This is a genomic window from Kitasatospora sp. NEAU-CNBT7 (assembly GCF_057220535.1).
In genome coordinates this window covers 1-46,702 of record NZ_JBXQQB010000032.1, presented here as the reverse complement: position 1 = coordinate 46,702, position 46,702 = coordinate 1, and the positions used below count along the sequence as shown (strand labels likewise).

General features: G+C 73.7%; 46 protein-coding genes and 1 tRNA gene. 23 read left to right on the top strand and 24 right to left on the bottom strand.

Features of this window, described 5'->3' with window-relative positions; genetic code table 11:
• Positions 1-42: 42 nt before the first annotated feature.
• The 4 genes from AC2TEW_RS31015 to AC2TEW_RS31000 all read right to left on the bottom strand — a co-directional run bounded on the left by AC2TEW_RS31015 (position 43) and on the right by AC2TEW_RS31000 (position 2,504).
• Positions 43-675: a hypothetical protein gene (locus tag AC2TEW_RS31015; protein ID WP_484626657.1), complete on the bottom strand. Its 633-nt coding sequence runs from the start codon at positions 673-675 to the stop codon at positions 43-45.
• Positions 672-1,406 (bottom strand): TetR/AcrR family transcriptional regulator, encoded by a 735-nt coding sequence (locus AC2TEW_RS31010; RefSeq protein ID WP_484626703.1) that lies wholly within the window; start codon positions 1,404-1,406, stop codon positions 672-674. The genes AC2TEW_RS31015 and AC2TEW_RS31010 overlap by 4 nt, the downstream gene beginning before the upstream one ends.
• A gap of 173 nt (positions 1,407-1,579) precedes the next feature.
• The gene (locus AC2TEW_RS31005; RefSeq protein ID WP_484626656.1) at positions 1,580-2,062 is read right to left on the bottom strand and encodes a thiol-disulfide oxidoreductase DCC family protein; all 483 of its coding nucleotides are present in this window, start codon (positions 2,060-2,062) and stop codon (positions 1,580-1,582) included.
• A 13-nt stretch (positions 2,063-2,075) separates the two neighbouring features.
• On the bottom strand, positions 2,076-2,504 hold the full coding sequence (locus AC2TEW_RS31000) for a hypothetical protein (RefSeq protein WP_484626655.1): 429 nt from the start codon (positions 2,502-2,504) through the stop codon (positions 2,076-2,078).
• A 97-nt stretch (positions 2,505-2,601) separates the two neighbouring features.
• On the opposite strand from AC2TEW_RS31000, the gene AC2TEW_RS30995 reads away from it, so the two are divergent.
• Positions 2,602-3,381 (top strand): GNAT family N-acetyltransferase, encoded by a 780-nt coding sequence (locus tag AC2TEW_RS30995; protein ID WP_484626654.1) that lies wholly within the window; start codon positions 2,602-2,604, stop codon positions 3,379-3,381.
• Here AC2TEW_RS30995 and AC2TEW_RS30990 read toward each other — a convergent pair.
• Both AC2TEW_RS30990 and AC2TEW_RS30985 read right to left on the bottom strand, forming a co-directional pair.
• Positions 3,362-3,841, bottom strand: a complete 480-nt coding sequence (locus AC2TEW_RS30990; protein WP_484626653.1) for a macro domain-containing protein — start codon at positions 3,839-3,841, stop codon at positions 3,362-3,364. The genes AC2TEW_RS30995 and AC2TEW_RS30990 overlap by 20 nt on opposite strands.
• A 73-nt stretch (positions 3,842-3,914) precedes the next feature.
• Positions 3,915-5,225, bottom strand: coding sequence for an MFS transporter (locus tag AC2TEW_RS30985; RefSeq protein WP_484626652.1), 1,311 nt, complete (start codon positions 5,223-5,225; stop codon positions 3,915-3,917).
• Positions 5,226-5,333: 108 nt separating this feature from the next.
• Between AC2TEW_RS30985 and AC2TEW_RS30980 the strand changes: the two genes are divergently transcribed.
• The gene (locus AC2TEW_RS30980) at positions 5,334-6,320 is read left to right on the top strand and encodes a LysR family transcriptional regulator (protein WP_484626651.1); all 987 of its coding nucleotides are present in this window, start codon (positions 5,334-5,336) and stop codon (positions 6,318-6,320) included.
• A 43-nt stretch (positions 6,321-6,363) separates the two neighbouring features.
• Here the strand turns inward: AC2TEW_RS30980 and dmpI are convergent, their stop codons facing one another.
• From dmpI to AC2TEW_RS30960, 4 genes are all read right to left on the bottom strand, one after another.
• On the bottom strand, positions 6,364-6,546 hold the full coding sequence (gene dmpI, locus AC2TEW_RS30975) for a 4-oxalocrotonate tautomerase DmpI (protein ID WP_033818262.1): 183 nt from the start codon (positions 6,544-6,546) through the stop codon (positions 6,364-6,366).
• A gap of 112 nt (positions 6,547-6,658) precedes the next feature.
• Positions 6,659-7,579 carry a LysR family transcriptional regulator gene (locus AC2TEW_RS30970; protein WP_484626650.1) on the bottom strand — a complete coding sequence of 307 codons (921 nt, stop codon included), beginning with the start codon at positions 7,577-7,579 and terminating at the stop codon, positions 6,659-6,661.
• A 240-nt stretch (positions 7,580-7,819) separates the two neighbouring features.
• Positions 7,820-8,425 (bottom strand): YceI family protein, encoded by a 606-nt coding sequence (locus tag AC2TEW_RS30965; RefSeq protein WP_484626649.1) that lies wholly within the window; start codon positions 8,423-8,425, stop codon positions 7,820-7,822.
• A gap of 170 nt (positions 8,426-8,595) precedes the next feature.
• Positions 8,596-9,132 carry a DinB family protein gene (locus tag AC2TEW_RS30960; protein WP_484626648.1) on the bottom strand — a complete coding sequence of 179 codons (537 nt, stop codon included), beginning with the start codon at positions 9,130-9,132 and terminating at the stop codon, positions 8,596-8,598.
• Positions 9,133-9,468: 336 nt separating this feature from the next.
• On the opposite strand from AC2TEW_RS30960, the gene AC2TEW_RS30955 reads away from it, so the two are divergent.
• The 3 genes from AC2TEW_RS30955 (at position 9,469) to AC2TEW_RS30945 (ending at position 14,134) form a co-directional block, all read left to right on the top strand.
• Positions 9,469-12,684: a DEAD/DEAH box helicase gene (locus AC2TEW_RS30955; RefSeq protein ID WP_484626647.1), complete on the top strand. Its 3,216-nt coding sequence runs from the start codon at positions 9,469-9,471 to the stop codon at positions 12,682-12,684.
• A complete protein-coding gene (locus AC2TEW_RS30950) occupies positions 12,681-12,992 on the top strand; it encodes a hypothetical protein (RefSeq protein WP_484626646.1) in 312 nt (103 codons plus the stop codon). Before AC2TEW_RS30955 ends, AC2TEW_RS30950 begins: the two co-directional genes overlap by 4 nt.
• Positions 12,993-13,162: 170 nt before the next feature.
• Entirely contained in the window at positions 13,163-14,134 is a 972-nt protein-coding gene (locus tag AC2TEW_RS30945) for an ADP-ribosylation family protein (protein ID WP_484626645.1), read from the top strand.
• A 123-nt stretch (positions 14,135-14,257) separates the two neighbouring features.
• On the opposite strand, the gene AC2TEW_RS30940 is transcribed toward AC2TEW_RS30945, so the two are convergent.
• On the bottom strand, positions 14,258-14,719 hold the full coding sequence (locus AC2TEW_RS30940; protein WP_484626644.1) for a hypothetical protein: 462 nt from the start codon (positions 14,717-14,719) through the stop codon (positions 14,258-14,260).
• Positions 14,720-15,283: 564 nt separating this feature from the next.
• Between AC2TEW_RS30940 and AC2TEW_RS30935 the strand changes: the two genes are divergently transcribed.
• The 4 genes from AC2TEW_RS30935 (at position 15,284) to AC2TEW_RS30920 (ending at position 18,256) form a co-directional block, all read left to right on the top strand.
• Positions 15,284-16,444 (top strand): ATP-binding protein, encoded by a 1,161-nt coding sequence (locus AC2TEW_RS30935; RefSeq protein WP_484626643.1) that lies wholly within the window; start codon positions 15,284-15,286, stop codon positions 16,442-16,444.
• 203 nt (positions 16,445-16,647) lie between these two features.
• A complete protein-coding gene (locus tag AC2TEW_RS30930; protein WP_484626642.1) occupies positions 16,648-17,115 on the top strand; it encodes a helix-turn-helix domain-containing protein in 468 nt (155 codons plus the stop codon).
• A 67-nt stretch (positions 17,116-17,182) separates the two neighbouring features.
• Positions 17,183-17,734 (top strand): hypothetical protein, encoded by a 552-nt coding sequence (locus AC2TEW_RS30925; RefSeq protein ID WP_484626641.1) that lies wholly within the window; start codon positions 17,183-17,185, stop codon positions 17,732-17,734.
• Between the two features lie 183 nt (positions 17,735-17,917).
• Positions 17,918-18,256: a DUF2516 family protein gene (locus AC2TEW_RS30920; RefSeq protein WP_484626640.1), complete on the top strand. Its 339-nt coding sequence runs from the start codon at positions 17,918-17,920 to the stop codon at positions 18,254-18,256.
• A 188-nt stretch (positions 18,257-18,444) separates the two neighbouring features.
• Here the strand turns inward: AC2TEW_RS30920 and AC2TEW_RS30915 are convergent, their stop codons facing one another.
• Entirely contained in the window at positions 18,445-20,214 is a 1,770-nt protein-coding gene (locus tag AC2TEW_RS30915) for a PP2C family protein-serine/threonine phosphatase (protein ID WP_484626639.1), read from the bottom strand.
• Positions 20,215-20,430: 216 nt separating this feature from the next.
• Here AC2TEW_RS30915 and AC2TEW_RS30910 point away from each other — a divergent pair, with 216 nt between their 5' ends.
• A complete protein-coding gene (locus AC2TEW_RS30910) occupies positions 20,431-20,994 on the top strand; it encodes an O-acetyl-ADP-ribose deacetylase (RefSeq protein WP_484626638.1) in 564 nt (187 codons plus the stop codon).
• A gap of 494 nt (positions 20,995-21,488) precedes the next feature.
• Here the strand turns inward: AC2TEW_RS30910 and AC2TEW_RS30905 are convergent, their stop codons facing one another.
• Positions 21,489-22,313: a class I SAM-dependent methyltransferase gene (locus AC2TEW_RS30905; protein ID WP_484626637.1), complete on the bottom strand. Its 825-nt coding sequence runs from the start codon at positions 22,311-22,313 to the stop codon at positions 21,489-21,491.
• A gap of 383 nt (positions 22,314-22,696) precedes the next feature.
• Between AC2TEW_RS30905 and mshA the strand changes: the two genes are divergently transcribed.
• Both mshA and AC2TEW_RS30895 read left to right on the top strand, forming a co-directional pair.
• Positions 22,697-24,070: a D-inositol-3-phosphate glycosyltransferase gene (mshA, locus tag AC2TEW_RS30900; RefSeq protein ID WP_484626636.1), complete on the top strand. Its 1,374-nt coding sequence runs from the start codon at positions 22,697-22,699 to the stop codon at positions 24,068-24,070.
• Between the two features lie 295 nt (positions 24,071-24,365).
• Positions 24,366-24,914, top strand: a complete 549-nt coding sequence (locus AC2TEW_RS30895) for a type III secretion system chaperone family protein (RefSeq protein ID WP_484626635.1) — start codon at positions 24,366-24,368, stop codon at positions 24,912-24,914.
• Positions 24,915-24,960: 46 nt separating this feature from the next.
• On the opposite strand, the gene AC2TEW_RS30890 is transcribed toward AC2TEW_RS30895, so the two are convergent.
• Positions 24,961-26,322 carry an MDR family MFS transporter gene (locus tag AC2TEW_RS30890; RefSeq protein WP_484626634.1) on the bottom strand — a complete coding sequence of 454 codons (1,362 nt, stop codon included), beginning with the start codon at positions 26,320-26,322 and terminating at the stop codon, positions 24,961-24,963.
• Between the two features lie 146 nt (positions 26,323-26,468).
• Between AC2TEW_RS30890 and AC2TEW_RS30885 the strand changes: the two genes are divergently transcribed.
• Positions 26,469-27,227 (top strand): phosphoglyceromutase, encoded by a 759-nt coding sequence (locus tag AC2TEW_RS30885; RefSeq protein ID WP_484626633.1) that lies wholly within the window; start codon positions 26,469-26,471, stop codon positions 27,225-27,227.
• Between the two features lie 194 nt (positions 27,228-27,421).
• Here AC2TEW_RS30885 and AC2TEW_RS30880 read toward each other — a convergent pair whose 3' ends face one another.
• Positions 27,422-27,601, bottom strand: a complete 180-nt coding sequence (locus tag AC2TEW_RS30880) for a hypothetical protein (protein WP_484626632.1) — start codon at positions 27,599-27,601, stop codon at positions 27,422-27,424.
• 179 nt (positions 27,602-27,780) lie between these two features.
• Entirely contained in the window at positions 27,781-28,464 is a 684-nt protein-coding gene (gene phoU / locus AC2TEW_RS30875) for a phosphate signaling complex protein PhoU (protein WP_484626631.1), read from the bottom strand.
• 314 nt (positions 28,465-28,778) lie between these two features.
• On the opposite strand from phoU, the gene AC2TEW_RS30870 reads away from it, so the two are divergent.
• Entirely contained in the window at positions 28,779-30,062 is a 1,284-nt protein-coding gene (locus AC2TEW_RS30870) for a sensor histidine kinase (RefSeq protein WP_033825387.1), read from the top strand.
• Entirely contained in the window at positions 30,059-30,754 is a 696-nt protein-coding gene (gene phoP / locus AC2TEW_RS30865) for a two-component system response regulator PhoP (RefSeq protein WP_033825386.1), read from the top strand. Before AC2TEW_RS30870 ends, phoP begins: the two co-directional genes overlap by 4 nt.
• A gap of 99 nt (positions 30,755-30,853) precedes the next feature.
• On the opposite strand, the gene AC2TEW_RS30860 is transcribed toward phoP, so the two are convergent.
• Complete coding sequence (locus tag AC2TEW_RS30860) at positions 30,854-31,564, bottom strand: DUF461 domain-containing protein (protein WP_484626630.1); 711 nt, start codon at positions 31,562-31,564, stop codon at positions 30,854-30,856.
• 450 nt (positions 31,565-32,014) lie between these two features.
• Between AC2TEW_RS30860 and AC2TEW_RS30855 the strand changes: the two genes are divergently transcribed.
• From AC2TEW_RS30855 to AC2TEW_RS30825, 7 genes are all read left to right on the top strand, one after another.
• Complete coding sequence (locus AC2TEW_RS30855) at positions 32,015-32,497, top strand: CarD family transcriptional regulator (protein WP_014136563.1); 483 nt, start codon at positions 32,015-32,017, stop codon at positions 32,495-32,497.
• A 202-nt stretch (positions 32,498-32,699) separates the two neighbouring features.
• On the top strand, positions 32,700-33,479 hold the full coding sequence (gene ispD / locus AC2TEW_RS30850; protein ID WP_484626702.1) for a 2-C-methyl-D-erythritol 4-phosphate cytidylyltransferase: 780 nt from the start codon (positions 32,700-32,702) through the stop codon (positions 33,477-33,479).
• Positions 33,469-34,023 carry a 2-C-methyl-D-erythritol 2,4-cyclodiphosphate synthase gene (gene ispF, locus AC2TEW_RS30845; protein WP_484626629.1) on the top strand — a complete coding sequence of 185 codons (555 nt, stop codon included), beginning with the start codon at positions 33,469-33,471 and terminating at the stop codon, positions 34,021-34,023. Before ispD ends, ispF begins: the two co-directional genes overlap by 11 nt.
• A 111-nt stretch (positions 34,024-34,134) precedes the next feature.
• A complete protein-coding gene (locus tag AC2TEW_RS30840) occupies positions 34,135-34,527 on the top strand; it encodes a PPOX class F420-dependent oxidoreductase (RefSeq protein WP_484626628.1) in 393 nt (130 codons plus the stop codon).
• Between the two features lie 210 nt (positions 34,528-34,737).
• Positions 34,738-36,132: a cysteine--tRNA ligase gene (gene cysS, locus AC2TEW_RS30835; RefSeq protein WP_484626627.1), complete on the top strand. Its 1,395-nt coding sequence runs from the start codon at positions 34,738-34,740 to the stop codon at positions 36,130-36,132.
• Positions 36,133-36,216: 84 nt separating this feature from the next.
• Positions 36,217-37,212, top strand: coding sequence for a 23S rRNA (guanosine(2251)-2'-O)-methyltransferase RlmB (gene rlmB, locus AC2TEW_RS30830; protein WP_484626626.1), 996 nt, complete (start codon positions 36,217-36,219; stop codon positions 37,210-37,212).
• A 228-nt stretch (positions 37,213-37,440) separates the two neighbouring features.
• The gene (locus AC2TEW_RS30825; protein WP_484626625.1) at positions 37,441-39,072 is read left to right on the top strand and encodes a DoxX family membrane protein; all 1,632 of its coding nucleotides are present in this window, start codon (positions 37,441-37,443) and stop codon (positions 39,070-39,072) included.
• A gap of 191 nt (positions 39,073-39,263) precedes the next feature.
• Here the strand turns inward: AC2TEW_RS30825 and AC2TEW_RS30820 are convergent, their stop codons facing one another.
• From AC2TEW_RS30820 to AC2TEW_RS30810, 3 genes are all read right to left on the bottom strand, one after another.
• Positions 39,264-40,016, bottom strand: a complete 753-nt coding sequence (locus AC2TEW_RS30820; protein ID WP_033820418.1) for a nucleotidyltransferase family protein — start codon at positions 40,014-40,016, stop codon at positions 39,264-39,266.
• A gap of 354 nt (positions 40,017-40,370) precedes the next feature.
• Positions 40,371-40,808, bottom strand: a complete 438-nt coding sequence (locus AC2TEW_RS30815) for a hypothetical protein (protein ID WP_033820417.1) — start codon at positions 40,806-40,808, stop codon at positions 40,371-40,373.
• Positions 40,809-41,034: 226 nt separating this feature from the next.
• Entirely contained in the window at positions 41,035-42,126 is a 1,092-nt protein-coding gene (locus tag AC2TEW_RS30810; protein WP_484626624.1) for an ABC transporter ATP-binding protein, read from the bottom strand.
• 304 nt (positions 42,127-42,430) lie between these two features.
• Between AC2TEW_RS30810 and AC2TEW_RS30805 the strand changes: the two genes are divergently transcribed.
• Positions 42,431-42,504 (top strand) — tRNA-Thr (locus AC2TEW_RS30805).
• A gap of 87 nt (positions 42,505-42,591) precedes the next feature.
• Here the strand turns inward: AC2TEW_RS30805 and AC2TEW_RS30800 are convergent.
• From AC2TEW_RS30800 to AC2TEW_RS30785, 4 genes are all read right to left on the bottom strand, one after another.
• Positions 42,592-43,737: a tyrosine-type recombinase/integrase gene (locus AC2TEW_RS30800; RefSeq protein WP_484626623.1), complete on the bottom strand. Its 1,146-nt coding sequence runs from the start codon at positions 43,735-43,737 to the stop codon at positions 42,592-42,594.
• The gene (locus AC2TEW_RS30795; protein ID WP_363506634.1) at positions 43,737-43,925 is read right to left on the bottom strand and encodes a helix-turn-helix domain-containing protein; all 189 of its coding nucleotides are present in this window, start codon (positions 43,923-43,925) and stop codon (positions 43,737-43,739) included. Before AC2TEW_RS30795 ends, AC2TEW_RS30800 begins: the two co-directional genes overlap by 1 nt.
• Positions 43,926-44,193: 268 nt before the next feature.
• The gene (locus AC2TEW_RS30790; RefSeq protein ID WP_484626622.1) at positions 44,194-45,531 is read right to left on the bottom strand and encodes a DUF3987 domain-containing protein; all 1,338 of its coding nucleotides are present in this window, start codon (positions 45,529-45,531) and stop codon (positions 44,194-44,196) included.
• Positions 45,532-45,718: 187 nt separating this feature from the next.
• The gene (locus tag AC2TEW_RS30785; RefSeq protein WP_484626621.1) at positions 45,719-46,618 is read right to left on the bottom strand and encodes a bifunctional DNA primase/polymerase; all 900 of its coding nucleotides are present in this window, start codon (positions 46,616-46,618) and stop codon (positions 45,719-45,721) included.
• Positions 46,619-46,702 lie beyond the last annotated feature (84 nt).

Genomic DNA, 46,702 nt, shown 5'->3' with positions numbered 1-46,702 from the left:
CCCGCCGGACAGCTGCCCGGCGGACGGCCGCCCGGCGCGCCGTCAGATCAGGGCGAACGCACCGGCGGTCGCCGCCCCGAGCGCCGCGCCGGCCACGGTCTGCGCGGCCGAGTGGTACCCGAGCGCGACCCGGGACCAGCACACCGCGCCGACCGCCGGGTACGCGGCGAGCCACCACGAGGAGCCGACGGCGGCGAGCATCGCGACCACGGCGGAGGCGACCGCCGAGTCCACGCTGATCTTCCAGACGGTGTTGACCGCGAGCAGGCCGACCGTCATGCCCCAGAGCGCGAGCATTCCGACCAGGATGCCTTCCGGGGCGTGCCCCAGCAGCATCACCGCCGCGCCGGTCCCGATCGATCCGAGGATCACCAGGAAGATCGGTGTGCGCTTGGTGCGGTCGACGACGTGGCGGTCGCCCCAGGTGCCCCGCCGCCGCTCCCACTCGATGTAGGAGGCGGGGACGATCCCGGCGCACAGCGCGCCGAGCAGTCCCCACGGGGCGCCCCGCCAGCTTCCGGCCGCGGCGATCCCGAGGCCGGTCATCCCGGTGAGCAGGACGTTGCGGGGCTGGAGCAGGTCGGTGACGGTCCGTGCGACGGGGGGCCGGGCGGTCCCGGTGCGGGCGGTGGCGGTGCGGGCGGTGGCGGTCCCGGTACGGCTGGTGGCGGTCACGGCCGGACGGTGCGGCCGACGGTCGGCAGCACGAAGTCCTGGATCAGCCCCTTGGCGTCGCGGACCAGCGGGCGGAAGATCCGGTACCGGGACAGGTTGACCACCTTGGCCACCAGCGGGGTGCAGCGCTTGACGAAGGCCCGGGTCCGCTCGGTGTCCGGGGTGCGGTCGAAGACCCAGTAGAGCACCACGATCATCAGGTGCAGCCAGAGCAGGTCGGGCATCAGCTCGACCAGTTCGGCGTCCAGCTTGGGTGCCAGTTCGGAGCCGCTGAGGGTCTCCCGGAACAGCTCGACCGCGGTCGCCCGGGCCGGGTGCGACTCGTTCGAGAACGGGCTGAGCGGGCTGTCCGGGTCGGCCGCGGTCCTGAAGAACTGGGCGGCGAACTCGTGGTACGGCGCCGCACAGTCCACCCAGGAGGTCAGCGCGATCTCCAGTCGCTCCGCGAAGTCCTTGGTGTGGGCCATCCGCCGCCGGGCGTCGGCGGCGTGTTCGTACGTCATCCGGTCGTAGAAGCCCTGGATCAGGTACTCCTTGGACGCGAAGTAGTAGTACGCGTTGCCGACCGAGACCCCGGCCTCCTTGGCGATGGCGCGCATCGTGGTCTTGTCGTAGCCGCGCTCCTGGAACAGCCGCATGGCCGTCTCCAGGATCAGGGCCCTGGTCTGCTCGCTCTTGTCGGTCTTGGGCAGCGCCCGGCCGCCGCGGACCTCGCCGGCCGGGGCGGGCACGGGTCCCGTTCCGGCCGGCGCGTGCGCTGCGGCCCGGTCGCCGCCCCCGCTCTCCCCGGTCACCTCGGTCGCGCCGGTCTCCCCGGTCGCTCCGGTCACCTCGGTCTCCCCGGTGGAGCCGGGTCGCCTGCTGTCGCCCTGCGTCGATGCCACGTCGTCCACGGTCCCTGAGCCTAGCCGGGTACGGCGCAGGTCCCCGAGTCGCAAGCCGATCCCGCCCCGCCGGGCCGGGCCGTACCGGATGACCCCTGTACATCCGGTACGGCCCGGCCGACCCCCGTGGCCGAGCGGTACCTGGCGGCGGCGAAGGCCGCCGCCCTGGCGAGCGGCAGGCCAGCCGGCGTGGCGAGCCGCCCGGCGAGCGCCCGGTGGCCGGAGAGCGCCCAGAGGCAGGCGACGAAGGCGGGTGCCCCGCGCCAGACCTCGCCGGTGTCGGCGACGACGGTGATCTCGCCGAGCGAGGCGTCGTGGTCGAGCCCGGGGTACCGGGCCCGGGCCGCGGGCCCGGCCACCGCGAGGAACTCCAGCGGTACCAGCTGGTGCTGGCTGCGCAGCCAGGCGGTGAGCTGCCGGCAGAGCCCGCAGTCCGGGTCGTGCAGCACGGTCAGCCGGCGCACCGGCGGCGGGCCGCCGGGCTGCGCGGTCGACGGTCCCACGGCCGGACCCCGCTCAGGCCTGGCCGGGCCAGGGCCCGGCCATCGGGGCGCCGGGCAGCACGGTCTGCGGGGCGAGCGGCGGCCGCTGCTGCCGGTCCAGGCTGCCCCGGCGGCGGATCCGGTTGAGCACGTAGACGTTGCCGAGGTGCATCACCCCGAGCAGCAGGAGGACGGTGCCGAGCTTGTAGGAGAGCGCGTCGAAGACGCCCTGGATATCGCCGACCGTGTCGCCGTTGCGCATCCAGAGGGCGACGAAGCCGAGGTTGATCAGGTAGAAGCCGACCACCAGCAGCTGGTTGACGGCGTCGGCCAGCCGGTCGTCGCCGGCGAACACGTCGGCCAGGAAGACCCGGCCGTTGCGGCTCAGCGTCCGGGCCACCCAGACCGTGACGCCGGTGGCGACCGGGAGGTAGGCGGCGTAGCTGACAACTGTGCAGTCCATCGGACCACTCCGTTTCGAACGTGTTCAAAACCTTGTGGGCATGACTCTAGGGGTTCTTTTGAACATGTTCAAGTGGGGGGTGTGCAAGGCTGGCGGCATGGAACCGGAGATCGTCATCCCGGAGCACGTCATCCCGGGGATCGTCATCAGGACGGGCGGTGAGGCCGACGCGGCGGCGGTCGCGGACCTGTACACCGCCAGCCGGCGGTCCGCCTACCGCGGCATCGTGCCGCCCGGCGCGCTCGACGACGCCGGGCGGGCCTGGCAGCGCGAGCTGTGGCAGCTACGGCTCGGCGCTTACTACGGCGAGCCGGCCGAGACCCCGGTCCTGCTGGTGGCCGAGCCGGCGCCGCACCCCCGTGTGGTGGCCGAGCCGGCGCCGCACCCCCGTGGCGAACGCCTGCGGGTTCAGCCGGCGGGCGTCCGGCCGGAGCCTCTGCCGGGCGGCGGACTGCTCGGCTTCGCGTACCTGGTGCCGGAGCCGGACGGCCGCGCGCTGCTGGACAACCTGCACGTCCGCCCCGGACACACCGGCGCCGGCATCGGGCGCCGCCTGCTGCGGGCGGCGCTGGCCGCCGCGGACGGCCCGGTCCGGCTGCACGTCCTGCGGGCCAACCACCGGGCGGTCGCGTTCTACCGGCGCGAGGGCGGGGTGCGCACGGCGGAGGGGGTGGCGGAGTTCCCGGGCGGGTTCCTGCTGCCCCAGGACGAGTACGGCTGGCCGGCGGCCGCCACCGGCGGTGGGGAGTTCGCCGAGCTTGGGGACGTCGCCGATCGTGCGGACGTCACCGAGCGTGGGGACGTCGCCGGTCGGGGTGGCGCCATCGCCAGTGGGGACATCACCGGTCGTCGGGACGTCACTGGTCGTAGACGGTGACCCGGACCCCGCGGGTGGTCAGCCGGGCGCGGACCATCGGCTCGACCAGGTCCCAGCGGCCGCCCGCCAGTCCGCAGCCGATCCGCGGCATGTGCACGGACGCACCCAGCAGCAGTGCCTCGGTGCCCAGCCGGGCCAGTGCGGTGTCGAGGGCCGGGTAGCGGACCGGTGTGCCCGTGGAGCGGCCGGTCCTGATGCCGCACTGGCCCACCATGTTGGCCACCCACAGGGTCGGGCCGACCCGCACGAGCTGCAGCGAGCCGAGGCCGAAGTCGTTGCGCGCCCGCTCCCGGTGCCAGCGCCGGTACGCCGCCTCCGGCTCGGGCCAGCGCCGGGACAGCGCGAGCACGAAGCCCTTGCCCCAGCGGCCCAGGTCGTTGCAGACGTGCGCGATCACCTTGACGCCCTTGGCCTGCGGGGCGGTGGCGTCACCGCGCAGGTACTCGATCGCCGCCTCCATGGACCGGACCCTAGCGGGAGGCACTGACACGGCGCCGACGCGCGCCTGACCGCCCGCTCGATCCGCCGCAGCGTCAGGCCGGTGCCGGTGCCGGTGCCGGTGCTGTCGCTGTCGCCGTCGCGGGCTCGGGTGCAGGCGCGGCCGGCTCGGACGGGTGGGTGGGCTCGGACAGGTGGGTGGGCTCGGAGGGGCGGGCGGGCCGGCGCAGGTGGCGGCGGCCGGCGGTGGCGGTCAGCAGGGCCAGTAGCGCGGCCGCGGCGGGTACCGCGTACCCGGCGCCGGGCGCGGCCCGTTCGGCGACCGCCCCGCCGAGCGCGGAACCGGCGGAGATCCCGGCGAGGATGCCCGCGACCGCGACCGCCATGCCCTCGTTGAGCTGCCGCGGCGGCAGCAGTTCCTGGATCAGCGTCATGCCGCTCACCATCGTGGGCGCCGTCCCGCACCCGGCCGCCAGCAGGGCCGCCGCGAGCGCCACCGGTCCGGCGCCCGCCAGCCCCGCGGCCAGCGGCAGGAGCAGCAGGACCGCCATCGCGCCGACCCCCGCCGTCAGCCGGGCGGCCGGCGGGCGGCGCGGCGGGCGCAGCCCGTACAGCAGACCGCTGACGCACGAGCCTGCTGCCACCAGCGCGAGCAGGACGCCCGCGAGTGGCCGGCGGCCGAGCGCGTCGGTGTAGGCGACGGTGGTGACCTCCAGCGAGCCGAACACCACCCCGGTGGCGAGGAACGTCAGCACCAGCACCCGCAGTCCGGCCGAGCGCAGGGGCGCCCGGGTGCCCGGCGGGACCGGCCGGACCGGCGGTTCGGTGGCGCGCCGGGCCGCGAACAGCAGCGCGCCGGCGGTGCCCAGCACGCCCGAGGCGAGCAGCGCGGCCTCGGGGGCGACCGCGGTGCTCAGCAGCATCGCCAGGACCGGGCCGGCCATGAAGCACAGTTCGTCCAGCGCCTGTTCGAGCGAGTTGGCGTGGTGGCGGGCCGCCGCGTCGTCCCGGTGGAGGTGCGCCCACCGGGCGCGGGCCATCCCGCCGAAGTTGGGCGCGCCGGCTCCGGCCGCCGAGCACACCAGGAGGGTCCAGTCGGGCGCGCCGCTGCGGACGCACACCACCAGCGCGGTGAGCGGCACCAGCCGGACCAGCGTCGCGGGCACGGTGACCCTGGCCTGGCCGTACCGGTCGACCAGCCGGCCGAGCAGTGGCATCCCCACCGCCCCGGCGACCACCCCGGCCGCGACCACCGCGCCCGCCAGCGCGTACGAGCCCCGCCGGTCGGCGACCAGGACCAGGGTGGCGACACCGTTCATGGTGAAGAAGAGCCGGGCCACCAGCCCGGACAGCGTGAAGGCGAGGGCGCCGGGAGCGGCGAGGACACGGCGGTACGGGGAAAACACGGGTCTCCAAGGGGGATCGGGTGGGTCCCCAGCCTCTCGGCGGGCCGCGCCCGCGGTCCAACACCTGTTCGGTGCGATTGACGCACCGGTGTTGTTAATCTCTGCCGCATGCCCGCCGACCTGCATCCCCGCCTGCTGCGCGGCTTCGTGGCGACCGCCGAGACCCTGCACTTCGGCCGGGCCGCCGAGCGGCTGCACCTCGCCCAGCAGGCGCTCAGCCGGGACATCCGGACCCTGGAACGCGCCCTGGGCGGCCCGCTGTTCCTGCGCTCCACCCGCAGCGTGGAGCTGACCGCGGCCGGGCTCGCGCTCCTGCCCAAGGCCCGGAGGCTGCTGGCCCTGCACGACGAGATCCTGACCGGCTCGCACGCCCGGCCGCTGCTGGTCGACCTCAACAGCGAGCCGGGCGGCCCCGATCCGGCCGAGGCGCGGGTGCTCGAAGCGGCCCGCCGGGCGCTGCCCGAGCAGGAGCTGCTGGCCCGCTTCCACGGCGGACTGGTGGCCGCCGCGGGCGAGTTGCTCGCCCACCGGCTGGACGTCTCGTTCGGCCGCTTCGCCGGGCTCCCGGCCGCACTGCGCGGCCAACTCGCGCACGTGCCGGTCCGGTTGGAGCGGATGGCGGTGATCCTGCCGGCGGACCACCCGCTCGCCGCACTGGCGGAGGTGCCGCTGCGCGCGCTGGCGGGCCACCCGGTGGACATCTGCGCGGGCAACCCGGCGACCAGCGAGTGGACCGATCTCGGCCGCCGGCTCCTCGACGAACACGGTCTGGTGGCCGCACCCGGACGGGCGCCCGCGGTCGGCCTGGGCGAGTTCGGCCGCTATCTGGCCAGGCACCGCGAACCGGTGCTCTCCACCACCGGCGGCCCGGAGATTCCCGGCGGGGTCACCCGCCCGCTGGTCGAGCCGGTCGCGTTCAGCCTGCTGGGGCTGGTCCACCGGCCGGACCTGCGGCACCCCGGGCTGACCGCGCTGTGCGCCGCTGCGGCCGAACTCGGCGCGGCGGAGGGCTGGTTGCGGCTGCCGCCGGGCAGCTGGCTGCCGTCCGAGGACGCGGCCCTGCTGCCCGGCGGCGGCCACCGGGGCCGGCCGTGACGGCCGGGCTGGCTGGCCCGGGTGGGCCGGCCCGGCGCCGGCGTCAGTTGTCCGCGGTCAGCCGGCCGGCGGTGCCCCAGCTGTCGGTCGGTACCTCGTGGATCCAGACCTGGACGGACTCGGCCGGGATCCGGTAGGCGTCCACGAACGCGTCGGTGATCCGCTGCACCAGCTCGCGCTTGAGCTCGACGGTCCGGGGGCCCTGCTGAACGGTGACGACGGGCATCTGCTGCTCCTCGACTCGGTGTCGGGACCGGTACTGGGCGCCGGTCCCGCGGCTAGGACCAGTCCACCCGACCTGGGCCCGCGGACCCAGACCCGATTCGCTCCGGCAGCGATCACGATTCATGATCGTCGCAGGTGGGGGCCGTCTCCCCGGCGCGGCAGGCGGCGAGCAGCAGTGGGGGCGGCGGTACGCAGGGACGCAGCGCCAGCGCGGTCGGCAGGGCGAGGCCGGGGGAGCGCACGGGCCGGAAGACCACCCGGGGGATCTGCATCATGCGGGCGTTGGCGGCGTAGACGACCGTCCACATCGGGGGCCCGGTACCGATCGCGGCCAGGGTGTCCTGGAGGGTGCTGGACGCCGGGCCGGGGACCGGCTCGAAGCCCGCGTCCCGGCAGGCGGCCAGGACCAGGTCGACCAGTGCGGGGTGGTTGCGGCGCTCGGTGAGCCGCAGCGGAAGCGCGGCCAGGTCGGCGAGGCCGATCTCGGACCGGCCGGCCAGCGGGTGCCGGGCGGGCAGCGCGACCAGCAGGGGCTCCGGCCCGACGGGCAGGAAACGCAGGGTGGGACTCCGGTCGGGCACGGCACCGCGCACGAAGGCGGCGTCGAGGTGCCCGTCGGCCAGCCGGTCCAGGCGTTCGCCGACCGGCAGCGAGTGCAACTCGACCCGTACAGCAGGGGCCTGGTGCTGGTACGCGTCGAGGATGCGGTCCAGGCGTTCGCCGAGGCCGGTGATGGTGCCGAGCCGGAGCACCCCAGGTGTGGCCAGGCCGGGTGCGGCCAGGTCGGCCACGGCGGCCTTGGCGGCCTGTTCGGCCGCGAGTACGTCGCGGGCGGCGGGCAGGAACAGCTCGCCGGCCCTGGTCAGCCGCACGTACCGGGGCGAGCGGTCGAACAGCTCGACCTTCAGCTCGCGTTCCAGCCGCCTGATCTGCTGGCTGACGGCCGGCTGGCCGAGCAGCAGCCGCTCGGCGGCCTGCCCGAAGTGGAGTTCCTCCGCGACGGCGACGAAACAGTGCAGTTGGCGCAGCTCCATGCGGATCCCCCCGGTCGGCCCGGCTCCATTGTCGCGGAGGCCGCGGAGGCCGCGGAGGCCGCGGAGTGGTGGTGGCAGGTGGCGGGTGGCAGGTGGCAGGTGGCAGGTGGTGCGTGGCAGGGCTGCGGGCGGCGTGGGTGTCCGGCGCCGGGCCGTGGGTGTCCGGGGCCGGGTACGGCGGCGCCCCCACCGGTGGGGGCGGTGGGGGCGGTGCCGGGACAGTCGGTCGGGTCGGCCGGGTCAGGCCGCCTTCACTGCGGAGATGTCCAGGGTGAGCTTGACCTTCTCGCCGATCAGCACGCCGCCGGTCTCCAGGGCCGCGTTGTAGGTCAGGCCCCAGCTGGTGCGGTCCACGGTGGTGCCGCCCTCGAAGCCGACCCGGTCGGCGCCGTAGACGTCGGTCGCGGAGCCGGTGAAGTCGAGGTCCAGCACGACCTGGCGGGTGGTGTCCTTGATGGTCAGGTCACCGTGCATCCGGTAGGTGTCGGAGTCGATCCGCTCGGCGGTGGTGGACCGGAAGGTGATCTCGGGGTACGTCTCGGCGGCGAAGAAGTCACCGGTGCGCAGGTGCTCGTCGCGCTGGGCCTGGTTGGTGTTGACCGAGGCGACCTTGATGACCAGCTCGGCGGTCGAGTTGGCCGGGTTGGCGCCGTCGAGGTGGAGCTTGCCCTCGTACTCGGTGAACTCGCCGCGGACGTTGGTCACCATCGCGTGGCGGACGGCGAAGCCGATCCGGCTGTGGGTCTGGTCGATGGTGTAGTCGCCGGTCAGGTGCGCGAGGTCGGGGCCGGTGGTGGCCTCGGCGACGGCGACGGCGGTGTCGTTCTTGCGGCTGAAGATGCCCATGGCGGGTGCTCCTCGGGTCGGAAGCCGATTGTTGAGGCTTCAACTTGTCGATGGCTCCACCATAGACCCGTTTCGTTCAATGTTCAACCACCAGTTTCGGCCGATCCGCCGCCGGTGGTCGGGGCGGCTCGCCGACGGCCGCCCCGAACCTGCTCCGACCTGCGGTTTCCTCAGGCCGCGCCGGTCTCGTCGACCAGCTCGAAAGCCGTCTTCCCGTCCAGCGTCTCGCGGATGATGTCGGCGTGGCCGGCGTGCCGGGCGCCCTCCTGGATCAGGTGCATCAGCACCCAGCGGGCCGTCCGGCGGCTGTTCGGCGGGAACCAGGGAGCGGTCGGCAGCGGGAAGTCCACCTCCAGGTCGGGCAGTTCCCGGACGATCTTCTCGGTCCCGGCCGCGACCTGCTCGTAGGTGTCCAGCCAGGCCGCCAGCGTCTCGCCCTCGCCCAGCCGGTACTCCTCCGCCCAGTCGTTCTCGTCCGGGGCGGTGCTCACCCCGCCGCCCAGCAGGTTGTCGACGATCCAGAACCGCTCGCACCGGGCCGCGTGCTTGATCAGCACGGTCAGGGAGAGCGCGCTCACGGTCGGCGTGCTCGCGGCCTGCTCCTCGGTCAGCCCGTGCACCGCGCGGCGCAGGCCCCCGCGCTGGGCGGCCAGGAAGGACAGCAGGGCCTCGCGCTCATCGGTCTCCGCGTTCACCAGGGTGGGCATGTCGGTCGCCTCTCGTCGGCTGCGTCATCGCCGGACCGCCCCTGCGGGCCCCGGCTCTCGGTGCTACCGACGCTATCGGCGGATGCGGACAGCTTCGGTCCTCTTCTCCGGGCGTACCGCCTCACCTACCGCCTCACTCCGCGTTCGTGTTGCAGTCGCTCCCGCAGTCGCTCCCGCAGTCGTCCCCGAGGCCGTCCCCGCAGTCGCCCCCGCGGTCGTCCCCGCCCGCCCCCGCTGGGCGGCCGGACCGGCCCCGTCCCGGTCCGAGCCGCCGGGCTAGGGTGAAAACCGACCGGCGGCCGGCAGCGGCCACCGCGCGTACGGAAGGCAGGCCGCATGTACGCCCTGCACGCACTCTGGCGCAGCGACGGCCGCCTCGCCCTGTGGGCCGAGGACGCACGGGCCTTCCGCTCCGTCCGGGTCGAACCGGGCAGCCGCGCCCACCCGTACGCCTGCCCCGCCGCCGCCGTGGCCGAGCTGCTCGCCGGCATCGGACCCGCCCTCGGCTGGCTGGCCGAACAGGGCGCCGAACGCTGGACCGGACTCCACCTCCCCACGCTCGGCGGGCGGCCCGCGCCCTCTCCCGACCTGCCCGTCGGCGCCACCTCCGGCGGGGTCGCCCTCGCCGTCTGGCGGGTCCCCAGCCTGGTGTTCGAGCCCGCCGAGGCCGCCCAGCTGCTCGGCGGCCTGGACGACCCCCGCTGGGCCGGGGCCACCGCCGACCTCCCGGGCACCGGGCCGGTCGAGGTCGCGTACGGCGCTTCGCTGCGCTGGCTGACCGCCGTCCACGACCTCGCCTGGCGGCTGCTCGGCCGGGGACGGGTGCTGCCCGTAGTGCGTTCCAAGGACGGTGTCCCGTACGCCCGCTGGCAGGCCGCCCCGGACCGGCCGGGCCGCGCGGAGGCCGACGCCCTCGCGGCCGGCTGCCCGCCGATCTGCCGCGCGGAGGACGTCCCCGGCGCGCAACCCACCGGCCGGGCCCTGGTCGCCACCCTGCTCGACACCCTCACCGACCAGGAGGCCAGGGCCGCCCTGGCCGCCACCACACCCGACCCGGCCCCCGCCGACCACCCCACCGAGCAGTGGCTGGCCGCGCTCGCCACCGCCGACGGCCGGCTCCCCGGCCCGCCGCCGGGCCTGTCCGAACGCCTCGCCGCCTGGTACGACGACCGCCCCGAACGGCGGCCCCTGCGCCTGTGCCTGCGGCTGACCGAGCCGCTCGGCCCCTCCGACGACGACCCCGACGGCCTGCCCGCCGTCGACGACTGGCGGCTCGACTTCCTGCTCCGGCCCGCCGAACGCCCCTCGCTGCTGGTCACCGCCGCCGACCTGTGGGCGGGCGGCCCGGCCGCCGCCGCGCTCACCCACGCACTCGCCCACACCCCCGGCCCGACCACCGACGGCGGCCACACCGACGAAGCTGGGCCCGACGGCACCCCGGACCCCGCCCGAGCGCCCGACCCCACCCGCACGCCCGACCCCGCCCGTACACCCGACCCCGCCCGTGCGCCCGACCCCGCCGACGACCCCGTGGAGCTCTACCGCGCCGAGCTGGAACGCGCCGCCCTGCACCACCCCGCCCTGCGCGCCGCCCTGCGCTCGTCCCGTCCCACCGGCCTCGCCCTCGACCGCGCCGCCGCCCTCGACTTCCTGCGCGAAGCCGCGCCCCGGCTCGCCGACGCGGGCTTCGGCGTCCTCCTGCCGTCCTGGTGGCAGCGCCGCCCGCGGCTCGGCCTGCTGCTCACCGCCCGCACCCCGACCCCCGGCGCGGTCCAGCAGCCCGGCCGGATCGACCGCGACGACGTGCTGGACTTCCGCTGGCAGCTCGCGGTCGGCGAACTCGCCCTCACCCAGCAGGAACTGACCGAACTCGCCGCCGCGCAGCAGGGCCTGGTACGGCTGCGCGGCCAGTGGGTCGAGGTCGACGCCGGACAGATCGCCGCCGCCCTCGACTTCCTCACCCGGCAGGGCGCGGGCGTGATCGACGCGGCGGACCTGCTGCGGCTGGCGCTCGACGGCACCGGGCCCGTCCCCGGCCTGCCGGTCACCGCCGTGCACGCCGACGGCCCGATCGGCGACCTGCTGGCCGGCCGGGCGGCCGACACCGGTCCGCCGCCCGTGCTGCCCGCCGACTTCACCGGCGTCCTGCGCCCCTACCAGGAACGCGGACTGGCCTGGCTGGCCGCCCTCGCCCGGCTCGGCCTCGGCGCCGTACTCGCCGACGACATGGGCCTCGGCAAGACCGTCCAGACCCTCGCACTGCTCGCCGCCGAGCAGGCCGCCGGAGCCACCGGGCCCACCCTGCTGGTCTGCCCGATGTCGGTGGTCGGCAACTGGCAGCGCGAGGCGGCCCGCTTCGCCCCCGCCCTCGACGTGCACGTCCACCACGGAGCCGACCGCGAACTCCCGGACACCACGGCCGACCTGGTCATCACCACCTACGGCCTGGTCCAGCGCGACCTGGACGCGCTGCGCCGCACCCGCTGGCGGCGGATCGTCGCCGACGAGGCCCAGCACATCAAGAACAGCGGCTCCGGTCAGTCCCGGGCGATCCGTTCGCTGCGTTCCGGCCCCCGGATCGCGCTCACCGGCACCCCGGTGGAGAACCGGCTGGCCGAACTGCACGCCATCCTGGACTTCGCCAACCCCGGCCTGTTCGGCAGCGCCGAGTCCTTCAAGGAACGGTTCGCCGTCCCGGTCGAGCAGGCGGGCAACCTCGACGCCGCCGCCCGGCTCCAGCGCCTCACCGGCCCGTTCGTGCTCCGCCGGCACAAGAGCGACCCCGCGGTCGCCGCCGACCTGCCCGCCAAACAGGAGTTCACGGTCCGCTGCAGCCTCACCGCCGAGCAGGCCGGGCTGTACCAGGCCGTGGTCGCGGACCTGCTGGCCCGGCTCGACGGCATCCGCGGCGTCGAGCGCAAGGGCGCGGTGCTGGCCGCGATCGGCCGGCTCAAGCAGGTCTGCAACCACCCCGCCCAACTGCTCGGTGACGGCTCCGCGCTGCCCGGCCGCTCCGGCAAACTCGAACGCCTGGAGGAGCTCCTCGCCGAGGCCCTCGCCGAGGGGGACCGGGCCCTGGTCTTCACCCAGTACGCCACGTTCGGCGCCCGGCTGAGCCGCTACCTCGGCGGGCGGCTCGGCCGGGAGGTGCTGTACCTGCACGGCGGTGTCCCCAAGCACGAACGCGACGCGCTGGTGGAACGCTTCCAGTCACCCGACGGGCCACCGGTGTTCCTGCTGTCGCTCAAGGCGGGTGGCGCCGGGCTCAACCTGACGGCGGCCAACCAGGTGATCCACTTCGACCGGTGGTGGAACCCGGCCGTCGAGGACCAGGCCACCGACCGGGCGTTCCGGATCGGCCAGCGCCGCGACGTCCAGGTCCGGCGCCTGGTTTGCACCGGCACCGTCGAGGAACGGATCGCCGAACTGATCGACGCCAAGCGCACGCTGGCCCGGACCGTGGTCGGCGAGGGCGAGCAGTGGCTGACCGAACTCCCTGCCGAGCAACTGCGCGAACTGCTCGCCCTGTCCGCCGAAACGATCGGAGCGTGACCATGACCGAGACCGCGCCCACCTCGGGGGCGGGGACCGTGCCTGGTGCCGCGGCCGTACCCGCACCGGACCTTGACGAACGGCCGCTGGCCGACTGCCTGGAGGGCTTCTGGGAGGGCAGGTTCGCCGTGCGCCGGGACACCGCGGAGCCGGCCGGCGGCGCGGGCGGGGGCGTGGGCCCCGATGTGGGCGAGGGCGGCGGCGTGCGGACGGCGCTCGACGGCCTCGGCCCGTCCGGCATCACGGTCCGCGGCCGCGATCTCGCCGACCTGCTGGCGCCCGCCTACCGGCGGTTCACCGACGGCTGACACCACCGTTGACACCACCGCCGTGCACCTGTGGGGAGGGTGACGGAGGGTACGCGGGAGTGGACGAGGCGCCGCCGGGCCGCCGGGTACCGGGGTCGGGCGGGGCGGGGTAGCCTCGGTCCACCCCGGCGGCCGTCGGGGGCTGATCGAAGTGACCGGGGGCCGGACGGATGGGTGGGCGGCGGGCCGAGATCGAGGCGCGGGTCGAGCGGGACTGGGGTCTGGAACTCCCGGATTCGGTCTTCACGTTCCACGACTTCCTGGAGCAGCTCGACCCGGTGGCCGCAAGCGCGTTGCGGGACCTCGGCCTCGCACCGATGGGGGTCATGGACCTGTTCGCCGACCCGGAGCTCCTGGCCCGGGACGGTCTCGACGTCCGCGCGCACGGCCGCTACTACCGCGACCCGCCGGAGTTCCTGACCTTCCTGCACGGCGGCACCGACGGCCTGCACTACGGCCTGTGGTTCGACGACGGCCGCACCTGCACCTCGGTCGCCTCGTACTGGAACAACGACGGAGCCGCCATCGACAACACCTTCCCGACGCCGCTCGAGGCCGTGCGCGCGGCCGTCGAACGAGCCTGGCGCGACCTCGACGACGACGATCCGGGCCACCCGGCCGTGATCGAGTCCCGCTCCCGGCTGGTCCGGCTCCGCTCCGCCGTGGGCGAGTTCGAGACCGGCGACCGGCCGGAGACGGGAACCGGCTACCTGCGCGCACACACCCACGACCTGACCCGGCCGCCCGTCGCCCCCGACCGGATCACCACCCTGGACGGTGCCGGCGCCCTCGCCGACGGCACCACGGCACTCGACCGACCCGCCCACAACGCGGCGGACGAGTACCTGTTCGCCACGCACATGGACGTCGTGTTCGAGGACCGGGAGCAGCTGGCCGAGTACGTCACCGAAGCCCGCCGCCGCTGCGCCGCGGGCGACCCGGCCGAGGCCCTGGTGCTCGGCCGTGACCTGCACTGGGCGTCCTACGGCGACCCGGTCCGCGAGGCCCACGCACAGGAGTTGCTGTCGTCGGCGTACCACGCGCTCGGCCGCCCGGCCCTCGCCGGCATCGCCGAAGCCCACCACCTGCACCGGGCCCTGCGATCCGTCGACCTCCTGGCCCGCCCGCCGGCCACCGGCTGAGCGGGCTTCTCCCCGGCCGGGGGGACCCGTGCGGGTACGGGACTTGTCGGCCAGTGATTGTGCCGACGATCCGCCTTCCCGGACGGCCTCGTCGGCGGGTCAGGCGCCATCAACGGCGTCAGGTCAGCGGACGTCCCACTCATCCTTCGGTACGCAGTCGTGCACGGTGTAGGCCCAGCCTTCGAATTTCGCGAAGACCGGTCGCGAGAGGAGGACGTCTCCGGCTCGTTGCGCACGCAGCATGATCCCGAGCCGGTCCGACGCCGCATCGCCCTCGACGGAGATCGTGGGGCTCATGTCGTGTTCTTCCTGGTAGTCGTGGAAGCGGTCCGTCAGCTCGGAAGGCACCTGCCCGACCAACTGCATCCCGTCCATCGACACCTGTGGGCCGCAGAGTGCGTCGACGGCGACGCAGGCAAGGCCACCGGATGCGCGGTAGTACACGGTGACGGCCCTGGTGTACGCCGGCGCGGTCACTGCGCGGAAGACTGCTTGCTGTCCGAGGTCGCCGTGCCGCTGGATGGGGGTGACGATTCCGGTGAAGCCCTGCAGTCCCATCGCGGCGACGGCTTCCTCGTGGCTCATCCCGAATCGGAGCGGACCCACGCTCTCGAACGGGGTGTAGGTCCACTGCGCGCGATCAGAGTCCTCAACCACGGGCCACATCTGCCAGTCCCCTCGGTCGTCCGCCCACGTTGGCCGCGACGCGACATCTCGGAAGTTCGCACATTCTCGCTGAACGAGCCGCTCACGCTCGTGGCCACAGCAGGGCGGGCGGGCAGGGCGGCGCTGTGACTGCGCGCGGTCGCTGGCCAAGGTCTTTCGAGGCAGTCGGCCAGGAGCGTCTTTTGGCGAGTCAGGGTGGTCGGTGGGCGACCGGATCAGTTCGAGGTTGAGCTGTGGCCGTGAACTCCGGCGGTGGCACGCAAAATATTGGAATCGGGGACCTCGGGGCCACCGAGAACGGTGTCGTAAGCGGCTTCGCCGGGCCCGTAGCAGCGATCCGGCGCCAGCTCGCGTCGGCCCGACTACCTCCTGGCAGGCTCTCAGCCGCCCGTCCGTCGACTCGGCAAACATGGTTTGACCTGGTGTTTTCTAGGGATTCGCCTAAGCTGAGGAGCTCTGCTGGACGGCATCGGAGGGGACACCGTGGGCGAGGAAGCCAGCACGTACGACGCCAGCCGGATTCAGGTGCTGGAGGGGTGGGAAGCCATCCGGAAGCGGCCCGGGATGTACATCGGCTCGACCGGTGAACGTGGCCTGCACCAGATGGTGTTCGAGGTCGCCGACCGGGCCGTCAGCGAGGTCCTGGCCGGCCACGCCGGCTGCGTCGCCATCACTCTGACGCCCGACGGCGGCGTGTGTGTCGCCGACGATGGGCGGGGAGTCCGAATCGATGAAGCGGGGGGCAGCGGTATCCCCGGTCTCGAAGCTCTGCTGACTCGCATGCAGACCGGGGCGGGGCTCGGCGGCCGCCACGATGTGACGCTCGGCTTCTGCGGGGTGGGGCCCTTCGTCGTCAATGCCCTTTCGAGCCGGATGACGGCCGAAGTGCGGCGCGGCGGAGCCCGCTGGGTCCAGGAGTACGCACGCGGCGTGGCCGTCACCCCGCTCACCGAGATGGGCACGTCGGCCGGAAGCGGTACCACCATCACCTTCTGGCCCGATACGGACATCTTCCGGGCTCTGGAGTTCTCGTTCGACGCGCTTGCCGAGCGCTTCCGGGAACTGGCTCTGCTGAACAAGGGCTTGGAGATCTCTCTGACCGACCAGCGTCGTTCGGGCGAGTCCCGGTCGGAGCGGTTCAGGTATCCGGACGGCGCGCGGGCCTTCGTGGCGCTCCTCGACGAGCAGGAGGAGACACCCGCTCACTCGCGCATCATCGGCTTCGAGCGAGAGGAACCGCGAATGGCGGGAACGGTGGAGGTGGCCCTTCGTTGGCGTGACTCCCCGGAGGAGCGGGTGCGGAGCTTCGCCAACAGTCGGCCCACCATCGGTGGCACACACGTGCGCGGCTTCCGCGACGGGGTGGCGGCCGCACTCACCGCGTACGCGCGCGAGCGGCGCCTGCTGCCAGCGTCAGACCCCGACTTTGATGCCGACTGTATTGGCAGGGGCCTGACGGCGGTCGTGTCGGTGAAGCTGGACCATCCCGAGTTCGAGGGCGCTACGCGGGGCGTGCTGGGAAACGCCGCAGCGCGTGGTTGCGTGGGACAGGCCGTCCAGGAACACCTCAGCAGGTGGCTGGAAGGACACCCGGACCAGGCCGCAGCCGTCATCGATCGGATCACCGGGGGCGCCCGAGACTGACCAGCAACGGGCCGCCCTGCTGGCCCTGAGTGGAGGCGACTCCTCGTGCGGCGCCCACGCACTCCGCAGCCTGAGCTCCTCAATGACCCTGACCTCTTGCACCCGGCGGCGCGTGTCAGGGCCCGAGGGGCGGACCAGGATCGCAGTTTGCTGTTGCTAGCGGGTTGCTTGCAATTGCAAGCGGACGGGTGCAGACTGCTGGCATGGCCTCACTGAACGTCGGCTCGCTCGGCGAGTACATCCGCGAGCAGCGCCGCAACGCGCAGTACTCGCTGCGGCAGCTGGCGGAGGTCGCCGGGGTGTCGAACCCGTACCTCAGCCAGATCGAGCGCGGGCTGCGCAAGCCGAGCGCGGAGATCCTGCAGCAGATCGCGAAGGCGCTGCGGATCTCGGCCGAGACGCTCTACGTGCAGGCCGGGATCCTCGAGGAACGGGATGGGGACACGCCCGCTCCCGCGCCCGCGTTGCGGGCGGCGATCATGGCGGATCCGCTGCTCAACGAACGCCAGAAGCAGGCGTTGGCGGCGGTCTACGAGGCCTTCCTCAAGGAGAACCGCGAGAACCGCGACACCGGGGAGAGCGGCGGGGCCGCCACTGCCACCGGGACCGCGCCCGCCGCCGCTTCGGCGGGATCCGCCGATGCCGATGCCGATGCCGGCGCTACTGGCTGACTGCAGCGGCACCACCCAGACTTCCGACCGGCCCGCCGGGCCGTCCACGCACACAGGAGGACCGGACATGCCCATCACCGACGACATCAAGAAGACCCTCTCCGACCCGACCCCGCTGTACGCCCTGGCGGGCGTCGGCGACCTCGCCTACGAGAAGCTGCGCGAAGTGCCGGGCAAGGTGGAGGAGCTGACGGCGGATCGCAAGGCCACCCAGGAGAAGGCGGCGGCGCGGTTCCAGGAGGCGCAGGCCGCGCTCGCCGGCGCCCAGGCGAAGGTGACCGAGACCGTCAACACCCTGCCCACCGACCTCAAGGAACTGCAGGAGAAGGCCCAGACCTTCGCGCTCCAGCAGGTCGGCCGCGCGGCGGAGCTCGCGGTCAAGGCCATGGAGGCCTACGAGGAGCTGGCCGTGCGCGGCAAGGCCGTGGTGGACAAGGGCCGAGGCGGTTCCGCCGAGGCCGGCTCCGCTGCCGCCGAGCAGCCGGCCGAGGTGACCGAGGTCGTGGTGGACTTCGAGGCCCGCTCGGCGGCCGGTGAGCCCGTCGAGGGGGAGCTGCTGGACGACGCTCCGGCCCCGAAGAAGAACGTCCGGGCCCGTAAGTCGGACACCGAGAAGTAGCCGGCACCGAGCAGTAGAGGTAGGCGCCACCGGCCCAGCTGCGTGGGTGGCTGGGCACGTCCGGAGGCCCAGGTCCGTTCTCACCGGGGACGGCGGTCATCCGTGCCACGATGGAAGGCTCCCGGGCGGGAGCCGAGCCGGGGCGACCGCAGCCGAGCCGAAGAGACAGTGAGGAGACAAGCAGTGCAGCAGTTCCTGCTCTTCGACGTCCTGAACCCGTTCTGGTGGCTAGCCATGGCGATCATCGGATTCAAGGGGGTGGCCTTCGTCGATGCCCTGATCAGGCGCGATGATGCGTACCGGGCGGCGGACAAGAGGCCCAAGGCGTTCTGGCTGATCCTGCTCGGGCTGTCGCTCGGCCTCGACCTGCTCTTCCCGGTGAACGTTACGAGCGGCTTCCTGACCCTCGCCGGCCTGGTCGCCTCGATCGTCTACATGGTCGACGTCCGGCCCGCGATCAAGCAGCTGACGGACGGGCGGGGCGGCGGGCGCCGCAACATCGGACCGTACGGGCCCTGGTAGCCCGGAGCCAGGTGGCTTCCGGACCGGGGTGCCTGGGACGTGAAGCCCTGACCGGGATATCCGGCGCGTGATGCCTGGTGCGTGATTCTTGGCGCGTGATGCTTGGAGGGTGGTGGCCGTCGGCCGCCACCCTCCGTCACGTTCACGCTCCGCGCAGGGCGGGGGCGCCGGGGTCGACGACGCCGTGCTCAACCCATGATCAACGGGATCGGGTTGCGCTCCAGCAGCAGCACCGCGACGTCGTCGGTCAGCGCCCCGCCGTTCAGCTCCTCCACCTCCGCGATGGCGCTGTCGACCAGTCGGCCCCTGGTCAGGCCGGCCGCCTGGTGGTCGGCGATCAGGTCGATCAGACCGTCCTGCCCCAGCCGCCGCGACCCGGCGCCGACCCGGCCCTCGACCAGGCCGTCGGTGTACAGGAGCAGCCGCCAGCCGGGCTCCAGCTCCAACTCCAGCCCGGGCCAGGCCGAATCGCAGTCGTCGCACGGCAGCAGACCGAGCGCCGGACCGGCGTGCTCGGCCGGGAGCAGCGCCGGCCGTCGGCCGCCGGTCAGCAGGAGCGGCGCGGGGTGGCCGGCCAGGTAGAGCCGGGCCCGGTCGCCGGGCACGGGACCGCCGGCCCGGTCGGGGTCGGCCTCTGCCGGGGTGGCGGGGGAGAGGACGAGCATGCAGAGGGTCGCGAAGATCTCGTCGCTGCGCCGCTCGTGTTCGAGGACGTGCTGCAGGGTGGTGAGCAGGGCCTGGCCGGAGAGCCCGGCGAACACCAGCGTCCGCCACGCTATCCGCAGCGCGACGCCCAGCGCGGCCTCGTCCGGGCCGTGCCCGCAGACGTCGCCGATCACCACGTGGACCGTGCCGTCGTCCGTCCGGACCGCGTCGTAGAAGTCACCGCCCAGCAGGGCGCGGCGGCGGCCGGGACGGTAGCGGCGGGTGAAGGCCAGCCCGGCGCCGTCCAGCAGCGGGGTGGGCAGCAGATGGCGCTGGAGGCGGGCGTTCTCCTGGCCGCGCAGTTCGGCCTCGACCAGGCGGCGCTGGGACTCGTCGGCGCGCTTGCGCTCCACCGCGTACCGCAGGGCGCGGGCCAGCAGCGGGCCGTCCGTCTCATGCTTGATCAGGAAGTCCTGGGCGCCGGCCGCGACCGCGGCGGCCCCCAGTTCGGCCCCGGCGGCGTCGGTCAGGACGACGACGGCCGTGTGCGGGGCGCGGCGCAGCAGTTCGCGGAGCCCGTCGAGGCCGTCGGACTCCTCCGGGCCGGTGTGCCCCTGGGGTCCGGTCGGCCCGTGAGGTGCCGGGACCGTGCCGGTGGCGGTGGCGGTGGCGGTGGCGGTGGCAGCGGCGGTGGTTCCGGCGGCTGAGCCCGTGGGGTCCGGTTCGGGGGCGGTGCGGTCCCCGGGGCAGCAGGGCGCGGCGAGGTCGAGCAGGACACAGGTGAACCCGGCCGCGGGTGGCCGGTCGCCCGGGCGCTGCATGCCCCGGCGCGCGGCCAGCGGCGCGGCGGACAGCAGGGCCACGGCCTGCTCGACGCCGCGCGCCCAGTGCAGTTCGACGTTGGCGCCGCTCTCGGCGACCAAGGTCTTGATCAGTTCGATGTCGGACGGGCCGTCCTCGATCACCAGCAGGTGGGCCGGGGGCTCACCGCCGGGCTCGGGGCGGCGGCCCGCTGCCGTCGTGGTGGCCGGACCGGTGGGCGGCGTCCCGGGGAGGGCACCGGGAGGGGAGACGGGGCCGGTCGTGCGGGGACTGTCGACGCGGGCCCGGGGGTGCGGTATCGGCGTGGCGGTGCCGGACTCGGGAGTGTGGTCGCGGTACGTGTGCACCCCGCCGGCCCGCTTGGCGGCACGGCCGATGGCGGGCGCGCTGCCTGATGCGGGGCCCGGCCGTCGCGCGGTGTCGGCGGCGTCCTCGGCAGTACCGGCGGCGCTGCCGGTACCGGACGCCCGCCCGTCTCCCGTTCCGGGCATTGGTCGGTCCTCCCTTTCCCCGACTGGCCAACGGCTGAGGTCCGTGTGCAGTGCCCGCCTGGCACCGCGGGTCGGGGAGCTTCTCGCGACCATAACGTGATCTCCGGGGATTTCTCTGACCGAGCGCCGACGATGTGGTTATTGCCACGCTCTGGAGTGGTTTACGGGCTACGGTGTGGGCCCCGGCAGGCGGGGGCTGACGGGAGGTCGGGGATCGTGACACGGATCACGATGGTGCAGGGTGACATCACGGAGCAGCAGGTGGACGTGGTCGTCAATGCGGCCAACTCCTCGCTCCTCGGCGGTGGTGGCGTGGACGGAGCGATCCACCGCAGGGGCGGACCGGCGATCCTCGCCGACTGTCGGAGGCTGCGCGACTCGCACTACGGCCGCGGCCTCGATGCCGGCCGGGCCGTGGTGACCACGGCCGGACGACTGCCGGCCCGCTGGGTGGTGCACACGGTGGGGCCGGTCTACTACCCGGACCTCTACGAGGAGCGGGCGGGCTTGCTGTCCTCCTGCTATCGGGAGTCGCTGCGGCTGGCAGCTGAACTGGGCGCGCGGTCGGTGGCGTTCCCGGCGATCTCGACCGGGGTGTACCGGTGGCCGATGGAGGATGCGGCGCGGATCGCCCTCACGGCGGTGACGGAGGCGGTGGCGGACCCCTCGGTGACGGCGCAGGCGGCGCCGGCCGAGGTGCGGTTCGTGCTCTTCGGTGCGGATGCGTTCGAGGTGTTCGATCGGGTGTGGCAGGAGCTGGGGCACCCCGGGGCGCGGTAGCCCGATGGTGCGGTCGAGTCGGCCCGTGGCAGGGGCGGGCGCGGTGGTCCGGGTGGTGGGTGTGGCAGGTGTGGCAGGTGTGGCGGAGCTGGTCGGAGTGGGCAGAGGAGCTGATCGGGCCTCAGGTGGCCTGCGTGGCAGCTCGTGCGACTGCCCCCATGGTGGCGTGACGGGGCGTCAACACGCCAGAGGAATTCGATAACTCGTTCGAGTGAATCGCTGGGGGCTCGGCCTGGAGCCCGGCCTGGAGTCGGCACCGGAGCGTGGCTCGAAGCCGGACCCGGTCCCGGGATCGGCCCCAGGTCAGCGTCCGTGTGGCCGATGTTCGGCGGGATCCCGGTCGGCGGCGGTCGGCGCCGGGCCCGCCCGCCGGACGCGGGTTCCGCCCCGGCCGGACGCCCCCCTCGTGCCCGGCGGATGGCTGCCGCACGGCCCGAGGTCGCATGGCCCGCGGTCGCACGGCCCGCGGCCCGCGGTCCTGCGGGCACCCGCCGTCAGGGCGCCAGTGCGGACCACTCCACGGTGACCTCGCCCTGCCGCCACCGCCCGCGTGCGTCCACCAGCGGCCAGCTGCCCGCCAGCGCCTCGCAGGTCGCCACCCAGCGCTGGCGGGCGCCGAACGCGCCGTACGGTGCGGCAGCCGCCCAGGCCCGGTCGAAGTCGGTGAGGAATGTGTGCACCGGTCGGCCGGGAACGTTGCGGTGGATCAGCGCCTTGGGCAGGCGTTCGGCCAGGTCGGAGGGGCGCTCGAGGGTGGCGAGCCGGGCCGCGAAGGTCACCGTCCGGGGGCCCTCGGGGCCGAGCGCGACCCAGACGTGCCGGCGGCCGATCTCGTCGCAGGTGCCCTCGACCAGCAGCCCGTCCGGCGCGAGCCGTCCGCACAGTCGGGCCCAGACCTCGGCCACCTCCCGTTCCTCGTACTGCCGCAGGACGTTGGCGGCCCGGATCAGCTGGGCCGAGCCGCCGTCCAGTGGCACCTCGAACCCGCCCCGCCGAAAGGTGAGCAGCGGCGGCACGGCGTACGGCAGCGCCGCCGCGACCCGCTCGGGTTCGATCTCGATGCCGACCACCCGGGTGTCGGGCCGGACGGTGCGCAGCCGGGCCGAGAGTTCGACGGCGGTCCAGGGCGCCGCCCCGTAGCCGAGGTCGACGGCGACCGGCGGGCGCTCGGCGGTACGCAGGGTGGGGCCGAGGGTGTGGGCGATCCAGCGGTCCATCCGGCGGAGCCGGTTGGTGTTGGTGGTGCCGCGGGTGACCGTGCCGACCGGCCGGGTCGGGCGTGCCCCGCGGGCGGCGGGCGAGTCGGACGTGGCGGGCATGCCCGCAGCCTACGTGGCGGCGGACCCGCCCCCGGGCCTGCACCCGGGCCGCCCGTGACGCTCACCACACACCCGCCCCGGCCGGGCCCCGCCCGCCGGACCGGGCCCGACCCGCAGCCCGGTCCGCCGCCCGGTCCTCCGGATCTCGGCGGCGCGGCCGGGAATACCGCTCGAGTCCGACTCGGTTGTCACTCAGGACGTGTGCCCGCCCGGAGCCACCGGCCCCGGGCGTTCGCATGCGGACGGACCGTGCGACGGAGCGCGGGCACGTCGCCGCGCAGCAGCCGCGACCGGCGGGACATCCGCGTACCGCCGGCCGAGCAGGTACCGACCGGGCAGCGCAACGGACAGCACAACGGGCAGCACAAGGAGGCATCAGCCAGGTGACCCAGCACCTCGCACGGGCCGTGGCCCGACGTGACCGGCTCACCCTGCCGTCGACCCGGGGCCGCCTCCAGTCGTTGGTGGCCTCCCGGTCCCGTCGCCCGCGCCGGATCGCGATGCTCAGCGTCCACACCTCCCCGCTGCACCAGCCGGGCACCGGCGACGCGGGCGGCATGAACGTCTACATCGTCGAGCTGGCCAAGCGGCTCGCCGAGCTGAACATCGAGGTCGAGGTCTTCACCCGGGCGGTCAGCTCGGACGACGCGCCGACCGTCGACCTCGCCCCCGGGGTCCTGGTCCGGCACGTCACCGCGGGCCCGTACGAGGGCCTGATCAAGGAGGACCTGCCCGCCCAGCTGTGCGCCTTCACCCACGGCGTGCTGCGCACCGAGGCCGGGCACCGGCCGGGCCACTACGACCTGGTGCACTCGCACTACTGGCTCTCCGGCCAGGTCGGCTGGCTCGCCGCCGAGCGCTGGGGCGTGCCGCTGGTCCACACGATGCACACGATGGCGAAGGTGAAGAACGCGGCGCTGGCCGAGGGCGACACCCCGGAGCCGGCCGCCCGGGTGATCGGCGAGACCCAGGTGGTCGACGCCGCCGACCGCCTGATCGCCAACACCGCCGAGGAGGCGGCCGAGCTGTCCCGGCACTACGCGGCCCGCCAGGACCAGCTCGCGGTCGTCCACCCCGGCGTCAACCTGGAGGTCTTCCGCCCCGGCGGGACCGGCGGCCGGTCGGCCGCGCGGGCCCGGCTCGGGCTGCCGCCGGACGCGGCGGTCCTGCTGTTCGCCGGGCGGATACAGCCGCTCAAGGCGCCGGACGTGCTGCTGCGCGCGGTCGGGGTGCTGCTGGAGCGCGAGCCGCAGCTGCGCGAACACCTGGTGGTGCCGGTCGTCGGCGGCCCCTCGGGCACCGGGCTGGCGCGGCCGGAGAGCCTGCACAAGCTGGCCGCCCAGCTGGGCATCTCGGACGTGGTCCGGTTCTGTCCCCCGGTCGGTCAGGCCCAGCTGGCCGACTGGTACCGGGCGGCCACCGCCCTGGTGATGCCCTCCTACAGCGAGTCCTTCGGCCTGGTCGCCCTGGAGGCGCAGGCCTGCGGCACGCCGGTGGTGGCGGCGGCCGTCGGCGGCCTGCCGGTCGCCGTCCGGGACGGCGTGACCGGCACCCTGGTCCCGGGCCACGACCCGCAGGACTGGGCCCGCGCGCTGCGCCCGTACGTCACCGACCCCGGCCTGACCGAGCGGCAGGGGCAGGCGGCGGCCCGGCACGCGGCCGGGTTCGGCTGGGACGCCGCCGCCCGCGCCACCGCGGAGGTCTACGGGGGCGCGCTCGCCCGCCCGGACCAGCGCACCGGAGCCCGACTGCGCTGACCGGCGCGCCCCTCCGCGCTGACCGCCCGTGCTCGACTGCGCTGACCGGCCGCGGCCCCTCCGCGCTGACCGGCCGCGCCCGGCCGGTCCAAGCCTGCGGCACCTGGTGCGAGCCGCCGCACACCGTCGCGGACCCGCATCGGTGGGGCGGTCCGCTGTCCGGGGTGCGGCCGTGCGTCCGCCGGGGTCCGTACCGGGGGAGCGGTGGCGCGAGCCACCGGAACGGGTGGCCGGGGTGGCCACCCGTCCGGCGGTTTGCTGCACCCTGCCTCTACCGCCGAGTAACGTCTCCCCCATGGCAATCCGCACCAAGGACGAGTCCCTCACCCTGCTGCGCACCGCGCTCGACGAGGCGGGGGTGGCCTGGGAGCAGGCCGTCACCGACCCGTACACGCTGGTGGCGACGCTGCCCGGCGTCCGGAAGCTCTCCACCACCTGCGCCCTGCGGGTGGGTGACCACACCCTCTCGGTCAACGCCTTCGTGGTCCGCCGGCCGGACGAGAACCACGAGGCCGTCTACCGCTGGCTGCTGGAGCGCAACACCCGGCTGTACGGGGTCGCGTACGCAGTCGACCCGCTCGGTGACGTCTACCTGGCGGGGCGGCTGCCGTTGGAGGCGCTCACCGCCGACACCGTCGACCGGTTGCTCGGCACGGTGCTGCAGAACGCCGACGAGCCGTTCAACACCCTGCTCGAACTCGGCTTCGCCACCGCGATCCGGCGCGAGTGGGAGTGGCGCACCAAGCGCGGGGAGTCCACCCGGAACCTGGCGGCCTTCGCCCACCTCGCCGGGCCCGCTGCCGCTGCCGCAGTCGCCGCAGACACGCCGCCCACCGACAGCTGACCGGGTTCACACCGCCCGCGCCCGCGTCGGAACCGGCCGAGGACGCTCAGGACGTCACGACGGCCGCTCCGCCGGACTCGGCCCCCACCTTCACGCCGACCGCCTCGACCGCCTCGACCGCCTCGACCGCCTCGACCGCCTCGACCGCATCGAGCGCCCCCGCCGGAGCCCCGTCCCCGGGCTCGTTCCCGTCCCCTGCCCCGTCCGCCGCCCTCCGGCCGACCAGCAGGAACGCGGCCGCAGCCACCGTCCCGCACACCCCGCACGCCAGCCAGACCACCGCGCTGCCCGCATGCTGCAGCAGGTAGCCGCCGGCGAGCGGACCGAGGAACGACGCCAGCGACCAGGACAGCGAGTGCACCCCCTGGTAGCGGCCGCGCGCCCCGGCCGGGGAGAGCTCGGCGACCAGGCCCATCATGGTCGGCGCGGCCATGATCTCGCCGATCGTCCAGACCGCGACCGTGAGGGCGAAGAACGCGGCCGACGAGCCCGCGAGCGCCGTCAGCCCGAAACCCCAGCCGGTCAGCAGCGCGCTCGCCACCAGCAGTGCGGTCCGGTTGCGGCCCTCCATCAGCCGGCCCATCGGCAGCTGGAGCACCACGATCAGCAGCCCGTTCAGGCCGATCACCAGGCCGTAGCCGGTGGTGGAGATGCCCGCCTCGCCCATGTCGATCGCCAGCGTGGTGCTGCCCTGCTGGGCGACCAGCGCCAGCAGCAGGTTGACCCCGACCAGCGCCATGAACCGGCCGTCCCGGAAGACCGTCCCGAGGCCGGTCCGCGGCTCCTCCCGGACCGCCGCCGCGGACCGCTCGGGTCGGGTCTCCGGGATCCGGACGAACACCATCACCGCGCAGATCACCGTGGTGAGCGCGTCCAGCAGGAACAGCGGCAGGTACCCGTGCGCGGCGATCAGACCGGCGACCGCCGCCGAGACGCCGAAGCCGATGTTGATCGCCCAGTAGTTCAGCGAGTAGGCGCGCACCCGGTCCGGCGCCGGCACCAGGTCGGCGATGATCGCGGAAATCGCCGGCCGGGCCGCGTTGCTCGCCAGACCCACCAGGAAGGCCACCACCGCGATGGCCACCGGTCCGTCCGCGAAACCGAGCGCCGCCGTCGACACCGCCGTGGACAGCTGCGCCGCCATCAGCGTCGGGCGCCGGCCCAGCCGGTCCGCGAGCACCCCGCCGAGCAGCGAGGCGATCGCCGACCCGGCGCCGAACAGGCCCGCCACCAGACCCGCGTACGACGCCGGGTAGCCCCGCCCGACGGTCAGGTACAGCGCGAGGTAGGTGACCACGAAACCGCCGAGCCGGTTCACCAGGGTCGCCGCCCACAGCCACCAGAACTGCCGGGGCAGGCCGCCCACGGTCTCCGACAGGGCGGTGCGCAGACGGGTCGGTGCGGGCAACGGGTACTCCCGGGCAGCAGGCCGCCCACCAGCCGGAATGCGGTGAACCGGCCAGCGGGGCAGTAAGTGTCACTAATGGAATCGACACCTTACCTGCCGCTCATCGGGCCGACTACCCGATTTCCGCCTCCACTAAGCTGTGGGCCATGGCTGACACGACCTACCGACTGATCCTGCTCCGCCACGGCGAGAGCCAGTGGAACCAGAAGAACCTCTTCACCGGCTGGGTCGACGTCGACCTCAACGAAAAGGGTGAGAAGGAGGCCGCACGCGGCGGCGAGCTGCTGGCCGCCGAGGGCTACTTCCCCGACGTCCTGCACACCTCGCTGCTCCGCCGCGCCATCCGCACCTCGCAGATCGCCCTGGACAAGGCCGACCGCCACTGGATCCCGGTCCGCCGCAGCTGGCGGCTGAACGAGCGCCACTACGGCGCCCTGCAGGGCAAGGACAAGGCCCAGACGCTGGCCGAGTTCGGCGAGGAGCAGTTCCAGCTCTGGCGCCGCTCGTACGACACCCCGCCGCCGGTGCTGGCCGACGACAACGAGTACTCGCAGGCCGGCGACGCCCGCTACGCCGACATCCCGAGCGAGCTGCGCCCGCGCACCGAGTGCCTCAAGGACGTCGTCGAGCGGATGCTGCCGTACTGGTACGACGCGATCGTCCCGGACCTGGCCGCCGGCAAGACCGTGCTGGTCACCGCGCACGGCAACAGCCTGCGCGCCCTGGTCAAGCACCTGGACGGCATCTCCGACGAGGCCATCGCGGGCCTCAACATCCCCACCGGCATCCCGCTCGTCTACGAGCTGGACGCCGACTTCAAGCCGCTCACCCCCGGTGGCCGCTACCTCGACCCGGAGGCCGCCGCGGCCGCCATCGAGGCGGTCAAGAACCAGGGCAAGAAGTAAGCCCGAAGGCGAAACGGCCCCTCACCTGCGCGGACAGCGCGAGCGGGGGGCTGTCGTCGTTCTCCGGACGTCGTCGCTGCCCGGACGTCGTCGTTCCGGGCCTTCCGGCCGCCGCCCGTCCCGGGCCTTCCGGCCGCCGCCGCCCGTCCCGGGGCGTCGCCGGGCCGCGCGGCGGGCCGGTGAGCCGGTGCGGGTCAGTGGCCGCCGCAGCAGCCCCCGGAGGCGCCGCCGCACTGGCAGGGCGCACCGGACTGGCAGCCGCAGCCGCAGCCCGGGCCGCACCCGCAGCCGGCCGCCAGGACGGGGAGCAGCCCGGCGGCGGGCGGCTCGATGATGCTCTTCGGCGGGGTGGTCGGGGTGGCGGTTGCCTTCATGGCGCTGGACCCTCCTCGTCGGGGCACGCCGGAGACGGTCGTGCCTGCTTTCCGAGTGAACCCGGGTGGTGCCGGGGCGTCAACGGGCGCACAGAAGTGGGGGTGCACCAACTGTGTGCGCCCCCACCTCCGTCACTGCCGCTTCCGTCACCGCCCACCCGCCGTCCGGCGGGCCGGGGTCACTCGCCGAGCGCGGCCGGCTCGTTGGTGGCGAGGAAGTCGCCGATGTGCTCGCCGGTCACCAGGAACACCACGCGCTTGGCCACCGACACCGCGTGGTCGGCGAACCGCTCGTAGTACCGGCCGACCAGCGTGACGTCGACGGCGGTCTCGATGCCGTGCTGCCAGCGGTCGTCCAGCAGGTGCGAGAAGAGCTCGCGGTGCAGCGCGTCGATCGCGTCGTCGTCCTGCTCCAGCTCCAGCGCCTTGTCGACGTCCTTGGTGGCGATCACCAGGCCCGCCTTGGCGACCAGGCGCTGCGCGAGCTGCCCCATCTCCAGCACGATCGGGTGCAGGTCGTTGGGGACGGCGGTGTCCGGGAAGCGCAGCCGGGCCACCTTGGCGACGTGCCGGGCGAGGTCGCCGCAGCGCTCCAGGTCGGCGCTCATCCGCAGCGAGGTGACGACGATCCGCAGGTCGGTGGCGACCGGCTGCTGGCGGGCCAGCAGGTCGATCGCCCGGTTCTCCAGGTCGTGGTGCAGGGTGTTGACCTTGTCGTCGGCGGCGATCACGCTCTCCGCCAGCGCCAGGTCCGCGTCGAGCAGCGCGGTGGTCGCCCGGCCCATGGCCGAGCCGACCAGCCGGGCCATCTCGATCAGTCCGTCGCTGATCGAGTCGAGTTCCTCGTGGTACGCGTCGCGCATGCTCTCTCCTCCTGGCCGTCGGCGCCGGGTGCGGCGCCGACCGGTCCATCAGTAGCTGTGTCGGTGGCGGTGCCGACCGGATGTCCCGGGCCGGGTCCCCCTCGGGAACCGGGACGTCCGCTGCTGGTGGCGCGAATGGTAGCCGCGCCACCGCCCACACGGGCTTGCATTGCCCAGACTGATCCGTTCGGGCGACTGCCCACGGCCGGTGTGGTGAATCGCCGGCAGCTTGAAGGTGAATTCTCGGCAACGCGGGGCCGATGCCTTGATCGCACCCGTACGGGACCGACCCGGCGTGCGCTTACGCTGGCCGTATGGACGTGAATGTGGCCGCCGCCGCAGCCTGCGCCATAGCCGGGCTCGGCGTCGGCCTCACGGCCGCCATCGCCTTCCGTTGGAGTGAGCGCGAGCAGGCGAAGGGCAGCAACGGCGGCAGGACCAGCAGCAGGACGGGCCCGGGCGGGCCGCCGCACCAGGAACCCGCCCTGCCGCCGGGAGTGGACACCGTGCTCTCGGTGCTCCGCTCCTGCGCGATCGTGCTCGGCGAGGGCGACGAGGTGGTCAAGGCCAGCTCCGCCGCGTACGCGATGGGCCTGGTCAGGGGCGGTGCGATGGCCGTCGACCCGATGCTCTCGCTGGCCCGGGCGACCCGCCGGGACGGCGAGATCCGCCAGGTCGAGCTGGAGCTGCCCCGCCCCGGCGCGGCCCGCGCGGCCGAACCGCTGGCGGTCTCGGTCCGGGTCGCCCCGCTCGGCTCCCGGCTGGTCCTGGTGCTGGTCGAGGACCTCACCGACCGCCGCCGGATCGAAGCGATCCGGCGGGACTTCGTCGCCAACGTGTCGCACGAGCTGAAGACCCCGGTGGGCGCGCTGTCGCTGCTCTCCGAGGCCGTTGCGGACGCCTCCGACGACCCTGAGGCCGTCCAGCGGTTCGCCGGCCGGATGCAGATCGAGGCGACCCGGCTGGCCAGCCTGGTCCAGGAGATCATCGACCTCTCCCGGGTCCAGGACGACCGCATCCTGGCCGACCCCGAGCCGGTCCCGGTGGACGAGCTGATCGCCGAGGCGATCGACCGCTGCCGCCAGCCCGCCGCCGCCAAGCAGATCCTGATCGCGGCCGGCGGCACCGGCGACCTCTACCTCGACGGCAACCGCGGCCAGCTGGCCGCCGCACTCGGCAACCTGGTCGAGAACGCCGTCAACTACAGCCCGCCCCGCACCCGCGTGGCCATCGCCACCCGCCGGATCTCCAGCGCCGCCGCGCTGGGCGAGGCGGACGGCGAACTGATCGAGATCTCGGTGACCGACCAGGGCATCGGCATCTCGGAGAAGGACCGCGAGCGGATCTTCGAACGGTTCTACCGGGTCGACCCCGCCCGCTCCCGCGCCACCGGCGGCACCGGCCTCGGCCTCTCGATCGTCAAGCACGTGGCCGCCTCCCACCGCGGCACCGTCTCGGTCTGGAGCGTCGAGGGCCAGGGCTCGACCTTCACCCTGCGGCTCCCGGCCGGCCAGGCGCCGGACCGCACCCCCTCATCCGAACCCCGTTCCGACGCGACCGCGTCGGACTCCCTTCCTGCCCCGGAGGCCCGATCGTGACCCGAGTACTGGTGGTCGAGGACGAGGAGTCGTTCAGCGACGCCCTCTCGTACATGCTCCGCAAGGAGGGCTTCGAGGTGGCCGTGGCCGCCACCGGACCCGACGCGCTGGAGCAGTTCGAGCGCAACGGCGCCGACCTGGTGCTGCTCGACCTGATGCTCCCCGGCCTGCCCGGCACCGAGGTCTGCCGCCAGCTGCGGGTCCGCTCCAACGTGCCGGTGATCATGGTCACCGCCAAGGACAGCGAGATCGACAAGGTCGTCGGGCTGGAGATAGGGGCCGACGACTACGTGACCAAGCCCTACTCCACCCGCGAGCTGGTCGCCCGGATCCGCGCGGTGCTGCGCCGCCGCGGCGAGGACGGCAACGGCGACGGCGGCGGCGCCACCCCCGGCGCGCTGGAGGCCGGCCCGGTCCGGATGGACGTCGACCGGCACGTGGTGACCGTGGACGGCGCCAAGGTGGACCTCCCGCTCAAGGAGTTCGACCTGCTGGAGATGCTGCTGCGCAACGCCGGCCGGGTGCTCACCCGGATGCAGCTGATCGACCGGGTCTGGGGCGCCGACTACGTCGGTGACACCAAGACCCTGGACGTCCACGTGAAGCGCCTGCGCGCCAAGATCGAGCCGGACCCGGGCGCGCCCCGCTACCTGGTCACGGTCCGCGGCCTGGGCTACAAGTTCGAGCCGTAGACCGCACCGGTACCCGTGCACACCGAGAGGGCCCCCGCCACGGCGGGGGCCCTCTCGGGCGTCGGGCGCCCGGCCGGCCCGGAGGCCGGCCGGGGGTGCTCAGTGACCGGCGATCGGGCTGCCGGAGGGCGAACCGGAGGGGACGGCCGCACCGGTGGCGGAGGCCGAACCCGACGGGGAGCCGGACGGCGCGCCGGTGATGGTGGCGGACGGCGAGGGGGAGGCCGCGCCGGAGGCGGCGGCGGACGGCGAGGCGCTGGACGAGGGGGAGGCGGACGGGCCGGCCTCCGCCTTCGGGCCGAACGCGGCGTACTGGCCGACGGCCGGCAGCACCGCGGCCTCGGTGCCGACCTGGCCGGCCCGGCCGAACACGAAGCCGGTCGGGGCGAAGCCGCCGACGCTCACCTTGACCGAGGCCACGTGGGCCGACGGCTGGTCCGGCCCGCCGAGCAGCACGGCGCCGCCGGCCGGGATGACGATCTCGGAGAGCTGGGCGCCCTTGGCGTCGGTGAAGGTCGCGGTCACGTTGTCCCCGACGGTGATCGACTTCAGCGTCTCGGGCGTGGTGCCGGAGTTGCTGATGTTCGCCGTGACGTTGGCCGGACCCGCACCCGCGCCCTCGGCGCCGGCCCGCGGCAGCGTCACCACGACGATGTTGTTGAGGCGCAGGTAGTCCCCGAGCGAGGTGGCCGCGTTGTCCGGCTTGATCTCCAGGGTGTCCGGCGTGTTCCCGGCGGCGCAGGCCGACAGCGGGACGATCGCGGCGAGGACGAGGGCGGCGATGGCGCCGCGTCGAAGGCTCCGGCTCACGGCGGCGACTTCTCCTTGGGTGGGATCACGGTGGATGTGGATCACGGTCTGTGGTCAGCGCTCAGACTACCCACCGCAGTTATCCGGTTCTCACGGGGTGGCCCCGTGTCGCGTCCCGGTCCTGCCGGGGCGGCTCGAAGGGCCGTCCCCGGGCGTGTCCCGAGGGCCCGCGCCGGGCACCGCCGGGGGACGTGTCGCAGGTCACTGTCGGGGTGCCGCCCGGAAGGCGGCAAAAACTCAAGATCAAACCATGGTTTCGGGAGTGTTGCCAGGGGTTTCGGCGAGCTCTCGGAACGCCTCCCACCTGCGGGAAGCCGCCCTCGAACACCGGTCGCAGCATGCGATGGGGGTGATTGTCAAGCCCCGAGACCCGCCCTGACCTGCGAAAACGCCCTTCGGGTCGGCAGAAAAGCGTGTTATTCTGGAAAGCCACGGAAGGGGTCCTGTCACATGACGTTCAAGGTTGGCGACACGGTGGTCTACCCCCATCACGGGGCTGCGCTGATCGAGGCCATCGAAACTCGCCAGATCAAAGGTGTGGACAAGACCTACCTGGTGCTGAAGGTGCAGCAGGGAGATCTGACGCTGCGCGTGCCCGCCGAGAACGCGGAGTTCGTCGGCGTGCGAGACGTGGTCGGTCAGGAAGGTCTCGACCGGGTCTTCGAGGTGCTGCGTGCACCGTACACCGAGGAGCCCACGAACTGGTCCCGCCGCTACAAGGCGAACCTCGAGAAGCTTGCCTCGGGTGACGTCATCAAGGTCGCCGAGGTCGTGCGCGACCTGTGGCGTCGCGAGCGCGAGCGCGGCCTGTCGGCCGGCGAGAAGCGGATGCTCGCCAAGGCTCGGCAGATTCTGGTCAGCGAGCTCGCGCTGGCCGAGAACACCAACGAGGACAAGGCGGAGACGCTGCTCGACGAGGTGCTCGCCTCCTAAGGGCGGCCTCGTCCCACAGCACTTCTGCATGCCACGGCGCCCGATGCCGCTGTGCCACCACGGACTCGCAGTCGTCCAGGTGGTGCAACAGCACCTCGGGCGCTTCGGCATGTCCGCGGACACCCGCCACTGCGGGGCGGTGGTCCACTAACGTGCAGCCGGAAGAGGGTCGTGCCGGGCGCCCGATGCGTACGGCAGGGCCATACCCACTGCGACTGAGGAGCGAAACCTGAACGCCACAGCACACCTCGCGGCGGCGGTGGTCCCCGCCGCGGGACGGGGCGAGCGGCTGGGCCCCGGGGCCCCGAAGGCCCTGCGCGAACTCGGCGGGGTGCCGCTGCTCGTGCACGCCGTACGGGCGCTGGCCCGCAGCCGGGCGGTCGGCCTGGTGGTGGTCGCGGCGCCGCCCGGCGGGGAGGCCGAGGTCGCCGCGCTGCTCGACAGCCACGGCCTGGACGGCAAGGACGTCCGGGTGGTGGCCGGCGGCGCCAGCCGGCAGGAGTCGGTCCGGCTCGGCCTGGCGGCGATCCCGGCGGAGACCGAGGTCGTGCTGGTGCACGACGCCGCCCGCCCGCTGGTACCGGTCGAGGTGGTCGACGCGGTGGCCGCGGCCGTCCGGGCCGGGGCCGGGGCCGTGGTGCCGGCCGTCCCGCTGGCCGACACCGTCAAGCGGGTCGAACCGCGGCCCGCGGGCTCCCCCGAACCGGTGCTGGACACGCCCGACCGGTCGACCCTGCGCGCGGTGCAGACCCCGCAGGGCTTCCTGCGCGCGACCCTGCACGAGGTGCACGAGAAGGCGCTGGCCGAGGAGGCCGGGGGCTCGCCGCCGCTGGTCACCGACGACGCCGGGCTGGTCGAGCACTACGGCGGCCGGGTGGTCGTGGTGCCCGGGCACGAGGAGGCGTTCAAGGTGACCCGTCCGCTGGACCTCGTCCTGGCCGAGGCCGTACTCGCCCGCAGGAGGGCCTCCGATGGCTTCTGAGCCGACCCTGCCCGAACAGGCGCCTTCCGGGCCGACGGCTGCCGACCGGACCCCGCCCGCCGCGCCCGTGATCCCGCTGGTCGGCATCGGCACCGATGTGCACGCCTTCGAGGCGGGCCGGCCGCTGCGGGTGGCGGGCCTGGACTGGCCCGGCTCCGAGTTCGGCCTGGCCGGGCACTCGGACGCCGACGTCGCCGCGCACGCCGCCTGCGACGCGCTGTTCTCCGCCGCCGGCCTCGGTGACCTCGGGGCGCACTTCGGCACCGACCGGCCCGAGTGGGCCGGCGCGGCCGGGGTCACCCTGCTCGCGGAGGCGGCCCGGATCGTCCGGGAGGCCGGCTTCACCATCGGCAACGTGGCGATCCAGGTGATCGGCGTCCGCCCGAAGATCGGCAAGCGGCGGGCGGAGGCCCAGGCGGTGCTCTCGGCCGCGGTCGGCGCACCGGTGTCGGTCTCCGGCACCACCACCGACGGCCTCGGCCTGACCGGCCGGGCCGAGGGGCTGGCCGCACTGGCCACCGCCCTGGTGTACCGGGCGCCCTGAGCCGCCCGCGCGGCGGCCGCCCGCCCTCCGGGGTGTTTCACCGGTGCGGGGCGCCACCGGATCGGTAGCTTGGCCGGGTACCAGTTGGCTCGTCACCGAGAAGAGGTCCTGATGGGTGCAGCACTTCCCGACCGCGCGAAGGAACTGCTCGACGGCAAGAGTTTCGCCGTGGTCTCCACGATCCAGCCCGACGGCAGCCCGCAGTCCTCGGTGGTCTGGGTGAAGCGGGACGGCGACGAGGTGCTCTTCTCGACCGTCCAGGGCCGCCGCAAGCACCTCAACCTGGTCCGTGACCCGCGGATCACCCTGGTGCTCAACCCGCCGGACCACCCGTACACCTACGCCGAGCTCCGCGGCGAGGTGCAGATGACCACGGAGGGCGGCCGGGAGCTGATCGACGAGCTGTCCCGCAAGTACCGCGGCGAGGACTACGGGTTCGACGGCCCGGACGACGTGCGGGTGGTCGTCCGGCTGGCCCCGCGCAAGGTGGTCGGCAACCTCTGAGGCCGGTGGGGCCCGGCGGCACCGCTGCCGGGCCCCTGGCCTGCGGGTTCGCCGGTCCGCCCGGCCGCCCGCCCGGGCCGTCGGTGTCCGTACGGCCACCCTGGGTGGCGGCCGGTCCCGCACTGCGGACGGCCCGGACCGGCACGAACCCGGCGGCGGCCGGTACGAAAGGTGGCGGGGCACCCCCCGTCGCCCACTACGCTTGACGCTGTGAGCCTTCGCCTGTACGACACCAGCACCCGCCAGGTACGCGACTTCGTCCCGCTTGTACCGGGTTGTGTCTCGATGTACCTGTGTGGCGCGACCGTCCAGGCGGCCCCGCACATCGGACACATCCGGTCCAACCTCAACTTCGACGTGATGCGCCGCTGGTTCGGCTACCGCGGCTACCAGGTCACGTTCGTGCGCAACGTCACCGACATCGACGACAAGGTGATCGCCAAGGAGCGCGAGCTCGGCACCCCGTGGTGGGAGATCGCCTACACCAACGAGCGCGCCTTCAACGACGGTTACGCCGCGCTGGGCTGCCTGCCCCCGTCGGTGGAGCCCCGGGCGACCGGGCACGTCCCCGAGATGATCGAGATGATGCAGGCGCTCATCGCCAAGGGGCACGCCTACGAGTCCGAGGGCAACGTCTACTTCGCCGTCACCACCTACCCCGACTACCTGGCGCTCTCCAACCAGGAGTTGGAGAACCTCCGGCAGCCGGAGAGCACGGGCGAGACCGGCAAGCGCGACCCGCGCGACTTCGCGATGTGGAAGCGCGCCAAGGAGGGCGAGCCCAGCTGGGCCACCCCCTGGGGCCGCGGGCGGCCGGGCTGGCACCTGGAGTGCTCGGCGATGGCGCACAAGTACCTCGGCGCGGCCTTCGACATCCACGGCGGCGGGCTCGACCTGATCTTCCCGCACCACGAGAACGAGATCGCCCAGTCCAAGGCGTTCGGCGACGACTTCGCCAACTTCTGGGTGCACAACGCCTGGGTCACCATGTCCGGCGAGAAGATGAGCAAGTCGCTCGGCAACTCGGTGCTGATCTCCGAGATGGTGCAGCGCTGGCGGCCGATCGTGCTCCGCTACTACCTGGCCGGCCCGCACTACCGCTCGATGATCGAGTACAGCGAGGAGTCGGTGCGGGAGGCCGAGACCGGGTTCGCCCGGATCGAGGGCTTCATCCAGCGGACCGTGGAGAGCTGCGGCCCGGTCGACGCCGCCCCCGAGGTGCCGCTGTCCTTCGCCGAGGCGATGGACGACGACCTGGGCGTGCCGCAGGCCCTCGCGGTGGTGCACACCGCCGTCCGCCAGGGCAACAGCGCGCTCACGGCGGGCGACAAGGAGAGCGCGGTGGCGCGGCTCGCCGAGGTCCGTGCGATGCTCGGAGTACTGGGTCTGGACCCGCTCGACGAGCAGTGGTCCGGCGCGGAACGCGGCGACGACCTGCGCGGGGTGGTCGACTCGCTGGTCCAGCTGGTCCTGGAGCAGCGCCAGGCGGCCCGCGCCCGTAAGGACTTCGCCACCTCGGACGCCATCCGGGACCAGCTCACCAAGGCCGGTCTGGCGATCGAGGACACCCCGTCCGGCTCGCGCTGGACCCTCAACAACCAGTAACCCCGTACCCGTCGGGGTGAGGGTGGGCCGCACCGGCGCCGGTGCGGCCCACCGTATGACGCAGAAGAGACAGGAAGTACAGCCATGGCCGGCAACAGCCAGCGCAGGAACCGCCGCAACCCCACTTCCAAGAAGGGCGCGAGTGTCGGTACCGGCGGCCACAGCCGGAAGGCACTCCAGGGCAAGGGCCCGACCCCGCCCGGCGAGGCCCGCAAGGGCCACCCGAAGCAGCGCGCCGCCAACGCGGCGCTCAAGCGCGAGCGCGACGCCAAGTCCCGGGCCGGCATGCGCCGGGCCGGTGCCGGTGCCCGCGGCGGCCGCGGCGGCGCCGGCGCCGCCGAGCTGGTGGTCGGCCGCAACTCGGTGGTCGAGGCGCTGAAGGGCGGGGTGCCGGCCACCGCGCTCTACGTGATGCAGTTCATCGAGACCGACGACCGGGTCCGCGAGGCCTTCCAGGCCGCCAACGACCGCGGCGTCCCGCTGATGGAGGCCCCGCGCCCGCAGCTGGACCAGATGACCGGCGGCCTCAACCACCAGGGCCTGGTGCTCCAGGTCCCGCCGTACGAGTACGCGCACCCGGACGACCTGCTCGCGGACGCCGCCGACAACGGCGAGGCCGCGCTGGTGATGGCCCTGGACGGGGTCACCGACTCCCGCAACCTCGGTGCCGTGGTGCGTTCCGCCGCCGCCTTCGGGGCGCACGGCGTGGTCATCCCCGAGCGCCGTGCGGCCGGTATGACCGCCGGTGCCTGGAAGACCTCCTCCGGTGCGGCCGCCCGGCTGCCCGTCGCCCGGGCGACCAACCTGACCCGGGCCCTGGAGGCGTACCAGAAGGCCGGTCTGATGGTGGTCGGCCTGGCCGCCGACGGCGAGGCCGAGATCGGCGACCTGGAGCTGCTGACCGGTCCCGTGGTGATCGTGGCGGGCTCCGAGGGCAAGGGCCTGTCCCGGCTGGTCGCGGAGACCTGCGACATCCGGGTGCGGATCCCGATGCCGGGTGAGACCGAGTCGCTGAACGCCGGTGTCGCGGCGGGCATCGTGCTCTACGAGGCCGCCCGACTGCGGGCCAAGAGCGCCTGACGGCCGCTCGCGCGCCCTCCGGCGTACGCCGGGGGGCCGTCGCGACCGTCTCCGACGGTGGCGTGTGACCGTCTCCGACGGGGGCGCGTGACCGTCTCTGACGGTTGTTTGGAACTGAACCGATCGGGTCCTGTCGGGCCCGGTCGGTTTTCTCATGATCACTTCAAAGCGGGGCCCGGAATCCACCCGGGAGAGTGTCCTAAGGGGCCGTCACCCGGTTAGAGGGGTGTGGACACCAGAACACCTCGGCGCCCCGGGCAGGGCGGCACGGCGGGAATAGACTCCGGGCCCGCCCTCAACACGGTCAAGGTGCCGTCCGACCCGGCGAAGCTCAGCAGCACCCAGGCCAGCTTCCGGGTCAGACTGGTCACCCCGGTTGATCCGCTGATCGACGCCCCCGCCGGAGCGGCCTTCGGCGACCCGTACGGCATGCAGAGCGGCGGCAACCCCTACAGCAACCCGTACCGGGCGGCCGGACTCGGCACCCGCCCCATGGTCACCCCGCAGGTCGTGCTGCCCAACACCGAGGTGCCGGCCCTGGTCGGCATCGGCGCCACCCCACGGCGCAAGGCGCGGGTCACGGCCGTCACCTGGAGCGGGCAGGCCGCGCCCGGCGACCTGGCCGCCACCCAGCTGCTGGACGCCGTCCGGCTCAGCACCGTCCCGGCACCCGCCGGGGCGCCCGCGGGCGACGACACCCAGCAGCTCCCGCAGGTCCCCTCGTACGGCCAGGCGGTGCCCAGGCAGCCGGGCTCGCCGGGATCGGGCGGCCCGTCCGCGGCCCCCGCCGCCACGACGGCCGGGCAGCCCGCCTGGAGCCCGCACGGCGAGCTGCCGGCGGTCTCCGCCGCCGGTGCCGCCGAGGCCAGGCACCTGCGCGAGCCCGGCCGCCGGGTCGACCTCGGGCTGGTCCTGCTGCCGCTGCGGGTGGTGCTCGGCTCGCTGTCCGGCTACGCCGGGTTCAGCAAGCTCTGCGACCCGGTGTACTTCGACGGCGGTGACCGCGGGTCGATGATGCGCTGGCTCTCGGCCCTGCACCCGTGGAAGGCCGCCGCGCCGCTGCTCGACTTCACCATGGCGCACCCGGTCGGCTCCGGCCTGGCGGTGGCGTTCACCGAGATCGTGGTCGGCGTGCTGACCATCCTCGGCCTCTGGCAGCGGCTGGCGGCCGGTGCGGCGATGCTGCTCTCCGCGGCGCTGCTGTTCACCGTCAGCTGGCGGGCGGTGCCGGTCTACGACACCCCGGACCTGATCTTCCTCGCCGCCTGGAGCCCGCTGCTGATCGCCGGGGCGCCGTTCGGCTCGCTGGACGGCCGGATCGCCCTGAACGCCTGGCGGCGGTACGGCGCCGAGGCGCCCGCGGCGCTGCGGCGGCGGGTGCTGCGGCGCGGCGCGGTGGTCACCGCGGTGGTGGTCGGACTCACCCTGCTGATCGGCTCGATGCTCGGCGCGGCGGTCCGCACCGGACGTGAGCAGCAGGCCCCGGTCAGGCCGCCGACCGACTTCGGCTCCCCGGTGTGGCCCGGCAACAGCGCCCCCGCCACCCCCACGCCCTCGCACAGCCCGACCCCCACGCCCTCCCCGTCCCGCCCGTCGGGCTCGCCGTCGCCCGCCTCCCCCTCCCCGGGCAAGAGCAGCGGCAAGCCGAAGTCCTCGTCCAGCCCCAGCGGCAACGCCCGCCCCTCCGGCGGCGGCGCCGGCGGCACCGGGCAGGGCGGCAGCGGTTCCGGGTCCGGCGGTTCCTCGCCGCGCAGCAGCAACCCGAGCACCCCCGGGCTGATCGGCGGGGTGCTCGGCAGCGGGCCGGTCGAACTGCCCAAGCTCGGTCTGGAGCGCCAGACCGAGCAGCAGATGGTCTGACCTGGCCTTGGTGCCGCTCGTGCGGCATGCGCAGCGGCCCCCACCGGAGTTGTCCGTCCGGTGGGGGCCGCTGTCGTTGTTGCCGCTGCTGCCGCCTTGTTATTGGTGCCGTCGTGCCGTCGTGCCGTGGTGCCACGGTGCTGCGTTGCTGTGTGCCCGTTGCTTGTCGGCCGGGCGGGGGTGGAGCGTGGTCAGGCCTGGCCGCGGGCTGCGGCGAGCTCCTTGGCGGCCTCGGTGAGGTCCTTCGCGGTGTCGATAGCACGCCAGTAGACGCCCTGCGGCAGCTGGTAGCCCGCCAGCCGCTTGGCGCGGGCGAGCTGGGGGAAGGTGGTGCGCTCGTGGTCGCCGACGTCCGGCAGCAGCTCACGGAAGCCCGGCGCGAAGACGTACAGGCCGGCGTTGATCAGGAACGGCGAGGGCGGTGCCTCGATGAAGTCCAGCACGTTGCCGAACTGGTCGGTCTCCACCGCACCCCACGGGATCCTCGGCCGGGCCAGCGCGAGCGTCGCCATTGCGTCGCGCTCGTGGTGGAAGGCGGCCATGTCGCGCAGGCTGAACCTGGTCCAGATGTCACCGTTGGTGGCGTACCAGGGCTCCTCCGGCCGCGGCAGCGCCTGCGAGGCGTACTTGAGGCCACCGCCACGCCCGAGCGGCTCGGTCTCCACCACGGTCTGCACGTTCAGCGGCAGATCCGCCTTGTCCAGCCACTCCTGCAGCACCTCGGCGAGGTGCCCGCAGGAGATCACCGCGTCCGTCACACCCTCCGCGGCCAGCCAGGCCAGCTGGTGCCCGACGATCGGGGTGCCCGTACCGGGGATCTCGACCAGCGGCTTGGGACGGTCGTCGGTGTACGGGCGGAGCCGGGAACCCTGGCCCCCGGCCAGGATCACGGCCTGGGTGACGGCGGGAGCGGACTGGCTGAGGCGCGTCGAGTCTGCGGTCATGCGGACACAATAGGGGCCTCACGGACGGCGTCCCAGCGGTGCGCCGCAGCCCGGACCGGCGTGGGCCGCGGCGTGGGCGGCGATGTGGGCGTGGTGCGGATCCGGGCGTGGGCGTGGCGCGGACCCGGGTGCGGGCGCGGCGCCCGCGGACGGGCGGGCCGCTGCGCGGCGCGCGGGGACCGCAGTGCCGTGCCCGACGGTCCGTCAGGCGCGGCCCGTCGGGGGACCGTCACGGGATCCGTCGCCGGCGGGGTCGGTCGTCGGCAGGGTCGGTCCACCGATTGCGGGCGGTGGACCGACCGATCGACCGTTGCCGGGGCGGCCGGGGCGGCCGGGGCGGCCGGGGCGGCCGGGTCAGCCCACCACGCCGGCTGCGAACGAGCCGTCGCAGACCGGGCGGGCGAAGGAGCGGGCCCGCTGCACGTCCCCCTGGTACTTGCGGACGGCGGCCCGGCCGAGTTCGGCGGACAGCGTGCTGCAGTACGGCGTCAGCGAGGGCTTCTCCCGCATGGTCCGCTCCAGCAGGTCGAGCGCGGTGCCCGGGTTGTGGGTGCGCAGCTCCTCCATCAGGTCGGCCCGCAGGGCGTCCTGCGGGGCCAGGCCCTGGGTGTTGGGGGAGACGGCGGCGCGGCCGATGGTGCCGTCCCCGCTGGAGGCCGCGACCACCTGCTGGTCGAGCCCGGTCGGGGGCGCCCACGGGACGCGGGTGACGGCGAGCGTGCCGGTGGTCACCAGGACCACCGGCAGGGTCAGGGCGACGGTCTGGCCGATGCGGCGAACGAGCTGTTTCACGCACAGGAGCGTAGCGGTGGGCGACCGGGCCGACGCACTCCGTTACACCATTGAGTGACATGTGTCCTGCGGAGTTCGACCGATGTGTTGACGTATCCGCCTCCGACCGGCGCGAACGGGTGAGCCCCGGCCGGATCGCGGGGTGCGATCCGGCCGGGGCCCGGGAGTCTCCGTGGTGCGCCGGCCTTCGGCGGCCGGTGTCGGCAACTGGCGCCGGCTACTGCTCTCAGCTGCTGAGGCGGGCACCCGAGGTGGTGGAGAAGACGTGCGGCTCGCCGCCGTTCGGGACCACGTTGATGGTCGCGCCCTTGGCGGGGATCTGGCGGCCGTGCACGCGCACGACGATGTCCTTGTCCTCGCCGGCGACCTTGGTGGTGCCGTAGACGAAGCCGTCGGCGCCGAGCTCCTCGACCACGTTCACGGTGACCGCGACGCCCTCGATGCCGCCCGCGGGGACGATCTCGAAGTGCTCCGGGCGGATGCCGACGGTCACGGTCTTGTCGCTGCCGACGCCGGCCAGGTCCTCGCGGGAGATGTTGATGACCGAGCCGCCGAACTTCACGCCGCCGTCGACCAGCGGAACCTCGATCAAGTTCATCGCGGGCGAGCCGATGAAGCCCGCCACGAACAGGTTGGCCGGGCGGTCGTACATGTTGCGCGGGGTGTCGACCTGCTGCAGCAGACCGTCCTTGAGGACCGCGACGCGGTCGCCCATGGTCATGGCCTCGGTCTGGTCGTGCGTCACGTACACGGTGGTGATGCCCAGGCGGCGCTGCAGGCCGGCGATCTGGGTACGGGTGGAGACGCGGAGCTTGGCGTCCAGGTTCGACAGCGGCTCGTCCATCAGGAAGACCTGCGGCTGGCGGACGATCGCCCGGCCCATCGCGACACGCTGGCGCTGGCCGCCGGAGAGCGCCTTCGGCTTGCGGTCCAGGTACTCGGTGAGGTCGAGGATCTTCGCGGCCTCTTCGACCTTGCTGCGGATCTCGGCCTTGTTGACGCCCGCGATCTTGAGCGCGAAGCCCATGTTGTCCGCGACGGTCATGTGCGGGTACAGCGCGTAGTTCTGGAACACCATGGCGATGTCCCGGTCCTTCGGCGGCAGGTGGGTGACGTCGCGGTCGCCGATCCGGATGGCGCCGCCGTTGACGTCCTCCAGGCCGGCCAGCATGCGCAGGCTGGTGGACTTGCCGCAGCCGGAGGGGCCGACCAGGACGAGGAACTCGCCGTCCTCGACGTGCAGGTCCAGCGCGTCGACGGCGGGCTTGTTGCCGCCGGGGTACAGCCGGGTCGCCTTGTCGAACGTGACAGAAGCCATGACTGAGCTCTCCTTCACCGGCAGGAACGTGCCGGACGATCCGAGTAAAGGGGTGGATTGTCGTGCTGCCCGCTCGCGGCGGCCCAGTGGTCTGGACCACCGATGGAGCTGGCTCTGGTGACCGTACCCGTCCGTTCATCCGCTTGTCAGCCCCCAGCGGTGGCCGATTTCGGCATCAGTCCGATCACAACCGGGACAGATCGTCCGAAGCCGCGCCCACTCCCGATATCCAACCCGCACCGCCCAGCCCCTCCCGGTACACTGCCCCATGGTGCCGCCGTGGTCCGCCGCGGACGGCTACCGTGCCTCCTTAGCTCAGCTGGCCAGAGCACCGCTCTTGTAAAGCGGGGGTCGTCGGTTCGAACCCGACAGGGGGCTCAGCTGAATGTGCAGGTCAACGGCCTGCCAATGCAAAAACGCCCCGGCCGCAAGCGGCGCGGGGCGTTTCTACATCACCATCTGACATCAGCCGGTCGGGCGCCGCCGCTTCAACAGGCGGTCCATGTGCCCCATCGCTTCCCGCTGGTTCGCCTGCACCACGTGGGTGTAGATCTCCATCGTGACCGCGATCTGGCTGTGCCCGAGGATCGCCATCAGGTCCCGGGGCTGGACCCCGGCGGCGGCCAGCAGCGTCGCGCAACCGTGCCGCGTGTCGTGCAGCCGGATCACCGGCAGCGACTCGGCGGCGGCCACCCGGGCGAACGAGCGGGTCAGGTTGCGCGGCTCGACCGGCCGGCCGGTCCGGGTGGTGAAGACGAACCCGGACTCCCGCCACTCCGCCCCGGCCTGGCGGCGCTGCTCGGACTGCCGCATCCGCTGCCACCGCAGCGGCGCCACGCACATCATCGGCAGCGGGACGACCCGCGCCCGGCAGGACTTCGGGCTGTCCTGGTACAGCTCCCCACCGATCCGCTGGAGCTGCTGGCGGACCGTCAGCGTCCGGCCCTCCAGGTCGATATCCCGCCAGTGCAGGCCCAGGATCTCCCCGCGCCGCAGGCCGAGTGCGACGGCGAGCACGAACGCGGCGTACAGCTGATCGCGCCGGGCTCCCTCCAGGAAGACCAGCGTGTCGTCAAGACTCCAGGGCTTGGTCACTCGGTACTCCACTCGGGGGGCTGGAACGAGCTTGGCGACGTTGCGGGTGATCAGCTCGTCCCGCACGGCGGCGGAGAGGGCGGTGCGGAGCACCAGGTGCGACTCCTTGGCGGTGGCGGCCGACACCTTCTTGGTCACCGTGCTGATGAGCTTGCGCACGTCGGCGGTGCCGACGTTCTCAAGGCTCCTCGAACCGAGCACGGGCAGAAGGTGCAGCCGGATGTGCGTCTCGTACTTGTCGACGGTCGTGCGCTTGCGGTTCGGCCTGATGAAGTGGTCGAGCCAGTACGGCAGCCACTCCGAGAGCTTCGCCGACCGGGTGGGCGTCGGGACGTTCCGCCGGTCACGCAGGACCAGCTCCTGGCGCTTCTCGTCGCACTCCAGCCACGTCTTGCCATAGACGTACTTCCGGGCCCGGGTGCCGTCGGGCTGGGGCACGTAGACGGCAGCCTGGTACCGACCGTCCTTGCGCTTGGTCACGGTGCCGGCGCCGTTGGGGTTCCGCTTCTTCGCCATCAGGCGTTTTCCTCCATCTTGGTGCGGATGTACGCGGCGAGGGAGTCGGCGGGGATGCGTCGGCTGCGGCCCTCGGTGAAGGTGGCGAGCTTCTTGGCGCGGATGAGGTCGTAGACCTTGCTGCGGCTCATCCGGAGTGCGGCCATGACCTCGGGGACGGTGAGGACTTCGGGGATGGCGGTGGCCAAGGGTGGGTCCTTCCCGGTGCTGGGCGGGGGGTGGAAAGGGTGGAAAGGGGTGCTAAGCCCGGTGAGCTGGGCTTTTGTGGTGCGGGGTGGGGGTGGGAAGGGGGTGGAAAGGGGGGTGGAAAGGGTCGGGCGTCCCGGGAGGCCGGGTTGGGGCGGGACCTTTCCACCCCCCTTAGCACCCCCTTTCCACCCCCCTTGGGGTTGGTGTTTTCGCAGGTGGGAGGGCTTAGCACCCCTTTCCACCCTTTCCACCCTTTCCACCCCCGGGTCAGGGGGGTGGGGCGTAGAGCAGGACGGTGGTGTGCCGGCCGGTGCCGGGGATCTGGCCGCTGCCGTAGCCGTCGATCTGGAGGAGGGCGGCGACCAGGCGGTCGCGTTCGTCCTTGCCGGTCTTCTTGAAGAGCCGGTAGACCTCGTCGCCGGTCAGGCCGCGGGCCCCGGCGTTGCGGACGGCGGCGGCGAGCTTGTCGAGCTTGCGGTCGCCGGTGGTGTGCTCGGCCAGGCCGAGGACGTGGGCGGCGGAGGCCCGGGAGTAGGCGACCAGGGCGTGCGCGGCCCGCAGGTGCTCCTCCTTGATCTGCGAGTGGTGGTCGCAGAGGGCGTAGACCATGGCGAGGCGGAGCGTGTAGGGGGCGGCGCGGGCGGTGAACTCGGCGAGCGGCCCGTCCCCGTCGTCGTCCTGGCAGAGCGCCGGGTAGACGTCCTCGCGCCACAGCTTGCGGGCGGTGTCGTCCATGGTGATCTCGCCGGTCTGTCGGGCGTCGCGTAGGACGGTGCGCCAGGCGGAGGCGAGGTTGTCCACGAGCTGTGGATCGGCGCCGCGGGATTCGGCGAGGATCAGGTTGCGGTGGACGAAGATCGGCAGGTAGCGGTTGTAGGTGCCGCCGGCCATCTCGGTGTCCTGCATCTTGGCCCGCAGTTCGCGCGGGCTGATGTGACCCACGATGGCGACGTGCGGGGCGGTGACCCGGACGGCGTCACGGTTCATCAGGCCGAGGTCTTCGCCGTTCCATGCCTGGCGGAGGATCCCGCCGAGGGAGTTCCCCTCGCGGCGGGAGCGGGCCATGGTGATGCCGTACTCGGATTCCACGATCCAGCAGCGTTTGTCGAGCACTCCGGGGTCGTCGTCCTTGCCGGGGTCTCCGTCGCGGACGGCCTGGATCAGGCCTTCGCCGGAGGAGAGGCCGGTCAGCGCGTTGGTTTTGAAGAACTCCGGTTCGGCGGCGGCCAGCAGCAGGCGGGCGGTGTTGGTGGCGGCGCCTTTGCGGCCGGCGGCGGTGGCGCCGATGGTGAGGGCCCAGATGAGGGCGGGGTGGCGGTCGTTGCCGATCCGCAGGTGCGGGCCGGAGCCGAACATGGCTCCGGCGGCGGAGAGCAGGTTGACCAGCACCCCGACCGGATCGGCCTCGGTGGTCGGGTCGAGCTCGCGCACGGTCTCGCCGACCCAGCCCTGGAAGACGGCCGTGTCCGGGACCGGGCCGGGCCGGGTGGGCCGTTCCGCGCCGAGCAGCGGCCCGTAGAACACGTCCTGCACAGGCCCCGCCGTGCGCGCTGTGGCGGTGAGGGTGGGGTGGTGGGTCGGGTGGGCGGGCGCGGGGATGCTCACGCGGTCTCCTGGTGGCCGGCCGTGGCGTCGGCGGTGCGGGTTCGGCCGGTGGTCGGTGCCATGGCTCGGTTCCTTTCGGGTCGTCAGGTAGGGCAAAGGGGTTGGCCGCGTCGGGCGGGCGCGGCACCGCGAGGGGCGGGGGTCGGAGAAGCGCTTCTCCGGCCTCGCTCCAGCGCGGGCCGCAGGGTCAGGTGGTGGCGCCCCGGGCGAGGCCGCGGCGGATGGTGTGCTCGCACTCGGCACGGGTCAGGCCGGTGGCCATCCCGGCGTCCAGGAGCGTGTCGAACGCGAGGTCTTCCGGGATGACGCCGGTGGGCAGGTGCCGGCCGAGGGCGGCGGCGGAGGCGAACAGCCGCTTGGCACGGCCCGGGTACTTCTGTGCCTTCACGGTGGCGGCCTCGCGGTCGAGGGCGGCACGGACGTAGGGCTTCTGGTGATGGACCCGCTCGCGCAGCCCGGCGACCGGTGCGACCGGGGCCGGGGCGGGCGGTGGGTTGAGCAGGGCCAGCAGGGCGGGCGGGCACCGGGAGATGACGTTCGGGTCGGTGCCGGGGGCGAAGGAGTAGCGTCCGGCGGTGCCGAGGGAGCCGGGGCCGATCAGGTATCCGGCCGGGCCGCGGACGTCGATGCCCGGGGCGACCTTGCCGACGGAGTTGGGGAACATCGCGTCCGGCGGCGCGCCGAGCCACAGGTGGAGTCCCCCGGTCGGGGTGGCCACGGTGGCCGTGGCGGGGATGGTGAAGGCGTGCTCCGCGGCGAGCCGGGCGAGGTCGGCGACGCCGTCGAGGCCGTTCTTCCGGTCGAGGTCGAGGCCGAGCAGGTGGTGAGGGGCCCGGCCGCATGCGATGCCGTATCCGGTCGCCCACGGGGCGGCGGCGAACAGGGCGTCGATCTGCTGGTGGTCGGTGGTGGCGTCGAGGACGCCGTGCCCGGGGCGCCCGCAGGTGGCGCGGCACCGGTCGGCCTCGGGGCCGGGCGGGTGCGGGCTGGGGATCGCCGGCCGCTTCGTCCTGCCGGTCGGGAAGACCGCGAAGCCGCGGTCGGCAGCATGGTGAGCCGCGGTCGAAGCGGCCTGCCAGTCGTTCAAGGGCGTCTCCTAACGGCTGGTCAGAAGGTCTGTGGCTGTGTGCGACGGGCCCGGGGGCATCGCCGTCGTGTCGGCCGGGCCCGG

Coding starts and splice junctions, on each gene's coding strand:
- AC2TEW_RS31000 (WP_484626655.1), bottom strand. CDS start 2,504: ATGGACTGCACAGTTGTCAGCTACGCCGCCTACCTCCCGGTCGCCACC.
- AC2TEW_RS30995 (WP_484626654.1), top strand. CDS start 2,602: ATGGAACCGGAGATCGTCATCCCGGAGCACGTCATCCCGGGGATCGTC.
- AC2TEW_RS30990 (WP_484626653.1), bottom strand. CDS start 3,841: ATGGAGGCGGCGATCGAGTACCTGCGCGGTGACGCCACCGCCCCGCAG.
- AC2TEW_RS30980 (WP_484626651.1), top strand. CDS start 5,334: ATGCCCGCCGACCTGCATCCCCGCCTGCTGCGCGGCTTCGTGGCGACC.
- dmpI (WP_033818262.1), bottom strand. CDS start 6,546: ATGCCCGTCGTCACCGTTCAGCAGGGCCCCCGGACCGTCGAGCTCAAG.
- AC2TEW_RS30970 (WP_484626650.1), bottom strand. CDS start 7,579: ATGGAGCTGCGCCAACTGCACTGTTTCGTCGCCGTCGCGGAGGAACTC.
- AC2TEW_RS30965 (WP_484626649.1), bottom strand. CDS start 8,425: ATGGGCATCTTCAGCCGCAAGAACGACACCGCCGTCGCCGTCGCCGAG.
- AC2TEW_RS30960 (WP_484626648.1), bottom strand. CDS start 9,132: ATGCCCACCCTGGTGAACGCGGAGACCGATGAGCGCGAGGCCCTGCTG.
- AC2TEW_RS30955 (WP_484626647.1), top strand. CDS start 9,469: ATGTACGCCCTGCACGCACTCTGGCGCAGCGACGGCCGCCTCGCCCTG.
- AC2TEW_RS30945 (WP_484626645.1), top strand. CDS start 13,163: ATGGGTGGGCGGCGGGCCGAGATCGAGGCGCGGGTCGAGCGGGACTGG.
- AC2TEW_RS30940 (WP_484626644.1), bottom strand. CDS start 14,719: ATGAGCCACGAGGAAGCCGTCGCCGCGATGGGACTGCAGGGCTTCACC.
- AC2TEW_RS30930 (WP_484626642.1), top strand. CDS start 16,648: ATGGCCTCACTGAACGTCGGCTCGCTCGGCGAGTACATCCGCGAGCAG.
- AC2TEW_RS30925 (WP_484626641.1), top strand. CDS start 17,183: ATGCCCATCACCGACGACATCAAGAAGACCCTCTCCGACCCGACCCCG.
- AC2TEW_RS30915 (WP_484626639.1), bottom strand. CDS start 20,214: ATGCCCGGAACGGGAGACGGGCGGGCGTCCGGTACCGGCAGCGCCGCC.
- AC2TEW_RS30905 (WP_484626637.1), bottom strand. CDS start 22,313: ATGCCCGCCACGTCCGACTCGCCCGCCGCCCGCGGGGCACGCCCGACC.
- AC2TEW_RS30895 (WP_484626635.1), top strand. CDS start 24,366: ATGGCAATCCGCACCAAGGACGAGTCCCTCACCCTGCTGCGCACCGCG.
- AC2TEW_RS30885 (WP_484626633.1), top strand. CDS start 26,469: ATGGCTGACACGACCTACCGACTGATCCTGCTCCGCCACGGCGAGAGC.
- AC2TEW_RS30880 (WP_484626632.1), bottom strand. CDS start 27,601: ATGAAGGCAACCGCCACCCCGACCACCCCGCCGAAGAGCATCATCGAG.
- phoU (WP_484626631.1), bottom strand. CDS start 28,464: ATGCGCGACGCGTACCACGAGGAACTCGACTCGATCAGCGACGGACTG.
- AC2TEW_RS30870 (WP_033825387.1), top strand. CDS start 28,779: ATGGACGTGAATGTGGCCGCCGCCGCAGCCTGCGCCATAGCCGGGCTC.
- AC2TEW_RS30855 (WP_014136563.1), top strand. CDS start 32,015: ATGACGTTCAAGGTTGGCGACACGGTGGTCTACCCCCATCACGGGGCT.
- ispF (WP_484626629.1), top strand. CDS start 33,469: ATGGCTTCTGAGCCGACCCTGCCCGAACAGGCGCCTTCCGGGCCGACG.
- AC2TEW_RS30840 (WP_484626628.1), top strand. CDS start 34,135: ATGGGTGCAGCACTTCCCGACCGCGCGAAGGAACTGCTCGACGGCAAG.
- rlmB (WP_484626626.1), top strand. CDS start 36,217: ATGGCCGGCAACAGCCAGCGCAGGAACCGCCGCAACCCCACTTCCAAG.
- AC2TEW_RS30820 (WP_033820418.1), bottom strand. CDS start 40,016: ATGACCGCAGACTCGACGCGCCTCAGCCAGTCCGCTCCCGCCGTCACC.
- AC2TEW_RS30810 (WP_484626624.1), bottom strand. CDS start 42,126: ATGGCTTCTGTCACGTTCGACAAGGCGACCCGGCTGTACCCCGGCGGC.
- AC2TEW_RS30800 (WP_484626623.1), bottom strand. CDS start 43,737: ATGGCGAAGAAGCGGAACCCCAACGGCGCCGGCACCGTGACCAAGCGC.